Consider the following 57114-nt stretch of genomic DNA (forward strand, 5'->3'; position numbering starts at 1 on the left):
GACGGTACGGACCACCATGCCGTCCTGTTCCAGTTCGCGCAGCTGGCTGGTGAGCATGTGCTGGGTGATGCCGGGCAGCGCCCGCCGCAGTTCGTTGAAGCGATGGACGTGCTGGCTGAGCAACCAGAGGATCTCCAGCTTCCACTTGCCGTTGAACGTGCGGATCGCATCGCGGATATCCGTGTTGAACGCGTTGCAGTTCTCCACGTTGTCGTGCTCGTCGGTACGTTTTTCCATACCTGGTACTGATTTCCATCCTTCTTGTTGGCGGGTATCGCCGCGCCTAGATTACTCCGCACCCATCAGTGGCGCTCGATGAGCGACGCCCGACAAACGAGAAACCATTCCATGAACATCCTCCACATCGATTCCAGCATACAAGGCGAGCAGTCGGTCAGCCGGCAGCTTTCGGCGGCGATCGTCGCGCGGCTAAAGGAGCTTTCGCCCTCGGCCAGCGTCGTCTACCGCGACCTGGCGCGCGAGCCGATCCCGCAGTTCTCGCCGGCCATCGCGCAGGGACAACAGTCCGATGTCCTCGCAAGCGTGCTGGATGAAGTGCTGCAGGCCGACACCATCGTCGTCGGCGCGCCGATGTACAACTTCAGCGTGCCGTCCCAGCTCAAGTCGTGGCTGGATGCGCTGGTGGTGCCGGGACGCACCTTCCGCTACGAGAACGGCGGCGTCGAAGGCCTGCTGGGCGGCAAGCGCGTGATCATCGCCTCTTCCCGTGGCGGCTTCTACGGCCCGGAGACGCCCTATGCGGCGGCCGACCATCAGGAACCCCTTCTGCACAGCCTGCTCGGCTTCCTCGGCATCACCGACATCGACGTAGTGCGCGCCGAAGGCGTCCGCATGGGCGACGAGCAGGCGACCAGCGCGATCGCTTCGGCACTGGAGCGCGTCGCCGCGATCGAGCGCCCGCTGGCCGCCTGATTCGGCAAGACCTCACGCGGCTGGAATGCGCGGGCGACGCGCTGCTTCCGGACAGCGCGGCCGCCCCCTCCGTCCTCCCGCCGTCCCGGCGAGGTTCGGGCCCAGGCGGCAGCGGGGAAGACGGAACCATTGATTCCAATCAATGCCCCGCGCCGATGGCCGCCCTAGCCTGTCGCCATGGCTTCGCCCTTCCCTCCTCCGCTGTTCGACCCGGACCTGTTGCGGCGCCATGACCGGCCCGGGCCGCGGTACACCTCCTATCCCACCGCGCCGCAGTTCAGCGCGGCGTTCGGGCCCGAGCAACTGCGCCAGCACGTGGCCGCCAGCAACCGCAGCGACCGCCCACTGTCCCTCTATGTCCACGTACCGTTCTGCAGCAGTCCCTGCTTCTACTGCGGCTGCAACCGCGTCATCACCCGCGACAAGGCGCGCGGCGAACTCTACCTGGACTACCTGTATCGCGAGATCGCCCGCATGGCGCCGCTGTTCGATGGCGGGCGACCGGTGGTGCAGCTGCATTTCGGTGGCGGCACGCCCAACTTCCTGACACCGGAACAGATCGCCGACTGCGTGGCCGAGCTGCGCAGCCAGTTTTCCTTCGCCGGCCCGGACGTGCTGGACTGCTCCATCGAACTCGACCCGCGTTTCGTCGGCCCGGACGACATCGCCGCGCTGGCCAGCGCAGGCTTCAACCGCGCCAGCCTGGGCGTGCAGGATTTCGATCCGGACGTACAGAAAGCCGTCAACCGCGTGCAGGGCGTGGAGGAAACGCTGGCCATCATCGCCGCGTGCCACGGGCACGGCATCGGCTCGGTCAACGTCGACCTGATCTATGGCCTGCCCAGGCAGACGCGCGAAGGCTTCGAGCGCACGCTGGAGATCACCCTGCGGGCACGGCCGGAGCGCATCGCCGTGTACAGCTACGCGCACCTGCCGGCGCTGTTCAAGCCGCAGCAACGCATCCGTCTGGAGGACCTCCCCAGCGTCGAGGACAAGCTGTCGCTGCTGCACAGCGCCATCGACAGACTGGTGGCCGCCGGCTACGTCTACATCGGCATGGACCACTTCGCCCTGCCCGGCGACGAACTGGCGCGCGCGCAGGCGCGCGGCGGGCTGCATCGCAACTTCATGGGTTACACCACCCACGCCGAAAGCGACCTGGTCGGCTTCGGGGTCAGCGCCATCAGCCACATCGACGACAGTTTCAGCCAGAACCCGCGCGACATCGCCAGCTGGGAACACGCCATCGACGACGGCCGGCTGCCGGTCTGGCGCGGGATGGCGCTGGGCCGGGACGACGTGCTGCGCGCCGATGTCATCCAGCAGTTGATGTGCCATGGCGAACTGGACTACGCCACGATCGGCAGGCGCCATGGCATCGACTTCGCCGAATACTTCGCCGATGCGCTGGCGCGGCTCCCCGCGCTGGAGGAAGACGGGCTGCTGGAGTTCACCGCGACCGGTTTCCGGGCCACGCCGCGCGGCCGGTTGCTGCTGCGCGTGATCGCGATGTGCTTCGACCGCTATCTGCCTGCCGATCCGCCGCCCGACGCGCCGCGGTTCTCGAGGACCGTCTGATTTCCTGCCACCCCACTCCCTGGAGCCTCCCGATGAATGCCCTGTCCCGCGGCCTCGCCGCGCTTGTCTTGCTGCTCGCCGCGTCCGCCACTCAGGCGGCGGACAATTGCACCATCGCGCTGAAAGCCGACGACGCGATGAAGTACGACCTGTCCGCCGTCACCGTGTCGGCGTCCTGTCCGGCCATCCGCATCGAACTGGTCCACACCGGCAAGCTGCCGGTCGCCGCGATGGGCCACAACGTGGTGATCACCGCGGCGACGGACGTGGCGGCCGTCGCGAGCGCCGGATTGAAAGCCGGCGCGGCGGCGCACTACCTGCCGAAGGACGATGCCCGCATCATCGCCTCGACCGTCATGATCGGCGGCGGCCAGACGGCCAGCGCCAGCTTCTCCGGCAGGAAGCTGGTGGCCGGTGGCGACTATGCCTTCTTCTGCAGCTTCCCCGGCCACTCGGCCTTGATGAAGGGCAAGGTGAACGTGGTGAAGTGATGCCCGTGGCTCGGCGGCATGGCCGATGGAGGGGACGCCGGTTTCCCCGTGAAGCCTTGCCGCAGGCCGGGTTCGCCCTGCGTCGGTCGGTGGCGATGGCTTACCAGAACGGCGCGCGCATGGCGGTGCGGGCGCCCAGCCATACCAGCGTCAATCCCAGCACCATGCTCAGCAGCAGGTAGCCCAACAGCAAGGCACTGCGGTCGGCGCGCGCGAACAGCAGGCACTCCGCCATCAGCGCCGAGAACGTTGTCAGCCCGCCTATCAGGCCGACCATCAGGAACGCGCGCCAGTAGACGGCGGAAGGACCGCGCGTCTCCAGCCAGACCAGCAGGAAGCCCGCGACGAACGAGCCCACCATGTTGACCGCGAAGGTGCCCCACGGGAAACCGCTGCCCAGTTGCCGCAGCAGCACGCCGCCCACCCAGAACCGCCCCGCCGCGCCGAGCGCGCCGCCCACCATGACCAGCCCCAGTTGCTGCCACCAGATCACGGTCGGCATCGGTCACTTCTCTCCCTGTCCCTCGTGGCCACTGGATTCGCGCGCCTGCCGACGTGCTTCGCGCAGGCGCTCCAGCTTTTCCTTCAGCTTGATCTCCAGCCCGCGTTCCACCGGCTGGTAGTACACCTGTTCGCCCATCGCATCGGGGAAGGCGGTCTGGTCCAGCGCGATGCCGCCTTCGGCATCGTGGTCGTACTGGTAGCCGGTGCCGTAGCCGAGTTCCTTCATCAGCTTGGTCGGCGCGTTGCGCAGGTGCATGGGCACGTCCTGCGTGCCGTATTCGCGCACGTCGCGCTTGGCCGCGTTGAAGGCCATGTAGCCGGCGTTGGACTTGGCGGTGCTTGCCAGGTAGATGACCAGTTGCGCCAGCGCCAGGTCGCCTTCCGGGCTGCCCAGGCGGTCGTAGGTATCCCAGGCGTCGATGGCCATCTGCAGGGCGCGCGGGTCGGCCAGGCCGATGTCCTCCACCGCCATGCGGGTCATGCGCCGCGCCAGGTAGGCCGGGTCGCAACCGCCATCCAGCATGCGCGCCAGCCAGTACACGGCGCCATCCGGGTTGGAACTGCGCACCGACTTGTGCAGCGCCGAGATCTGGTCGTAGAACTGCTCGCCGCCCTTGTCGAAGCGGCGCGTGCGGTCGGCCAGCACCTGCACCAGCGTCTGCGGGGTGATGCGGTTGCCTTCGTCCGCGGCCAGTTCGGCCGCGATCTCCAGCAACGTCAGCGCACGACGCACGTCGCCATCGGCGGCGCCGGCGATCTCGCGCAGCGCGTCGTCGTCCACCTGCAGGCCCTGCCCACCGAAGCCGCGTTCGCCGTCGTCCAGCGCCTGCCGCAGCGCGTGCCGGATATCGTCCACGGAGACGGCCTCCATTACGTGCACACGGCAGCGCGACAGCAGCGCGGAGTTCAGCTCGAAGGAGGGATTCTCGGTGGTGGCGCCGACGAAGATGATGGTGCCGCGCTCGATGTGCGGCAGGAACGCATCCTGCTGAGCCTTGTTGAAGCGATGCACCTCGTCCACGAACAGCACCGTGCGGCGGCCGCCGGCGAAACGCTGCGCGGCCTCGGCCAGCACCTGGCGCACTTCCGGCAGGCCGGACAGCACCGCGGAGATCGCCTTGAACTCGGCATCGGCGTACTTGGCCAGCAACAGCGCCAGCGTGGTCTTGCCGCAGCCGGGCGGCCCCCACAGGATCATCGAATGCACGTGGCCGGATTCCACCGCGCGGCGCAAGGCGCTGCCGGGCGCCAGCAGGCGGCGCTGGCCGACCATTTCGTCCAGCGTGCGCGGGCGCATGCGCTCGGCCAGCGGGCGCAACGCCTCGTTGTCGACGCTCAGCAGGTCGGCCTGCGGTTCGAGTGGGATGCGGGTTCTGGCCACGCGCCCATTGTAGCGTCGCGCAGGTACCGGTTCTGTCCGCGATTCGCGGAGTCGCCCCGCGGACGGCTCAGGGGCCGCCGACCACGTCCACGCCCGGCGCCGGTTCGTACTTGAAGGTGCCGGCGGCGAAGGAGGGATTCCGCTTCCAGCCGGCGAAGCTGATCTCGGTACGCTGGCCCACCGCGTCCTTCACTTCCATCTTCACCAGCGCGCCATCGTCGAAGGCCAGGCGCGCGGTCTGGAAGCTGGCGTCGCCCTCCCGCTTCGGCGTCAGGGTCAGCCACTGCAGGCCGCCCTGCCCCGGCGCTTCGCTGACGTTGAACTGCTGGTCCAGCTTGCCCGGATCGATCAGCGCCGCGAGCGGGCTGTTCTCTTCCTCGATGCCCTGCTCGCGCACCGTGGCCTGCTGCAGGTCGGGGTCGTAGACCCAGACCTTGCCGCCATCGGCCACGATCAGTTGTTCGTAGGGCCTGTTGTATTCCCAGCGGAACAGGCGCGGCGCCGACATCGCGACGCGGCCGCTGGAGCTTTCCTTCAACTTGCCGCCGCCATCGAACACCTGCTGGGTGAACTGCCCGTCCAATCCCTTCAGGCCGGTGGTGAAGGTCTTCAGTTCGTCGCGCGCGCCGGCGAAGGCGCTGCCGGCGATCAGGGCGGTGGCGAGGATGGCGTAGCGGGCGGTGCGGAGCATGGCGGGTTCCGGTGGAGACAGGATGGATGAAGTGTGGCGGGGGAAAACTGAACAGGAGGAAATGAAGCCCGAATGTGTTCAGGGCCAGCATCGCCTCCCATCACTGTGGGAGCGACGTGAGTCGCGACCGGAAAACCTGGATGCGCAAGACAAAACCCCTGAGGCACTCATCTGCCTCGATCCGTGTCCGAGGGCTTTGCTGTTCATCGTCGCGACTCACGTCGCTCCCACATGGAAAACATTCCCGCATGGGAAACATCCACGAGGACAGTGACGATTACCGCGGCGGCGGCGGCGCCAGCACCTGGCGGTCGCCGTTGTGTTCGGGCGGGCTGACCACGCCGGCCGCTTCCATCGCCTCGATCAGGCGGGCGGCGCGGTTGTAGCCGATCTTCAATCGGCGCTGGACGCCGGAGATCGACGCGCGGCGGCTCTCGGTGACGATCTTCACCGCCTCGTCGTACAGCGGGTCGGACTCGTCGCCACCACCGCCGCCGGATTCGGGCAGGCCGGTCGGGCCGACGACGATGCCGTCGCCCATGGTCTGCACTTCCTCCAGCACGCCTTCGATGTAGTCGGCGCTGCCGCTGGCCTTGAGATGCTCGACCACGCGGTGCACTTCCTCGTCGCTGACGAAGGCGCCGTGGATGCGCTCGGGCATGGCGGTGCCCGGCGGCAGGTACAGCATGTCGCCGTGGCCCAGCAGCGTCTCCGCGCCGGACTGGTCCAGGATGGTGCGCGAGTCGATCTTCGAGCTGACCTGGAAAGCGATGCGGGTGGGGATGTTGGCCTTGATCAAACCGGTGATCACGTCCACCGACGGGCGCTGCGTGGCCAGGATCAGGTGGATGCCGGCCGCACGCGCCTTCTGCGCCAGGCGGGCGATCAATTCCTCGACCTTCTTGCCGACGATCATCATCATGTCGGCGAATTCGTCGATGAAGATGACGATGAACGGCATCGGCTCCAGCGGGCGCGGCGCTTCGGCCAGGTCCGGGTTCGGCTTGAACAGCGGGTCCATCATCGGCTGGCCGGCGTCCTGCGCGTCCTTCACTTTTTTGTTGAAGCCGGCCAGGTTGCGCACGCCCACCGCGCTCATCAGCTTGTAGCGGCGCTCCATCTCGGCCACGCACCAGCGCAGGCCGTTGGCGGCCTCCTTCATGTCAGTGACCACCGGCGCCAGCAGGTGCGGGATGCCCTGGTAGACGCTGAGCTCCAGCATCTTCGGGTCGATCATCAGCATGCGCAGGTCTTTCGGCGAGGCCTTGTACAGCAGGCTCAGCACCATCGCGTTGACCGCCACCGACTTGCCCGAACCGGTGGTGCCGGCCACCAGCAGGTGCGGCATGCGCGCCAGGTCGGCCACCGTGGGCCGGCCGGCGATGTCCTTGCCCAGCGCCAGCGTCAGCACGCTGCCGGACTTATCGTATTCCTTCGAGCGCAGCAGTTCGGAGAGGAAGATCATCTCGCGGCTGGTGTTGGGGATCTCCAGGCCGATCACCGACTTGCCCGGGATCACGTCCACCACGCGCACCGACTTCACCGACAGGCCGCGCGCGATGTCCTTGTCCAGCGAACTGATCTGGCTGACCTTCACGCCCGGCGCCGGTTCCATCTCGAAACGGGTGATGACCGGGCCCGGATAGGCGCCGACCACCTGCGCGTCGATGCGGAAGTCCTTCAGCTTGAATTCGATCTGCCGCGACAGCGTTTCCAGGGTTTCCTCGGAATAGCCCTTGGTCTGCGGCTTGGGATCGTCCAGCAGCGACAGCGGCGGCAGGCCGGATTCGTCGCCGCCGGTGCCGTGGAACAACGGGATCTGCTGTTCGCGCTTGGCGCGCTCGCTCTTCTCGATGACCGGCGCCGGCGGCGGCTCGATCCTCACCGGATCGCGCTTGGCGCGCGCCACGGCGTCGATCTTGCGGACGATCTCGCGTTCCTCGCGCATCGCGCGGGTCTGCTGCCACTCGTTGGCCTGCTGGCTGCCGCGACGGAACAGGTCCGGGACCATCAACACGTACTTGCCGATGCGCTCCATCACCGCGAACCACGACAGGCCGGTCGACAGCGTCACCGACACCAGGAACAGCACCAGCAGGAACAGGTTGCCGCCCAGGCTGCCGAACCCGGCCAGCAGCGACTTGCCCACCAGCGAGCCGAGGATGCCGCCCGCCCCTTCGGGCAGCGCGGCCGCGGAAACGCCGCGCAGGTACAGCAGGCCGCTGGCGGAAATCAGGAACCCCACCATGCCGACCAGCCGCAGCGCCGGCCCCAGGTCCGCATCGCCATCGCCGTCGCTGTCCATGCCGAACAGCGCGATCCACGCCACCGCGCCCAGGATGACCGGCAGCAGGAAGGCCACGTAACCGCAGAACGCCAGCAGCATGGCCGACACCCAGGCCCCGGCCAGGCCGCCCATGTTCCTGACCGGCGCGGTCAGGCTGCCAGCCTGCGACCAGCTCGGGTCGGTGGGCGAAAAGGTGAAGAGGCTGGCCAGCAGGTACAGCAGCAACGGCGCGATGGCGATCAGCGCCAGGTCGCGCCACAGTTTCTGGCGGCGCGGATTGGCGGCGGCCTGCTTGCGCGCGGCCGCGTTGGCGCCCTTGGATTTGCCGCTTTCCGGGAGCTGTTTTGCCACCTTTCGATCAGACCTTAGGAAAATGTCATTAGTCCTTGATAATAAACGAATCAGAGGCGGATATCAGCCACCCCATGATCCGCCTCCGTTACCGCATCGCGGGCCTGCATACAAAAAACGCCGCGCCTCGAGGCACAGCGTCATGTCGAACAGGGGAACCGGCCCATGCACCACCGCTTTCCATCCGCGTGCCTTGATTAGACCTGACCGCACCGCCACTCTATGCGCCTGCGAGCAGCGCGTGATGGCGGCACCGCATGCCTGTTTTCCACCCTTTCGCGAGTATACATGAGCACTTCGAAGCACTGCCGCCTGCTGATCCTGGGCTCCGGCCCCGCCGGTTGGACCGCCGCCGTCTACGCCGCCCGCGCCAACCTGAAGCCCGTCGTGATCACCGGCCTGCAGCAGGGTGGCCAGCTGATGACCACCACCGAAGTGGACAACTGGCCGGGCGATGCCCATGGCCTGATGGGCCCGGACCTGATGTCGCGCATGCAGGCGCATGCCGAGCGTTTCGAGACCGAGGTGATCTTCGACCATATCCATACCGCCGACCTGTCGCAGCGGCCGTTCAAGCTGATCGGCGACAGCGGCGAGTACACCGCCGACGCCCTGATCATCGCCACCGGCGCCACCGCCAAGTACCTGGGCCTGCCCTCCGAAGAGGCCTTCAAGGGCCGCGGCGTGTCCGCCTGCGCCACCTGCGACGGCTTCTTCTACCGCGACCAGGACGTGGCCGTGATCGGCGGCGGCAACACCGCCGTGGAGGAAGCGTTATACCTGTCCAACATCGCCCGCAAGGTCTACCTGGTGCACCGCCGCGACACCCTGCGCGCGGAAAAGATCATGCAGGACAAGCTGTTCGCCAAGATCCAGGCCGGCAAGATCGAGCCGGTCTGGCACCACACCGTGGACGAAGTGCTGGGCAACGACGCCGGCGTGACCGGCATCCGGGTGAAGTCGGTGCAGGACGGCGGCACGCGCGACATCGACGTGCACGGCTTCTTCGTCGCCATCGGCCATACGCCCAATACCGGCCTGTTCGAAGGCCAGCTGGACATGAGCAACGGCTACCTGAAGATCCGTTCCGGCATCGAGGGCAACGCCACCGCCACCACCATCCCCGGCGTGTTCGCCGCCGGCGACGTCACCGACCAGCACTACCGCCAGGCCATCACCTCGGCCGGGTTCGGCTGCATGGCGGCGCTGGACGCGGAGCGGTTCCTGGACAAGGATAGTTAGGCCTGCGGCACGGATGCGCACGAACTACGTCCTGATTGACTACGAGAATGTGCAGCCGAAGAACCTGGTGCTGCTGGAGGCCGAGCATTTCCGCGTGAAAGTGTTCATCGGTGCATCACTTGCGAAATTGCCGATCGATCTGGTGACTGCCATGCAGTCGCTGGGCAACCGGGCGGAGTACGTCCGCATCTCCGGCAACGGACCGAATGCGCTCGATTTTCACATCGCCTATTACATCGGCCGGATATCGGCAGCTGATCCCGAGTCGTTCTTCCACATCATCTCGAAGGACACGGGCTTCGACCCATTGATCGCGCATCTAAAGGACAGAGGTGTCTACAGCAAGCGATCTGCATCGATCGACGCGATCCCCATTCTGCGCGCCCTCACTGAATCGCCCAGGGACGAACAAGTGGACGGCGTGATCGATAAGCTTAGGGGCATGCCAAAGAGCCGCCCGCAGAAGGACAAGACACTACGGACGATGATCTCGGCGTGGTTCGGCAAGAAACTGGACGACGTTGCACTGGACCGGATAATCGGTGAACTGTCCAGGCGCGGCGTCATCGCCCTGGACCAGGGCAAGGTTCGCTACACCCTTCCCGCCTGACCTTGCAGACAGTCGCTTTCCCGACACTCGCCAGTATCCCGGCCACGGCATGGGATGCTTTGCATGGGGGTCGCAACCCGTTCGTCTCCCACGCCTTTCTGCACGGGCTGGAACAGCACGGCTGCCTGCGCGAAGACTGGGGCTGGACGCCGCGCCACCTGACGCTGTGGGAAGGCGATGCCCTGGTGGCCGCGGCGCCGGGCTACCTGAAGCACAACTCGCACGGCGAATTCGTGTTCGACCATGCCTGGGCCCATGCCTATGCGCGGCACGGGCTGGACTACTTCCCGAAATGGCTGGGCGCGGTGCCCTACTCGCCCGTGACCGGTCCGCGCCTGCTGACCGCGCGCCCGGACCTGCAAGGCCACTTGCTGCAGGCCATCACCACGGAAGCCACGGCACACGGATTGTCCTCGGCCCACGTCAACTTCCACACCGAAGAGGAAGACCATGCCTTCCCGCCGGGCTGGCTGCCGCGTACCGACGTGCAGTACCACTGGCGCAACCCCGGCCATTGGCGGGACTTCGATGGCTTCCTGGCCGATTTCGACCACAAGCACCGCAAGAACATCCGCCAGGAACGCGCCAAGGTGCAGCGGGCCGGCGTGACGTTCCGGGTGGTGCACGGCGACGAGGCCAGCGATGAGGACCTGGAGGCGATGTTCGGTTTCTATCTGCGCACGTTCCGTGATTACGGCAACTCGCCCGCCCTGACCCTGCCCTTCCTGCGGCACCTTGCGCAGACGATGCCGCGGCAACTGGTCTTCTTCCTGGCCGACCACGACGGCCAGCCCATCGCCGGAGCGCTCTGCCTGCGCGGCGGCGACACGCTGTACGGACGCTACTGGGGCGCGGACGCGGCGCTGCCCGGACTGCATTTCGAGACCTGCTACTACCAGGGCATCGACTACTGCCTGCGCGAAGGCCTGACGGCGTTCGAACCCGGCGCGCAGGGCGAGCACAAGATCGCCCGCGGTTTCCTGCCCACGTTCGTGCGCAGCCGTCACTGGATCGCCCATCCGGAGTTCGCCCTGGCGCTGGCGCAGTGGTGCGAAGAGGAGACCCGTGCGGTGCGGCGGTACGCCCGGACACTGGATGCGCACTCGCCGTTCAAACGCTCCGTGTAGGAGCGCCCGAGGGCGCTCCTACAATGGGGGCATGAGCCAGCATCCCTTTCTGTTGCCGGACGATCCGCACGCACCGTTCCCGCCAGCGCATCTCGCCCTTCGCCAGCCGGACGGTTTGCTGGCGGTCGGCGGCGACCTGTCGGTGCCGCGCCTGCTCAACGCGTACCGCGGCGGCATCTTCCCGTGGTTCTCCGAGGACCAGCCGCTGCTGTGGTGGTCGCCCGACCCGCGCATGGTGTTCCATACGCAGGACGTCAGGCTGTCCTCCCGCTTCCGCCGCGGCTTGCGCCGGTCGGACTGGGAGGTGCGTGCCGACACCGCCTTCGCGCAGGTGGTCGCCGCCTGCGCCCAGGCGCCACGCCCCGGCCAGCAGGGCACCTGGATCACCCGCGACATGCAGGCGGCCTACGGCGAACTGCACCGGTTGGGCCATGCGCACTCGGTGGAGGTGTTCGACGGCGGCGAACTGGTCGGCGGCATCTACGGTGTCGCCATCGGCCGGATGTTCTTCGGCGAAAGCATGTTCAGCGGCCGATCCGGCGGCTCGAAGGTGGCGCTGGCGGGACTGGCGCGGCGACTGCTGGAATGGGGATGGCCGCTGATCGACGCGCAGGTGGAAAACGACCACCTGCCGACCCTCGGCGCCGTCTCGATGCCGCGCGACGCCTTCCTGGCCCAAGTGGAATCGCTGGCCAGCGCGGCGGACACGCCGCACGATTGGCAGGCCCGGTTCGGCCGGCTGCCTGCGCGCGACCTGTCCCCTCCCGGTGCGCCCTAACGGAATTTTTGCACGCGGGTCGACTCCGGAGTACAATGCCGGGCTTTATGGCGCCAGCCATTCTCCCGCGGCACACCACAGGTCTACATGTCGAAAGACGACTCCATTGAATTCGAAGGCACCGTCATCGAGACGCTGCCCAACACCATGTTCCGGGTCAAGCTGGAAAACGGGCACGAGATCATCGCCCACATCTCCGGCCGCATGCGCAAGAACTACATCCGCATCCTGACCGGTGACAAGGTGAAGGTCGAAATGACCCCCTACGACCTGACCAAGGGTCGTATCACCTATCGCATGAAATAATTTTCATAAGTGTTTGATTGGAAAGCGGCCGACGGCCGCTTTCCGCGTTCTGGAAACTTGCATCGAGGAACCCGTGACCAACGGCACCGGGTCGGTGGTCATGGCGACTTCAGGCAGATTCGCCGGGGCGGCGACCGCTTCAGCATGGCGCAGCGTTCAATCCCGGACGCTGACCAAGAAGAGAGCCGCCATGAACTCCCGTCGCCCTGCCCCCTTCCTGCTTGCGCTTGCGCTGGCATTCGCCGCCGCACCGATGGCCGCCGCCGCGGGCGAAGCGATCACCGACTGCGTGGACCTTGGCAACGATCAGGAAATCGTGCGCGCGGCCGGCGGGCAGCAATTCTTCCTCCGCAACGGCAGCGACCACTACCGCGTCGCGTTCCAGCAAAGTTGCAGTTCCATCACCACCACCTCGCGCATCGATATCAGCACCGAGGGCCAGGCCAACCGGCTGTGCGCCGACGACACGCGCGTGCAGACCAACCGCGACACCTGCCGGGTCGCTTCCGTCGAGACGATCAGCGCCGAGGAATTCACCAAGCGCAAGAAGCGCAGCAGACGCTGAAGCCCACTACGTGGGAAAGAAGAAAGGCGGCCCATGGGCCGCCTTTCTTTTTCAGCGAACGGAACCGGCGAGGATCACACCGTCGCCGGCAACAACCGCTCCGGCTCGGCCTGCGCGTCCACCACCAGCTCGCCATCGCGCACGTCGATGCTGACGCGGCCGCCGTTGATCAGCTTGCCGAACAGCAGTTCGTCGGCCAGCGGTCGCTTGACCTTGTCCTGGATCAGGCGCGCCATCGGGCGGGCGCCCATCAGCGGGTCGAAACCGTGCTGGGCCAGCCAGTCGCGCGCCGCCGGCGTGGCCGACAGGCTGACGTGCTTCTCCTGCAACAGCATTTCCAGCTCGATGATGAACTTGTCCACCACCCGCAGGATGTGGTCGAAGCCCAGGCCCTGGAACTGCACGATGGCGTCCAGGCGGTTGCGGAACTCCGGCGTGAAGCTGCGCCGGATGACTTCCATCGCATCGGTGGAATGGTCTTGCCGGGTGAAGCCGATGGTGCGGCGCGAGGCCTGGGCGGCGCCCGCGTTGGTGGTCATCACCAGGATGACGTTCTTGAAGTTGGCCTCGCGCCCGTTGGTGTCGGTCAGCACGCCGCGGTCCATGACCTGCAAGAGGATGTTGAAGATGTCCGGATGGGCCTTCTCCACCTCGTCCAGCAGCAGCACGCAATGCGGCGTCTTGACGATCTTCTCGGTCAGCAGGCCGCCCTGGTCGAAGCCCACGTAGCCCGGAGGCGCGCCGATCAGGCGACTGACCGAATGCGGCTCCATGTACTCGCTCATGTCGAAGCGGACCAGTTCGATGCCCAGTTGCAGGGCGAGCTGCTTGGTCACCTCGGTCTTGCCCACGCCGGTGGGGCCGGCGAACAGGAAGTTGCCGATCGGCTTGTCCGGGTTGCCCAGGCCGCTGCGCGCAAGCTTGATGGCCGAGGCCAGCGTCTCGATGGCCGGGTCCTGGCCGAAGATCACCATCTTCAGGTTGCGCTCCAGGTGCTGCAGCACGTCCTTGTCGGACGAGGACACCTGCTTGGCCGGAATGCGAGCCATCTTGGCCACGATGGTCTCGATCTCCTCGACGTCGATCAGTTCCTTGCGCGTTTCCAGCGGCAGCAGCCGCTGGCGGGCGCCGGCCTCGTCGATCACGTCGATGGCCTTGTCCGGCAGCAGGCGGTCGCCGATGTGCTTGACCGACAGGTCCACCGCCGCCTGCAGCGCGTCGTCGGCGTAGGTCACGCCGTGGTGCGCCTCGTACTTGGGCTTCAGGCCTTGCAGGATCTCGTAGGTCTCGCCCACGGTGGGCTCGACGATGTCGATCTTCTGGAAGCGCCGGGCCAGCGCCCGGTCCTTCTCGAAGATGCCGCGGTATTCCTGGAACGTGGTCGAGCCGATGCAGCGCAGCTCGCCCGACGCCAGCGCCGGCTTGATCAGGTTGCTGGCGTCCATGGTGCCGCCGCTGGCGGAACCGGCGCCGATGATGGTGTGGATCTCGTCCACGAACAGGATCGCGCCGGGGATCTTCTTGATCGCCGCCAGCACGCCCTTCAGGCGCTTCTCGAAGTCGCCGCGGTACTTGGTGCCCGCCACCAGCGCGCCCAGGTCCAGCGAGTAGATGGTGGCGTCCAGCAGCACGTCCGGCACCTCGCCGTCGACGATCCGCTTGGCCAGGCCTTCGGCCAGGGCGGTCTTGCCCACGCCGGCCTCGCCGACGTACAGCGGGTTGTTCTTGCGGCGGCGGCACAGCACCTGGATGGTCCGCTCGACCTCGTCGCTGCGGCCCACCAGCGGGTCGATGCGGCCCTGGCGGGCCATGTCGTTGAGGTTGCTGGCGAATTCCGTCAGCGCGTCGCCCTTGCCCTCGCCTTCGGCGCCTTCGGCCTTGCCCTCGCCGTCCTGCTGGCTGGCGCCCTCGTTCTCCTCACCCTGCTTGGCGATGCCGTGCGACAGGTAGTTGACGATGTCCAGCCGGGTCACGTCCTGCTGGTTGAGGAAGTAGACCGCGTGGGAGTCCTTTTCGCCGAAGATGGCGACCAGCACGTTGGCGCCGGTGACCTCCTTCTTGCCCGACGACTGCACGTGGTACACGGCGCGCTGCAGCACGCGCTGGAAGCCCAGCGTGGGCTGGGTGTCGCGGCCATCGTCCTCGGCCAGGCGCGACACGGAGGCCTCGATGGCCTGTTCCAGGTCCTCGCGCAGGCGCAGGGCATCGGCGCCGGTGGCCTTGAGCACGGCCTGGGCGGACGGGTTTTCCAACAGGGCGAGCAACAGGTGCTCGACGGTCATGAACTCGTGGCGCGCCTCGCGGGCGCGCTTGTAGCACTGACCGATGGTTTGTTCGAGGTCTTTGCTGAACATGGTTGCCTCCGGGGCCTATGCCGACAATATGCGGCCTGGCGGGTGGATTTCCATCACCCTACCGGATTTCAGTGTTCAGGAATCGTTGCCTTGTGCGACCTTGGCGGCGCCCCCACACCGGAACCGGACGGCCCGGACACTTGCGTGCCCGGGCCAACTCAGGATTTCTCCATCGTGCACAGCAATGGATGCTGGTTCATACGGGAAAACTCGTTGACCTGGGCCACCTTGGATTCGGCCACCTCGCGCGTGTACACCCCGCAGACCCCGCGCCCGCGGGTGTGGACGTGCAGCATCACCTGGGTGGCCTTTTCCAGGTCCATCGCGAAGAACTGCTGCAACACCAGGACCACGAAGTCCATCGGCGTGTAATCGTCGTTCAGCAGCAGCACCTGGTACAGCGGTGGCGGGGCGACCTCGGGCTTGCTGGTTTCCACCAGTACGCCGTGATCGCGCTCGTTTTCGTTCTTGCGGGCCATGCGTGGATTATACGGGCCCCGCATGGCGCTGGGCTGTACCGCCCGCCGCCCGCGGCATGGACGCGCTGCACGCCCGCCGCCACAATGTGGCTTCCCTTGGCCAAGATCCGATCATGAAGCGAACCGCCCGCCTGTCATTCCTCTCCGTACTGTGCGCGGCGCTGGCCGCCACGCCCGCGCTGGCGGCCGATGCTTCGGTGGAAGCGCGCCTGAAGGCCCGCGGCATCCAGTACGAGCTCGATGACGACGGCGACTACAAGGTCACTTACTCCTACAAGCAGGAGAACCGCACCCAACTGGTCTTCGTCTCCGGCGGCACGGAGCAGGTCAACGGGTTGAGCATCCGCGAGGTCTTCGCCCCGGCCGGCCGCGTGACCGCCGACGGCATCGACGGCAAGAAGGCGCTGGAACTGCTGGCCGAGAGCCGTGGCAAGAAGCTGGGCAGCTGGGAGATCTCCGGCGACGTGCTGTACTTCGCCATCAAGCTGCCCGACAGCGTGGACGCGGCCGCACTGGAAAGCGCCATGGACATCGCGTCGGAAACGGCCGACAACATGGAAATCGAACTGTCCGGCGACAAGGACGAACTGTAAGTGAGCTATCGCGAGGGCCGTTTCTGGCAACCCGACGTGACCGTGGCCACCGTGGTGGTCCGCGACGGCAAGCTGTTGATGGTGGAAGAACGTGCCCAGGGGCGGCTGGTGTTCAACCAGCCCGCCGGCCACCTGGAGCCGGACGAAAGCCTGCTGGAAGCCGCCCGCCGCGAGACGCTGGAAGAGACCGGCTGGGACGTCGAGCCGACCGCCTTCATTGGCGCCTACCAGTGGAAAGCGGTCAATCCCGATGGGAGCGGCGGAAGGCACTACCTGCGCTTCGCGTTCGCCGCCGAGCCGGTGCGCCACGATCCGGCGCGCGCGCTGGACGACGGCATCGTGCGGGCCGTGTGGATGAGCCCCACCGAGCTTCAGCAACAGGCCGACCGCCACCGCAGCCCGCTGGTGTGGCAGGCCGTGCAGGACTATCTGGCGGGCCGTCGTTCGCCGCTTTCGACGCTGCGGCAGATCACATGAAGCGGTTCCCTCGCCCCTGCTCTCTTCCAGTCTCCCCCGCACTCGGGAGAGGTGGGTTCGTGCCATGCGGGTCCGGTCTCGCGGACGTTACGGTGGCCGCATGACATCCAGACCTCGGGTGATCGTCGGTGTCTCGGGCGGCGTGGATTCGTCGGTGGCGGCGCTGCGCCTGGTGCAGCAGGGCGAAAGCGTCGCCGGCCTGTTCATGCAGAATTGGGCCGATGATGGCGATGCGCAGGACAGCGCGAGTGCCGCTGAAGGCAGGAAACCGAAAGCGGCGACCGGCGAATGCCGTGCGGAGGACGACCGCCGCGACGCCGTCGCGGTCTGCGGACGGCTGGGCATCCCCTTCCATTTCCGCGATTTCTCGAAGGAATACTGGCAGGGCGTGTTCGAGCATTTCCTGGCCGAATACGCGGCCGGCCGCACGCCCAACCCGGACGTGCTGTGCAACCGTGAAGTGAAGTTCAAGCATTTCCTCGACGCGGCTCGCGAACTGGGCGCCGAGAAGATCGCCACCGGCCACTACGCTCGCGTGGAGCTGCACAACGGACGTTGGCGGTTGCTGCGCGGCATGGACCGCGGCAAGGACCAGAGTTACTTCCTGCACCAGTTGGGGCAGGCGCAACTGTCGGCCACGCTGTTCCCGATCGGCGAACTGCAGAAGACCGACCTGCGCCGCATCGCGCGCGAGGCCGGCCTGCCCACGCACGACAAGAAGGACTCCACCGGCATCTGCTTCATCGGCGAGCGCGATTTCCGCGAGTTCCTGGGCCGCTACCTGCCGGCCAGGCGCGGCGAGATGCGCGACCCGCAGGGCCACGTGATCGGCGAGCATCCGGGCGTGTTCTACTTCACCCTCGGCCAGCGCGAAGGGCTGCAGATCGGCGGCGTGAAGGGTCGCGCGCAGGCGCCGTGGTACGTGGTCGGCAAGGACGTGGCCGGCAATGTGCTGTACGTGGACCAGGACACGCACAGTCCCTACCTGCATTCCAGCCGGTTGTGGACCGAAGACGCGCACTGGATAGCGGGTGCCCCGCCCGCCGGCACCTTCGAATGCACCGCGCAGACGCGCTACCGCCAGGCCGACGAGGCCTGCGCCGTGCAGGTGCGCGACGATGGCAGCGTGGCCGTGCGCTTCGCGCGCCCGCAACGGGCGGTGACGCCCGGCCAGTCGCTGGTGCTGTACGACGGCGAAGAGTGCCTGGGCGGTGCCGTCATCGCCCGCACCGACGCCCCCCTTGAACAGAAACTCGCGGAGCAGGCAGCTTGAGCAACCGATATTCCGACCGTGTGCTGGCCTTGGCCGGTCTCGCACAGGCCTTGCAGCAGGTCAGGCGCATCGCCGAGACCGGACAGTCCGAGGCCTCCGTGGTGCAGGCGTCGCTGGACAGTGTGTTCCGCATGGACGCGGATTCCACGCTGGCCGTCTACGGCCGTCCCGGCGACCTGGCCACCGGCCTGCGCGTGCTGCGCGGCCACCTGGCCCGGGAAACCCGCGACGACGCCCTGCCCCGCCTGGCCATGTCGGTGCTGCAACTCGAGCGCCGCTTCGTGCGCGAAGGCGAAACCGTCGATGCGGTCGCGCGGGGCCTGCAGGACATCGCGCCGCGCGCGCAGCAACTGGGCAGCACGCATCCCGACGTGCTGTCGGCGCTGGGTGGCCTGTACGCCGATACCGTCAGCCATTTGCGTCCCCGCGTCATGGTGCAGGGCAACCCGCACTACCTGGGCCAGCCCGACGTGGTGGCGGAAATCCGCGCGATCCTGCTGGCCGCGGTGCGTTCGGCGGTGCTGTGGCGCCAGCTGGGCGGCAGCTTCTGGGATCTGCTGCTCAGCCGCAAGGCGATGCTGGACGCCACCGACGACTGGCTGCGCTGACGCCGGTCACGCCGGCAATCTGGCCGGCGGCGCGTGCAAGTACTCCGCTGCGCGACGCTTGGCCTGGATATCGGCATGGATGGCCTGCGCGCGCTGCACCGGTATCCCAAGCGCATCGGCCAGATCGCCCGCGGGCAGGTCCTGCCCGTGCGCCCACAACGCCAGGTCCATCTGCGCATACGGTAGCGCGAAATAGAACTCGTCCTGGCCCTGCGGCAGGCTGTAGGTGTCGGTGGTCGGCGTGGTGGAACAGATCTCCTCCGGCAACCCGAGGTGCCGCGCCATCGCGTAGACCTGCGTCTTGTACAGGTGCGCGATCGGCTTGAGGTCGGCCGAGCCGTCGCCGTTCTTCACGAAGAAACCCTGGTCGTACTCCAGCCGGTTGGGCGTGCCGACCACGGCGTAGTTCAGGCGGTCGGCGTGGTAGTACTCCAGCGTCTTGCGCAGGCGCTGCTTGTGGTTGGTCGCCGCGACGATCTGCAGGTAGGCCTGCGGCGGCAGGCGCGCTTCGCGCGTGTCGCCCGCGGGCGACTGCACCACCAGCTTGTAGAAGTTGATGCCGCCGTCGATGCCGCCGTGCAGGACGATCTTGTTCTTCCAGCCGTCGCCATAGTCCGGGAAGACCTGGCGGATCGCGGCGTCGCGGTCGCGGTAGCAGCCGATGGCCTCCAGCGCCGGGGCGATGTCGTGCTGTTCGTGCGCGATGCCCAAGTGCCCGGCCAGCAGGCGGCCCAGGCGGGTCGACTGGCCGCTGGAATCGCGCTCGGGCAGCAGCAAGCCCTGCACGCGCGCCGCGCCCACGGCGCGCACCGCCAGCGCAGCGCAGACCGAGCTGTCGATGCCGCCCGACATCGCCACCACCAGCCCCTTGCGACGGAGCCTGCGCGTGGTCTCGCGCATCCAGTCGGCGATGCGCGCGGCCTCGCTTTCCAGGTCGATCTCCAGCACGTGCGGACCCAGCGCCTTCATGCGGCCTGCTTGCGCTGGACGAAGCGCGCTATCGCATCCAGCGAATCCAGGTTGTCCGGCATCATCTCCTCGTCCTCGACCTTGATGCCGTAGGTCTCCTCCAGGAACTGCACCAGTTCCAGGAAGCCGGTGGAATCCAGCAGTTGCGCGTCCATGAAGGAGGCGTCGTCGGCATAGGACTCGGCGGCCCCCATCAGGAAGTTCTCCTGGATGTACTGGCGTACGGTGGATTTGATCGCATGCATCGTGGTCTGGATCTCGGATGGGGCTACGCTCATGACAGGCCTTGTCGGGTGGGCTTTCCGGTAGGAGTACGTGGTAACGCGTCGACAAAGGCCACGTGCTTGGGCGCCATGTGGTTTTCCAGCGTCGCCAGGCAGTGGCGGATGATGTCGCGCTCGACCAGCCCGCTGTCCGCCGACACCACCACCCAGGCCTTGATCGCATCGCCGAGCAGCGGATCCGCCACGCCGCCCACCAGGCATTCGACCACGCCGGGAATGCGCTGGATGGCCTGCTCGACCTCGTGCGGGCTGACTTTTTCGCCGCGCGTCTTGATGATGTCGTCCTTGCGGGCGACGAAGTACAGCCAGCCATCGGGATCGCTGCGGAACAGGTCGCCGGTGCGCATGGCCACCCGGCCGCTGCCGGGGTCGGTGAAGAGTTTTTCGGCGGTCAGGGCCGGCGCCTGCCAGTAGCCCAGCATCACATGGTCGCCCTGCACCACCAGTTCGCCGCTTTCGCCCCAGGGCAGCCGCTGGCCGTGTTCGTCGATCAGCCAACAGTCCTGGCCCGGCAGCCCCCGGCCGACGCTGCCGGGGCGCTCGTCCACCAGTTCCGGCGGCAGATAGCTGATGCGGGTGCATTCGGTCTGCCCGTACATCACGCACAGCCGGGCGGACGGCAGGCGCTGCCGCAACTGCTGCTGCATCGCGTACGGCAGCGGCGCCGAGGCGCTGGTCATCAGCCGCAGCGACGACAGGTCCCAGCGCGACAGGTCGCGGAATCCCAGCAGCATGGCGTACATGGTGGGCACGGCCGCGAACAGCGTCGCCCGCTCGCGGGACATGACCTCCAGCCCCTGCGCGGGGAATGCGAACGACCGCTCCAGCACCAGGGTCGCGCCGGTGGAAAGCGCGAGCAGCAACTGGGTCAGACCGTAGTTGAAGCTCAACGGCAGCGCGCTGAACAGGATGTCGTCCTGCCGTATCGCCAGGTAGGCGGCGATGCAGCGGGTGATGCTGACCAGGTTGCGATGGCTCAGCATCACGCCTTTCGGCAGCCCGGTGGTGCCGGAGGTGTGGCTGATCAGGGCGAGCGCATCCTCGTCCACCATCTCGTCGACCCACATTGCCGGCACTTGCGCCTGCTCCAGGTCGGGCCAGCGCACCTCCCCCGCCTGTTCCGGCCGCCAGTCCGCGCCGAGCACCCAGACATGCCGCAGGTGCTCGCAGCTGGCGCGCGCCGCGCGCCAGGCCGGCGCCAACGACGCCTGCGTCAGCAGCAGGCGGGCATCCGTGCGCCGCAACAGGGCGCCCAGCTTGTCGGCCTTGGTCTGCGGATTGAACGGCATGGCCACGGCCCCGATGCGCAGCACCGCCCACAGCGCGATGGCCATTTCGACGCTGTTGTCGAGCAGCAGGCCGATGCGGTCGCCCGCGCCCACGCCCTGCTGTTCCAGCAGGCTCGCCATCGCCCGGCTCCGCCGGTCCAGTTCGAGGAAACTCAGGCGTTGCCCGCCGTACACCAGCGCCAGCTCGTCGGGCTGGCGTTGCACGGTGTGGGCGAACAGGGCGTGCAGCAGCATCAGGCCTCTCCCCGCCCCTGCACGAACGCTTCGTGCAGCGCCAGCATGGACAGGATGCCGACGAACGCCATGTTGTCCGGGAAGCCGATGGCCCGCCCATTGCGGCACTTCTCCACCAGGTGGTCCACGGCCGTGGTGTCGAATAGGCCACAGGCGGCGAGGCGATCCGGTTGCAGGGCCTGCCGTACCCACGGCAGCGCCTCGCCACCGGCGAAGAAACAGGCGCTGTCCGGCGCCCGATAGGGCTGCTTGTGGCGGCGGAGCACCGCCTCGGGCAATTCGTCGCGCATGGCGCGCTTGAGGATGTGCTTCTCCCGCAATCCGCGCAGCTTGTAGTGCGCCGGCATGCGGTTGGCCAGTTCGATCACGCGATGGTCGAGGAATGGATACCGGCCCTCGACCGATTGCGCCATGCTCATGCGGTCGCCCTGCGACGAGAGCAGGTAGCCGGACAGCAGCGTGGCCGATTCGACATGCTGGTCGCGCGCCAGCGCGGGCCATCCGTCGATGTCCGGCGGAAGCTGCTCGGCCAGCGTCCGCAGCGGGTCCCAGGCCTGTAGTTGTTCGCGCAGGTCGGGATGCAGGAAACGCAGCACGCGCTGGGTGCTGCGGACGCGGGGAAGGTGCGCGAACCACGGCTGCCCGAGCTGGCCGGCGCCCTCCTGGAAGAAGCGCTCGGCGAAACCGCGCGAGCGCACCGGCGAATGCGCCAGGTACGGATACAGGCGTTCCAGCAACCTGCCCCGCCACGGGCTGTCGGGCTGGCGGGCCATGAAACGCCGCAGCTTGGCCTCCTTGAACAGGTCGTAGCCGGCGAAGACTTCGTCGGCGCCTTCCCCGGTCAGCACCACCTTGTAGCCCGCCTGCCGCACGTGCCCGGCCAACAACATCAGCGGCACCGGCGCCGTGCGCACCAGGGGCGCCTCGGCATGCAGCACGGCGCGATGGAATGCGGCCGCGATATCCGCATGGGACACCACGACCTCGCTGTGCTCGGTGCCCAGCGATTCGGCCATGAGCCGCTGGTACGGCCGTTCGTCGAATTCGGCATCGGCGAAACCCAGCGAGAACGTGCGCAGCGGCGTCGGCGTATGACGGCGGATCAACGTGGCGATCACCGATGAATCCAGGCCGCCGCTGAGGTAGGCGCCCACCGGCACGTCGGCGCGCAGCTGCAGGCGCACCGCATCCACGAGCAAGGCATGCAGTTCTTCCGCCACATCGTCTTCGCTGCGCCATGCGCCATCGCCTAGCAGGTGGCGCCATTGCCAGTAGCGCTTCACCACCGGCGCCAGCGCGGGGTCGCGCAGGTCGAACGCCATCGTGTGCCCCGGCGCCAACTGTTCGATGCCGGCGAACACGGTGCGCGTGCCCAGCGTGCTCCAGAACGAGAACGTCTCCCCCAGTGCCCTCACGTCCAGTCCGCGCGGCTGTCCGCTACGGGCGTACAGCGCCTTCACTTCCGAAGCGAACGCCACCCCGCCGCCATGCCGGCTGACGTAGAGCGGCCGGATGCCGACCCGGTCGCGCGCCAGCACCAGGCGCTGGCGACGCGTGTCGTGCAGTGCGATGGCGAACTGGCCGTTGAGATGTTCGACGAAATCGTCGCCGTAGCGGTCGTACAGGTGGACGATGACCTCGGTGTCGGAGTCGGTGTAGAAGCGGTGGCCGAGGCGCTCGAGCGTTTCGCGCAACTCGACGTGGTTGAAGATCTCGCCGTTGAAGATCACCCACACCGTGCGATCCGGATTGTGGATCGGCTGCCAGCCGCCCTCCGGGTCGATGATGGACAGGCGCGCATGCGCCAGGCCCACCTGCCCGTCGATGCGCACGCGGCTGCCGTCCGGGCCGCGATGCCGCAATGCCGCGATCATCGCGGCCAGCATGGGCTCCGATGGCGAGGGTGCCCCGGCCGGAACCACCAGCCCGGCTATGCCGCACATGGCGGGGCCTCCCGGCCGGTGGCGGCGCCGTCAGTAGCCGCCATCGCTATCGAAGCTGAGGTCGGTGATCTGCCAGTGCGGCGTCCGTGCATCCGTCGGCAGGCCGGTCGTGGTGCGGATGCCGGTCAGCAGGTGCGCCCCCGGCTGGCCGCGCAGGAACCCGCAACGTTCCAGCGCGCCCTCGGCCGCCGGCGCCAGGCAGGTAGTGAACACCTTGCTGCAGCCCTGCCGCCGCGCCAGCGGCACGACGTGCGAAAGCAGCGCGGCCAGCACCGCTTCCGCATCGCCATCGGCCAGCTTCCAGTCGATCAGGTGCATGCCGGTTTCCCCATCCACGCCCACCGGGGTCTGCCGCGCGGCGAGATAACCGACGCAGCGCTCGCCATCCATGGCGATGTAAAGACGATAGGCCGCGCGCGGATTGTCGCGCAGGCGCCATTGCAGTTGCGCCGCGCCGGGCGCGACACAGGCGGTCGCCGGGGACAGCGCCGCGTAGAGAGGCTCGAGCCACTCCGCGCTGACGGAAGCGACCTCCTGCACCCGGATGTCGCGCGGCGACCGCGACGCCAGCACACGGTTGCGGATGCGCCAGCCGACATCCATCGCCGGCCCCACCACCGCCGCCAGCATCGCCGGCGTGCCGCGACGGCGCAACACCGCCGCGGCGTCCAGCGGCAGCACGTGGTGGGAGCGTGGCGGCAAAGGCGCGAAGAGCCGCCTGACCAGCCCCATCGAATGCGTATTGCCGCCCACGGCCAGCGTGGCGTCGGCGTGGCCGAACATCGCCTGGTTCAGCCATGCCCCGCCTCCCGCGCCCTCCAGCGCGGGGTCCAGCTGCACGTCCATCAGCAGCTGGCCGGCATGGACGACGCCGGCATGCCGGATCGGTTGTACCTCCGTGCCGATCGCGGCGACCACGGGACCGTCCTCGTGGCGCACGATCCACAACCGCCCGTAGGCGTGTTCGTGCCCGTGGCCGATCCCGTAGCGCCAGCGCACATAAGCCTCGTCGTCCCAGCCCGTGCGGTCGCGGAATGCCAGCAATGCTTCCAGGTCGGCTTCGCCCGCCGGCCTGAACCGGGCGAGCAGTTCGTCCGGCGACCAACCCAGCGCCCGCGCGAAGATCCGCGTCGTGCGCTCGAAGTCCGGCGGTGGCCGCGGTTCCGCCGCCATGCTACCCATCCAGTACGCCGTGCTGGCGCAGGAAGTCCAGCACATCGTCCACCACCTGCATGGCCTTGGATTGTTCGGCGCTCAACTGCAGGCCGAAGCGATCGTCCAGTTCCGCCATCAGCATCAGCGCGCCCATCGAGTCCCAGCCGGCCACTTCGTCCCGCCGCATGTCGGATGCCAGCGGCGCGGGCTCGGCGAAGGCGTCGGCCAGCATCTGCAACGCTTCCTGCATGCTCAGGCGTGGTGCGCTCATGGACGCACCGCCGTTGCATCGTATTCGCCGTGCAGCATGACGGCTCCGGCGGGCAGCGTCAGCACCGCCGACGCCCAGGACAGTCCCACGCCGTAACCGACCAGCATCACCGTGCGCGGCGAGCCGGCGTCGCCGGCGCTGCGCGTGAGCGTGACCGCCACCGAGGGCCCGCCGCAGTTGGCGGTGTCCTCGATGGTCATCGGCACGCGTTCGTCCGGCAGCCCGCACTTCTTGGCCAGGTGTTTCATGATGAAACGGTTGGATTGGTGGAAGACGTACTGGTCGATGTCGTCGGTCTCCTTCCCGGCGAGCGCCAGCGCATCGCGCACCAGCGACGGCACCCGCTTGATGGTGAAGTTGAAGATCGCCGCGCCGTCCATTTCCAGGTGCAGGTGCCGGGGCTGTGAGGGCTGCCGGTCGCGGAAGCCGCCGCCCCGGATGATCAGTCCCTCGTGCCCGCCGCCATCGGTGTGCAGGCAGAAGCTGGCCTCGCCATCGTCGCTCAGTTCCAGCGCCGTGGCCGAGCCGGCATCGCCGAACAGCAGCGTGGTCGCGTGGTCGTCCGGATCGGTGAAGCGGCTCGGCGTTTCGCCGTGCAGCATCAGGATGCGCGTGTGGCCGCCGCCCTTCAGCATGGTGGCGGCCAGATACAGGCCGTAGGGATAGCCGGAGCAGCCCAGGCCGATGTCGAAGGCCGCGCAACTGTCGGGAAGCCCCAGCCACTTGTGCAGCAGGCAGGCGGTGGAAGGCAGGAAGTAGTCCGGCGACTGGGTCACGAACACCAGCCCCGAAATGCTGTCGGGCGACCAGTCCAGCCGCTCGAGCAGCCGCGCCGCCGCCTCCAGGCACAGGTCGGCCGACGTCACGCCGGCATCGACGACGTGCCGGTAGCGGACGCCGGCCATCGACACGACCTTGCGCACCTCGTCGGCGCCGAAATGCTCGGCTTCGGCCAGGTTGTCCACGCGCCGCGCCGGCACGCAGGTGCTGACCCCCGCCACGCGGAATCCCTGGATGCGTGTCTGCGCCACGTGGCGATATCCCCCGTTCCGTATTGGTTGCTTGCGCGGGGAGCGACCGACGTCGCCTTCACCCCATGTTCTGAGACAACAAACGCGGGAAGCCGCCGAAAGCGGACGCCTCATCGCCAAATAAAGAAGCCCGGCAGGATGCCGGGCTTCCCCGTGATGCCATGCCTGCGGTGGATCAGGCCGCGACGGTGTCGGCTACGTCCTTGCGGTCCTGGGTCCGGTCGAAGTCCATGTCGCGGTAGCTCCGGTCGACATGAGCGTTGATCACGTCGCTGTCCGCCATGTACAGGGAACTAAAGACGGAGGGTCCCGGCCAGCACGACGATGCCGGCGCCGGACAGTTCCGGATCGGGCGTCAGGCGAACCCGCAGGATGCTCCGCCGTCCCATCTTCACCCCTTGCTCTATCGCCAGCGTCGCGTCGCTCTTCAGGAGCCCCTCGGCGGCCAGAAAAGCGGTCAGCGGGCCGGCGGCGGTACCGGTCGCCGCATCCTCCCACAAGCCGATGGTCGGGTTGAAGAATCGTGCGTACGCCGCATCCGGGGCATCGGCATCGAAGGCGTAGACGTAACAGCCTTCCGCGGGCGCCGATTCGAGCACGGCGAACAGCGCTTCCGCATTCGGGCGGGCCTTGTCGACCGCGCCGGCGTCGACGACGCGCACCATCAGGTGCGCGGCGCCGGTATCGGCGGGGCGCGGTTTCGGTTCGGGCAGGATATCGCCGGCATCCAGACCGAGGGCCGCCGCCAGCCGCGCGACGTCCTCCAGCGGCGGCGACAGGCGCAGCGAAGCCTGTCTCATGTGGCCATGGACGCGGCCGTCGATCCGCTCGAGCCGGATAGGCAGCACGTCCGCGCCGATTTCCTGATGAAAGGTCCGGGGCGTGGCCAGCGCGCCCAGTTCGCCACGCTCGCCCAGCCATAGCCACGCCCCGAGGGCGTTGTGGCCGGCGCCGCCCACTTCCACGCCGCTCGCGGTGAACGAACGCAATTTCCGGTCCGCCCGCTCGCTGCGCATGATGAAGGTGGTTTCGGCCTGGTTGAACTCGCCGGCGAGCCGTCGCATCTGGGCTTCGGTCAGATCGTCGGCGTCCTGCACGACGGCGAGCGGGTTCCCCGTCAACGGCGCATCGGCGAAGACATCGATGAGACCCGCCACCAACTCGACCACGGCCATTCTCCGCTAAGATGAGGAAAACTATCCATAAAACGCTTCCTGGAAAGCTAACCTCTCTGAAAGGAAGAGTAAAAATCGAATTTCTAAACTCTATGATGAGCTGAATTCACCATGCGACACACCAGGTTGCCGCCCTTGTCCGCCCTGCGCGCATTCGAGGCCGTCGCGCGCAGATCGAGCTTCAAGGCGGCCGCCGAGGAACTCTTCGTCACCCCGACGGCCATCAGCCATCAGATCAAGCAACTCGAAAGCCATCTGGGGCTTCGCGTGCTGGACCGCACTCCCCGGGCCGTGAAGCTCACCGCGGCCGGAACCGCGCTCTATCAGGCGACGGCCGCAGGGTTCGCCGAGATCGAGCGCGCCGTCGCATTGCTGCGGATCGATGCCGGGCCCACGACCATCACGCTCTCGTCCTTCACCGCTTTCCTGGGCCACTGGCTGGTGCCGCGACTGGATGCGCTGCATCGCGCCATGCCGATGTCGAACCTCCGGCTGCACGCTTCGGACATTCCGGAGGACCTGCGGGCGGGCGGCATCGAGGTCGCGATCCGTTACGGGCGCGGTCCCTATCCGGGCACCGCCAGCGCACGACTTTGCGACGATGTGCTGGTGCCCGTTTGCAGCCCGAAGCTCGGCTTGTCGCGTCCCGAGGACCTGTCGGGCGCGACATTGATCCATATCGATGGACGGAACCGCCCAGCCCCGGCCCCGGACTGGTTCCACTGGTGCGCCAAGGCCGGCATCGCTGGACTGGACGCCAATGCGGGCCCCCGATTTCCCGACAGCATGCTGGCCGTGCAAGCGGCCATCGCCGCGCAGGGCGTGGTCATCGTGAGCCGAGTGCTGGTGGCCGACGCGATGGCCGCAGGCTTGCTGGAGGCGCCGTTCGCACAGACGCTGGCCGGCGACGCCTATTTCTTCTGTTGCGCGGAAGAACTGGAGATGCGCGCGGATATCGTGGCGCTCAGGAAATGGTTCCAGGATGCCTTTTCCCGGGAACGGCCGGAGATTCCAGATGCAGGGGCCGGAACCTGACCCTCCGGCTCGCGAGGATTCGGCTTATAGGCCCGGGCAACCATCCTTGTACTTGTGGGAGCGACGTCAGTCGCGACGGTTGGGTTTCCGGTCGCGACTGACGTCGCTCCCACAAGGTATATCGGCCACTTCCTTGTTGTCGCGGACCCAGTCGAAGTCAATGCTGCGCCAGCGCGTATTTCTTCTCGCCGGCCAGCACCGCCAGCCGCACCACCTGGCCGTTTTCGTCCTTCTGCGCCAGGCGGTTCTCCGGCGGCGGCAGCGGGCAGGTGGCGAAGGCGGTATAGGCGCAGGGCGGGTTGTAGGCGCGATTGAAATCCACCGTGACCGTACCGTCGGCCGCCACCGCGTCGGTGTGCAGGTAGCGGCCGACCCCGTAGGTTTGCTGGCCGCTGGTCTTGTCCTGGAATATCAGGTTCAGGCTCTTGGCCGGATCGCCCAGCGCTTCCAGCCGCCAGGTACGGCCATCCTTCTCGAATTCGACGTAACCGGGGTTCGGATTTTCATTGATGTCGCCGATCAGGTTCACGATCGGCAAGGTCTTGCCGGCCGGGTGCGGCACGAAGCGCGCCTGTACGCGCCAGGGTTCATCGGCCGGGAAGAAGTCCAGACCGCCGAAATTCAGGCGTGCCGGCGCATCGGCGTGGCGCACGCGCAGGGCCAGGCGGTCGCCGCGCTTGATCGCGGTGATCTGGCCCTTGCCCGCGTCATACGCCAGCCGGGTACCGCCACCCCGCCCTTCCGGCTTCAACAGCACCGCGCCCTGCAGTGGCTGGCCGTCGGCGGTGATGGCCACACCCTCGGCGGCGGTGAAGTACAGACCGTCCGCGCGCTGCTCCACTTCGCCCAATCGTTCCGGTGCGATGGCGAGGCGGATGGCATTTTCTTCGCCCCCTCCCACGCTTTGCTTTTTCGCCTCGACCCAATGCAGGCCGGTGAGGCTGGTCCAGCCGTCGGGCTTGCTCAACTCTTCGGCGCGCTGTTTCACCCACGCGGCGTGTTCGCTCTGGAAATCCGCCACGGGCGATGCCGCGTCGGAAACATCGGTGCGGGTTTCGACCTTGGGGCTGCAGGCGGCGACGGCCAGGACCAGCAGGACGGAGGATGTGAGCTTGCGAGTCTTCATGCGATTCACCAGTTCTTGGAAATGCCGAGGTAGAGGTAACGGCCGAAGGCCTCGTGCAGCGAGGAAAGATAGTTGCTGCCGGTGCTTTGCGGCGTAGCGCCGAGCGGCGGCTCCTTGTCGAAAAGATTGCGCGCGCCGACTTCCACCGCACTGCCCCCGAGCCAACCCTCGCTGAAATCCTTCTTCACCGACAGGGCCCAGCGCTGCGTGGCATCCACCTTGTACGGTCGGCCATCGCCATAAGCACCGGCAATCACGCTGCCGATGTAGTTGTCGCGCAGGCGCACCGTCCAATCGGCATGGTTCCAGATCAGCGCGGCGCTGGCGCGCCATTCCGGCTTGGCTCCATTGATGCCCACTTCGTTCGCCGCACCCAGGCCCTGCGCCACGATGTGCAGCTGGCCACTGGCGATCGCACCGGCCACGGCCTGCTCCTGCAGGGACTTCTGCTGGGTGTAATCCTTCAACTGGCTGGCATTGAGCAGGAAGGCGAAGTTCCCCCACCGGGTATCGCCCAGACGCCAGCTGAAGGCGTAGTCCACGCCAGAAACCTTCAATGGCTGCTGGTTCTCGTAACTGCTCGTCACGTACAGAAGCGCACCCACCGGGGCGATGCCCGAGCCTTCGAACTGGGCGATGTCCTCCGCCGTCGGTGCGGCGCGGACCACCTGCGGATTGCTGGTGCCTTCGACCACTCGCAGGTAGGCGTCGTACAGCAGTTCGTTGGCCGAGCCGATGGTGCCGATGGGGTTCTCGATTTCCACCTTCCATGTATCCACGCTCAGGCTGATGCGGCCCGCGCGCTCCGGCAGGAACTGCGGCTCGAACACCAGGCCATACGACGATTGCTTGGTGGTCTCCGGCTTGACGTTGTCGCCGTACGAGGTGGCGGTATTGGTCATGTACCGCACCAGCGGGCTGCTGATGCAGGCGTTGTAATTGGGTTGGGCGCCGCTCACGACAAGTGCCTCGCAGCGAATCGGATCGCTGCTGCCGCCGAAGCGCCAGATGGTGCCGGAATTGACCATCTCCAGGCCCGGGGCACGGAACCCTCCACTCACCGAGCCGCGCAGCAGCAGGCTGTCGTTCACCTTCCACGCGGCGGCGAACTTGGGCTTGGCCACGTCGCCCGCGTCGCTGTACTCCTCGTAGCGGCCGGCGATCTGCAGATCCAGGGATTGCACCAGCGGAATGCCCTGCTCGGGAGAAACCAGCGGCACCGCCAGTTCGACGAAGGCCGACTTCACGTTGCGGCTGCCGTAGATGTCCGGCGAGGCGCTGTGGGTGAAGAAATTGCTCTCGGCCACCTTGCCGGTGTACCAGTCGGTGTACTGCACCGTGCCATCGACATTCTCGTCACGGTCGTCGAAGCGGCTTTCGTAGCGATACTCCACGCCCGCCGCCAGGCCGATGTCGCCCGCATACCAGCGGAACAGGTCCGGGCGATTGACCTTGAAATCCCACAACGCCAGTTCGCTGGTGCCTTCGCGCGTGGTGGGCAGGATGAAGGACGTGGCGTCCGAGGGCGTGGCGTCGCCGATGCGCGGATTGGCCGGATTGCCGCCGTTGAACGGGTTGTAGGCCGAGGCGTCGGTGCGGTTCACGGCCGCCTCGAAGGCCGTGGCGAGGCCGCCTTCCTGCACGTCGGTGGTGCGGGCGCGCGAATACACCAGCGCCGTTTCCCAGTTCCAGCCACCGTCCGTCCAGCCGCGCAGCCCCGCCAGCACGCGCGACTGGCTGTCTTCCACATCCAGCCTGCGCAGGCCGTAATCGGCCACGTAGTAGTTGGCCAGGCGGATCGCATCCGCGCCTTCGCGCAGGACCTCAGGCACCCAGTACGCATCCGGCCGGATATGGATGTAATTCTCGACGCCGCCCACCGTGACGAACTCGCCGCTGAGCTTCGCTTCGGCCTTGGACCGGTAGTAGCCCAGTTCGCCGAACAGTTGCAGGTTGTCGTTGATGTCGAAACGCGTGGTGGCGAAGAAGTTCGCTTTCTTGACCGCCGGCGTTTCGGTGACGCCCGGCTCGGCGCGCGTGTCCGGTCGCAGCGTCGAGGGAACCGCTCCCTGCACCAGATCGCCGTCGAGGTTGACGTAGTACGGCGTGCCCACCGCCACGCCGTTGTTGAATTTCTGGAACGTACCCCACGCCGTGTTCGCGAAGGTCTGCGCGAAGGGCGTGGCGTTCGGGTCCAGGACGAAGGTGCCGTCGTCCAGCATGCGGCGTCCGTCCGTCGCGGTGAACCACTGGTCGGAGTTCAGTTGCGCGGTGCGGTGCGAAAGACCGTACTGCAGCGAAACATTGCCGCGCCCGCCCGCGAAATCGCTGCCGAAATAGCCTTCCAGTTGCAGGTCTTCGCGGTGGCCATCCTGTACCTTGCCGTATTCCAGCTTGATGCCGCCGCCGTCCGCCAGGTTGGACTTCGTGACCAGATCGACCACGCCGGCCACGGCATCGGAACCGTACAACGCCGCCGCACCGTCCAGCAGCAGGTCTATGCGTTCCAGCCCGAAGGTCGGGATTGCATTCGCGTTGTACGCGGTGTTACCGACGCCGGCGCTGATGGGATGTTGCACGGTGCGGCGGCCATTGACCAGCAGCAAGGTGTATCCCGCACCGAGATTGCGCAAGTTGATGGAACTCACGTCGCCGCGCGGCGCGTTGGAGTTGCGCCCCTGGTTGGTCGACGACTTGTGGGTGAAGGCGACGTCGCCGAATTGCGGCAGGCTGCGGAACAGTTCGTTGCCGTCGGTCGCGCCGGTGGATTCGATTTGCACCCTGTCCACGCTGACCACCGGCAACGCCGCCGACGCGCCGCCGCCGGCGATCTGCGAGCCGACCACCGACACCTTGTCCAACAGCCGCGCTTCGGGAGCCTCCCCTTCCGCCGCCGTCGCGCCCGGCGTGTCGGCGGCATGCGCCGCCTGCGCAAGCAGGGCGCACAAAGCCAGGGTCAGATGGCTGCGGCGAAGTACGAATCCATGCGTATTTCCGCGGGGATGTTCTACGGTCGAGTGCGAGCGGAGAGAGACGCCCATCCGGATGCCTTGTCCTGTCGTTGGAGTGGAAGGTGAAACTAGAAGGCTCGCGCCTGTTGCAGAAGTGTTCTTTCGCTTCACGCATATTCCGAACGGTCATGTATGCCGCTCGCGTATTCACACGTCATGGAGGCATAAGGAAAACACCGGGAATTCGGCGTTTTCCGCAATTTCCCGATGAACCGACACGCTTGCGGGTGCGCCCCGGTGATTCCCTTCGGGGCGGACCCGCTGGAACGACGGATTCCTCGCATCGTGCCGGTTTTCGCCTATTTCGCTGCATCCGCATACGCGCCGCGGACGATGCTGCCTTCCAGCGTCTGCTCGTCCTTGACCAGGTTGTACAGCGGGCAGGTGTCCTCGACCGACTGGCGCAATGCGTCGATATCCTGCTCCGTGAGCGGCGATTCGATGCGCGCCTTGTAGCGGATGTTGCTGAAACGCGCCGGTCCGGCGACGTTCCTTCCGAAGCGCGGGCTCAGGTCGCCATCGACGGTGAGTTCCAGCGAATCCAGCAGCACGTCGCGCGCGCCCGCCTGCACTTCGAAGATGTGGGTCAGGCAAGTGCCGGTCACGCCGAGCAAGTGCTCCTCCACCGTCGGCGCCAGGCCGTAGCCCAGCAGACCCGGTGCGCTGTCGTGCAATTGCTGGTGGTAGCCGTCCTTGCCCAGGAACACGCGGCGCAGGCCGGTATGCGGTTCGACGTGGGCGCGGGCGACCAGCGGCCTCGGTTCGTAAGGTTTGCCGTCGTTGGCGGCGGTCCGCGTCTCCCTGGCCAGCACGGCCGGGCGCTTTTCCTGGGTGATGAAGTCGCGCAGGCCCGGTGGCAGCTTGGAATCGCGCGTGGCGGCGGTACGGATGTATTCGACCTCCGCGTGACCGACCTGTTGCGGCCGGGTCACCAGGTCGATGGCCGAGGAGTTCTCGTGCACGGCGCGCTTGAGCGCCTGCAGTTGCGCGTCGGTGGCCGGCGAGTCGATGTAGGCCACGTAGGAAAGATTGTTGGGATAGGCCAGGTTCTCGCTCTTGCGCTCGGGAATGCTGGTGAACACCACGTCCAGCGCATCCAGCGGGACGTCCTGCGCCGCCGCCTGCACGATGTATTCGTCGGCGACCGCGCTGGCCAGCGTACCGACCAGCGAATCCCAGGAACCTGCGCCGAGGTTGTAGCCAGCGAAGTCGCGGCCGCTGTCGCTGATGTACTGGAATTCGCCGGTCGGCCCGATGCGCAGGCGGCGCACGCCTGAGCGGCTTTCGGCGGTGACCTTGCCGTGGATCGCGGTCGGCGCGGCGTCCTGCGCCGACTGCGCCTGGATGGCCGCGCGCTTGGCCGCCAAGTACTCGCGCAGCGGCGAGGCTGCGCCATCGGCCGCCGAAACGAGCGGCGCGGTCAGCAGCAACATGGCGGACAAGGCGGTCGTGGCGACAGCCTTGCACAGTGAAGCGTGGCGGGCGATGGGCATGGGCGAGCGGAGCTCCGGCAGTGGTCGGAAAGAACCGCGACTGTTCCATGCCGCATCGCCGCGCGGAAATAACCGCTGGCTATGCCCACATTCCATGCGCGCAGATGGGGGGGGGGTGAGGATTCGACCGTGGCCCCGAGCCCACAGCCATGTTTGCGGCCGTGGAAGCGACCTGAGTCGCGCCCGGAAACCCACCCGTCGCGACTCACGTCGCTCCCACAAGGGGGCGGTCGCGCCGTATTGCCAGTGCGCCCCGCTCCGTCCATGTAGTAGCAAAGATGCGCATGCATCCGGCCACACCAAACAGAACGCCCGGCATCGCTGCCGGGCGTCTGGTCTGTTGCAGGTCGTGCCGGATCAGGCCGCGACGGTGTCGGCGACGTCCTTGTAGTCCTGGATCTGGTCGAAGTTCATGTAGCGGTAGATCTGGTCGCCGTTGGCGTTGATCACGCCGATGTCGGCCATGTACTCGGCCTTGGTCGGGATGCGGCCCAGGCGCGAGCAGATGGCGGCCAGCTCGGCAGAACCCAGGTAGACGTTGGAGTTCTTGCCCAGGCGGTTGGGGAAGTTGCGGGTGCTGGTGGAGAACACCGTGGCGCCCTCCTTCACCTGCGCCTGGTTGCCCATGCACAGCGAGCAGCCCGGCATCTCCATGCGCGCGCCGGCGGTGCCGAAGGTGCCGTAGTGGCCTTCCTTGGTCAGTTCGGCGGCGTCCATCTTGGTCGGCGGAGCGACCCACAGCTTGGTCGGGATGTCGCGCTTGCCTTCCAGCAGCTTGGACGCGGCGCGGAAATGGCCGATGTTGGTCATGCACGAGCCGATGAACACCTCGTCGATCACCGCGCCGGAGACTTCCGACAGCGTCTTGACGTCGTCCGGATCGTTCGGGCAGGCCACGATGGGCTCGTGCACGTCGGCCAGGTCGATCTCGATGACGGCGGCGTATTCGGCGTCGGCATCGCGTTCCAGCAGCTGCGGATCGGCCAGCCAGGCCTCCATGGCCTTGATGCGGCGGGCGATGGATCGCGCGTCGGCATAGCCCTCGGCGATCATCCACTTCAACAGCGTGATGTTGCTGTTGATGTATTCGATGATCGGTTCCTTGTTGAGGTGCACGGTGCAGCCGGCGGCCGAACGTTCGGCCGAGGCGTCGGACAGTTCGAACGCCTGCTCCACCTTCAGGTCGGGCAGGCCCTCGATCTCCAGGATGCGGCCGGAGAAGATGTTCTTCTTGCCCTGCTTGGCCACGGTCAGCAGACCGGCCTTGATGGCATACAAGGGGATCGCGTTGACCAGGTCGCGCAGGGTCACGCCGGGCTGCATTTCGCCCTTGAAGCGCACCAGCACCGATTCGGGCATGTCCAGCGGCATCACCCCGGTGGCGGCGGCGAACGCGACCAGGCCCGAGCCCGCCGGGAACGAGATGCCCACCGGGAAGCGGGTGTGCGAATCGCCGCCGGTGCCGACGGTATCGGGCAGCAGCATGCGGTTGAGCCAGCTGTGGATCACGCCGTCGCCCGGGCGCAGCGAGATGCCGCCGCGGTTGCTGATGAAGGCCGGCAGCTCGTGGTGGGTCCTGACGTCGACCGGCTTCGGGTAGGCGGCGGTGTGGCAGAACGACTGCATCACCAGGTCGGCGGAGAAGCCCAGGCAGGCCAGGTCCTTCAACTCGTCGCGGGTCATCGGGCCGGTGGTGTCCTGCGAACCCACCGAGGTCATCTTCGGCTCGCAGTAGGTGCCCGGGCGCATGCCCTTCCCTTCCGGCAGGCCACAGGCGCGACCGACCATCTTCTGCGCCAGGGTGAAGCCCTTGCCGGTGTCGGCCGGCACCTGCGGCAGACGGAACAGCGTGGACGGCGGCAGGCCCAGCGCCTCGCGCGCCTTGGCGGTCAGGCCGCGGCCGACGATCAGCGGGATGCGGCCGCCGGCGCGCACTTCGTCGAACAGCACCTCGGACTTCACCTGGAACTCGGCGATGACCTGCCCGTCCTTCAGTGCCTTGCCTTCGTACGGGCGCAGTTCGACCACGTCGCCCATGTCCATCTTCGACACGTCAAGCTCGATCGGCAGCGCGCCGGCGTCCTCCATCGTGTTGTAGAAGATCGGGGCGATCTTGCTGCCCAGACAGACGCCGCCGAAGCGCTTGTTGGGGATGAACGGGATATCCTCGCCGGTCCACCACAGCACCGAGTTGGTCGCCGACTTGCGGCTGGAGCCGGTGCCGACCACGTCGCCGACATAGGCGACCAGGTGGCCCTTGGCCTTCAGCGATTCGATGAACTTCACCGGGCCGCGCTTGCCGTCTTCCTCGGGTTCGATGCCGTCGCGCCTGTTCTTCAGCATGGCCAGCGCGTGCAGAGGGATGTCCGGGCGCGTTGTCGCATCCGGTGCCGGCGACAGGTCGTCGGTGTTGGTCTCGCCGGTCACCTTGAACACGGTGATGGTCAGGCTCTCGGGCACTTCCGGCTTGCTGGTGAACCACTCCGCATCGGCCCAGCTCTGCAGCACGGCCTTGGCGTTGGCGTTGCCCTTCTCGGCCTTCTCCTGCACGTCGTGGAAGGCGTCGAACATCAGCAGCGTGTGCTTGAGCGCATCGGCGGCGACGGTGCCGACCTCGGCGTCGTCCAGCAACTCGATCAGCGGGTGGATGTTGTAGCCGCCCAGCATGGTGCCCAGCAGTTCGGTGGCGCGGACGCGGTCGATCAGCGGGTTGTTCTCGGTGCCGAACGCCACCGCGGCCAGGTACGAGGCCTTGACCTTGGCGGCGTCATCCACGCCGGCCGGCACGCGGTTCGTGATCAGGTCCAACAGGAAATCGGCCTCGCCGGCCGGCGGCCGCTTCAGCAGTTCGATGACCTCGGCGGTCTGCTGCGCGGTCAGCGGCAGCGGCGGGATTCCGAGGGCGGCGCGCTCGGCGACGTGGTGGCGATAGGCTTCCAGCATGGTGACTCCGGTCGTTCGGTGGTGCGGTGGAAAGGAGGAAACGCGTATTCGTTATTCGATGGCGGGCACGATCAGCTTCAGTCCCTTGAAGTAGTCGCGGTGGAAATCGGTGTCGAAGGTGATCAGTCCGTCGCCCTGCAGCAGGGCGTGGGCGCCGATCAGGAAGTCGGCGATGGGCCGGGCCTCGCCGCTTCGCTGGCGGTGCCGGCGCTGCATCTCGCCCGCGCGCACGGCGGATTTGGCTTCCACGGCGCTGAAGTGCACGCCCATCTCCTCCAGCGCGGCCAGCGCATCGGCGCCGTTGCGCAGGGAAGAACAGACCTGCGCCAGCGCGGCATCGCTCAGCACCACGCGACCGCTGCCCAGGCACTGGCGCAGGCAGGCCTCGACGGCGTCGGCGCGCGGGCCGTCCGTCAGCAGTTCGATCAGGACGGGCGCGTCGACGGCGATCATCCGGCGGCTTGATCCTTGCCGGTGCCGCCATCCAGCGCGAACTTGCCGCGCACGCGCGAGATCGCGTCGTCCACGCTCTTGCGCAGCACGATCCGGCTGCCCTCCAGCTCGACTTTCAGCACGCTGCCCTTGGTCAGGCCCAGGGCGTCGCGCACGGCCTTGGGCAGGGTGATCTGGCCACGCTCGGCTACGGTCGCTTCCATGGGGATCGCCTCTTGAGTATGCGGGAATTGTACATACTTTTCCCTGCATACTCCACCCGGAACCCGGCCACGCGTGGTCGCTCCGGGCGGCCCATCCACCCGCAAACGCTTGATCCGAGGCCGTTCCGTCGCCTGCCCGGCCCCTCCTCCCATGGTCGGGTCACGGCCGTCACGCAATTGGCGGATAATCGACGCAAGCACCGACAAGACGCACAGGATCCGCGGCTTATGCAGCTCCTGAGCCCCTTCCCCCCAGCCACAGGAGCCCTCGCATGAGCGATTCCTTCGCCACCCGCCGCACTCTGGACGTCAACGGCACGTCCTACGCCTACTTCAGCCTGCCCGCCCTGGGCGAGCGGCTGGACCCCACCGGCGGCCTGGCCCGCCTGCCCTACGCCATGAAGATCCTGCTGGAGAACCTGCTGCGCTGCGAGGACGGCGTGACGGTGCTGCCGGAACACATCCAGGCGGTCGCCAACTGGGACGCGAAGAGGGAACCGGATACCGAAATCGCCTTCATGCCGGCGCGCGTGGTGCTGCAGGACTTCACCGGCGTGCCCTGCGTCGTCGATCTCGCCGCGATGCGCGATGCGGTGGTCAAGCTGGGCGGCAACGCCGACCAGATCAACCCGCTGATCCCCTCGGAACTGGTCATCGACCACTCGGTGCAGGTGGACGTGTTCGGCACGCCCGAGGCGCTGGACCTCAACGGCAAGATCGAATTCGACCGCAACAAGGAACGCTACGGCTTCCTGCGCTGGGGGCAGAAGGCGTTCGACAACTTCAAGGTGGTGCCGCCGAACACCGGCATCGTGCACCAGGTCAACCTGGAGAACCTGGCGCGGGTGGTGATGGCCACACAGAAGGACGGCCAGTGGCTGGCCTATCCGGACACCGTGTTCGGCACCGACAGCCACACCACGATGATCAACGGCATCGGCGTGCTGGGCTGGGGCGTGGGCGGTATCGAGGCCGAGGCGGCCATGCTGGGCCAACCCTCTTCGATGCTGATCCCGCAGGTGGTCGGCTTCAAGCTGACCGGCAAGCTGCCCGAGGGCGCCACCGCCACCGACCTGGTGCTGACCGTCACCCAGATGCTGCGCAAGCTGGGCGTGGTGGGCAAGTTCGTCGAGTTCTACGGCGAGGGCCTGCAGCACCTGCCGCTGGCCGACCGCGCCACCATCGGCAACATGGCGCCCGAGTACGGCGCCACCTGCGGCATCTTCCCGATCGACGCCGAATCGCTGACCTACCTGCGCCTGTCCGGCCGCAGCGAGGAACAGATCGCCCTGGTCGAGGCCTACGCCAAGGCGCAAGGCCTCTGGCACGACGCCAACAGCCCGCATGCCGAATACAGCGCCACCCTGCACCTGGACATGGGCGACGTGAAGCCCTCGCTGGCCGGCCCCAAGCGCCCGCAGGACCGCGTGCTGCTGCAGGACGTGAAGAAGAATTACCGCGACAACCTGACATCCTTCACCGAAAGCCGCGACAAGCGCAGCCCCGAGGTCGCCGATTTCGTCTCCGAGGGCGGCGGCTCCGCGGTCGGCAACGAGGCGCTCAGCAAGGGCTACGCCGACATCGAGATCGACGGCCAGAAGGCGCGCCTGAAGGACGGCGCGGTGGTCATCGCTGCCATCACCTCCTGCACCAACACCTCCAACCCGGCGGTGATGCTGGGCGCCGGCCTGCTGGCCCGCAATGCCGCCGCCAGGGGGCTGACCCGCAAGCCCTGGGTCAAGACCTCGCTCGGGCCGGGCTCGCGCGTGGTCACCGACTACTTGGAAAAGGCTGGCGTACTGGACGACCTCGAAAAGCTGGGCTTCTACGTGGTCGGCTACGGCTGCACCACCTGCATCGGCAATTCCGGCCCGCTGCCCACCGAAGTCAGCGCCGGCATCGCCGCCGGGGACCTGGTGGTGACGTCGGTGTTGTCGGGCAACCGCAACTTCGAGGGCCGCATCCACTCCGAAGTGAAGATGAACTACCTGGCCAGCCCGCCGCTGGTGGTGGCCTACGCCATCGCCGGCACCACCGACATCGACCTGACCACCGAGCCGCTGGGCACCGGCAGCGACGGCCAGCCAGTGTACCTGAAGGACATCTGGCCGAGCAACAAGGAGATCGGCGACTTCATCGCGCGCACCGTGGGCCCGGAAATGTTCGCCAAGAACTACGCCGACGTGTTCAAGGGCGATACGCGCTGGAACACCATCGCCTCGCCCGATGGCGCCCTGTACGCATGGGACGGCGGTTCCACCTACATCAAGAACCCGCCCTACTTCGACGGCATGTCGATGGCGGTCGGCAACATCGACGACGTGCACGGCGCCCGCGTGCTGGGCCTGTTCGGCGATTCCATCACCACCGACCACATCTCCCCGGCCGGCAACATCAAGAAGGATTCGCCGGCCGGCCGCTTCCTGCAGGAACGCGGCGTGCAGCCGGCGGACTTCAACAGCTACGGTTCGCGCCGCGGCAACGACGACGTGATGGTGCGCGGCACCTTCGCCAACATCCGCATCAAGAACCTGATGTTCGGCGGCGAGGAAGGCGGCAACACCCTGTACTTCGGTAGCAACCCGCCGGAGAAGATGTCCATCTACGACGCGGCGATGAAGTACAAGGCCGGCGGCGTGCCGCTGGTGGTGGTGGCCGGCAAGGAGTACGGCACCGGCTCCTCGCGCGACTGGGCGGCCAAGGGCACGATGCTGCTGGGCGTGAAGGCGGTGATCGCGGAGAGCTTCGAGCGCATCCACCGCGCCAACCTGGTCGGCATGGGCGTGCTGCCGCTGCAGTTCATCGAGGGGCAGAACGCGCAATCGCTGGGCCTGGACGGTTCGGAGGTCTTCGACGTCACCGGCCTGCAGGACGGCGCATCGAAGGTCGCCACCGTCCTGGCGCGCAAGCCCGATGGCCGCGAGGTGAAGTTCCAGGCCAAGGTGCTGCTGCTGACGCCGAAGGAAGTGGAGTACTTCCGCCACGGCGGTCTGCTGCACTACGTGCTCCGCCAATTGGCCTCACGCAAGATCGCATAGCGCTCGCCAGGTGGGCGGAAGCCCCGCCCGCCGCAGCACGGCGGGCGTTTTCCTTGTGGGAGCGACGTCAGTCGCGACGGCAGAATCAGGAATTATGGAAGCGATGCGTTGATACGGATGAACACGGATAAAGCTTTTTAGCTTTATCCGTGCGATCCGTATTTGTCCTTGGCTTCCGGCTTTTGGGAGTCTATCGTCGCGACTGACGTCGCTCCCACAGGAGAGGGTTGGTTACTCCTGTGCCCCCGCCGTCGAAGCGCCATTCGCCTGGAGCTGCTTGACGTAGCGCTCCAGCCACTGGTCCTGTTCCCACAGCAGGTGCAGCACCGACTCCTTCGCCGCGTAGCCATGGCTTTCCTTCGGCAGCAGCACCAGCCGCGCCGGCGCGCCGAAGCCCTTCAGCGCGTTGAAGTAGCGCTCGCTCTGCATGGTGAAGGTGCCGGAGTTGTTGTCGGCCTCGCCATGCACCAGCAGCATCGGCGTCTTCATCTTGTCCGCGTGCATGAAGGGCGACATGCTGTTGTAGACCTGCGGCGCTTCCCAGTAGTTGCGCTCTTCGGCCTGGAAGCCGAACGGGGTCAGCGTGCGGTTGTAGGCGCCGCTGCGCGCGATGCCCGCGGCGAACAGGTCCGAATGCGTCAGCAGGTTGGCGGTCATGAACGCGCCATACGAATGCCCGCCCACCGCCACGCGCTTGCGGTCGATGTAGCCGCGCGCGTCCAGCGCGTCGATCGCCGCCCTGGCGTTGGCGACCAGCTGCGGGATGAAGCTGTCGTTGGGTTCTTCCTCGCCCTCGCCGACGATGGGGAACGCCGCGTCGTCCAGCACCGCATAACCGCGCGTCACCCAGTAGATGGGCGAGCCGTAGCCGGGGAAGATGAACTCGTTGGGATTGGTGGTGTTCTGCCCGGCGCTGTCGCGGTCCTTGTACTCGGTGGGATAGGCCCACATGACCAGCGGCAGCTTTTCGGTGGGCGCGGCGGGGTCGTAGCCCGCCGGCAGGTACAGCGTGCCGGTCAGCGGCAGGCCATCGTCGCGCTGATAGGTCAGCACTTCCTTGTATACGCCCTGCAGGCCCTTGAACGGGTTCTCGAAGCGCGTCACCGGCACCGGCGCGATGCGCTGCTTCAGGTGGCGGATGTAGTAGTTGGGGAACTCGGTCTGCGATTCCAGCCGGACCAGCACCGTGCCCTGCTCCGCATCCAGCAGCGACTGGATGGTTTCCACCTGGTCGTCCAGCCGCGAGGTGTACAGCCGCTCCTTGTCGCCGCTGGCCAGGTCGATCCGGTCGATGAAGGGGAACTGGCCCTCCGGCGTGAAGCCGTCGCCGATCAGCCACGCCTTGCCGTCCTCCAGTGCCAGCACTTCATAGCCACCGGCATTGCGCCGGGTCTCGAACCGGCCCGGATCGCTGTACTGGTCCTGGTAGTTGCGGCTGGACAGCACTTTCATCGGCTGGCCCGGCTGCGACGGGTCCAGCAGGTAAAGGCGCATGTTGCGCGTGTTCCACCAGTAGTCCTGCACGACGGCATGCCGCGCATCGCCCCAGGTGATGCCGCCGAGGCGGTCGATGGTCTTGAACAGCGTGCGCGGCGGCGCGTCGAACGGCGCCTCCCATGCGAAGGCCTCGTCGCGGAAGGGAACCTCGATGGCGGGATCGCCCTGGTCCAGCGCTTCCACCCACGCCAGCGTGGCGGGCTGGTCGGCGCGCCACTCGACGTCGCGGCGGCCCTCGCGCACGGCCATGAACCCCTTCGGCAGGTTTTCGGCCAGCGGCGCATCGACCACCGTGGCCACCGCCTTGCCGGCGATGTCCACCACTTCCGCGCGATACGGGAAGCGGCTGTACGGCACCAGATAGGAGAACGGCCGGCGCAGCGTGCGCAGCAGCACGTAGCGGCCGTCCGGCGAGAAGGTGGTGCCCGCGTACATGGCCGCTCCGCGCCACAGCGTGCTGCGGCCCTGCAACGAGACGCGGTGCAGCTCCGAGGTCGCGAGCACCTCGAAATTGGCCTCGTCCAGCGGATTCTTCAGCAGGTCCTGATAGGTACGGTTCTGCGCCTTGCTGCCATCGCTCACCGTGACGGTCGGACCGGTAGGCACCTGCTGGGCGGTGTCCGCCAAGGCGGGCCGCTGCACCGGCAGCATGCGCACCAGCAGCGCCTGGTTGTCGCGGAACCAGCCGATCGGGTTGCCCAGGTTGGCGTTGAGTCGGGCTTCGGTCAGCCGGGTGGCGCGCGCCGTCGCCAGTTCCAGCACCCACGCTTCCACGCCCGTGCGGGTGGTATGGGTGAAGGCCATGCGCTTCTGGTCCGGCGACCAGACGAAGTTGGCCAGGCGCGGACTGGCCGGCAGGCCACTCACCTGCCGCGGCTGCGTTTCATCCAACCGCTGCACCTGCAGGTTGTTGAAATAGGTGGCGGTGCTGGCGATGTTGGTGCGCGGGTTGACCCGCAGGCCGCCCAGCCGCAGTTCCTCGTCGGACAGCTCGGCCAAGGTCTTGAACGTATCCCGGTACATCAGCACCAGCACGTCCTTGCGGCTGTCGGTGACCACGCTGGGCGGCCGTTGCACGTCCACCAGTCGCAGGATCTCCTGCGGCGGCTTCTGGTATTCCAGCGGCTCCTGCGCCAGCAGGGCCAACGGCATGCACAGGCAAAGCAACAGGCTCCAGCGCAACATCATCGGACAGGTCCCCTCGATCCCGGATTGACCGGGGATCATCGTCGGCGAGCGCCGGCCTGGCAAGCGCCCCGCCCTTGCCGGTTTTCCGCGCGGGCTGCGTACAGGGAAATACGGGGGGCACGCCGTCCCTCGGGGGAGTTCGCGCCATGACGCCACGTCGCCCTGCCGTCCGCCATATCCTGCTGGCCATCTGCGTTCTGTTCGCGCCTGCCACTTCCGCCTTGGAAGTGCAGGACCTGAAGGCGTTCGCTCCGCTGTTCGGCCGCTACGCGCCCGCGGGCGACTGCAAACGGCAACCGCAAGTCGTGGTGGATGCCGGCGGCATGAGTTTCGAGGTGGCGGGCAAGACCGAGCGCGTCACCCGGCTCGAGTTCGCCGCCAGCTATGGCGGCAATTTCTACGAAGGCACCAGCCAATGGTTCTTCCCGTTCGGAACACCGGGCGACTGGCCCGTGCTGATGACCTTCAACGCCGGCGAGCAGGCCGGCACGATGACCATCGAAGGCCACGGCCAGGGCTGGAAAGGCGGTCCGCCGTTGTCGCCCCGCAATCGCGCGCTGGTGGACGGTTCGCCCTATCGGCGCTGCAAGTGATTTTCCGTTGTCCCATCCACGAGGGCTCGCCATGAAGCCGGAACGCAGTTCGCTGCTGCGCATCATCTGCCTGGCCGCCGCATTGTCGCTGGTTCTGCCGGCGGTCCAGGCGGCGGGACCCGATCAGTCCCAGGCGCAGAAGATCGCGGACCAGTACGTCGCGACCAGGCAGGCGTCCAACAGCAACCCGCAGAAGGAATACGAGGCCGGCAGGATCGTCGTGGCCGATCTCGACGCCGACGGCCAGGACGAGATCGTCGTGCCGTGGACCATGCTCGGGCCCACCTACTGGCACCACGGAGTGACCGTGCTGGCCCGCATGGGCCAGCGCTACCAGCCCGCCGGCGAGACGCAGGAACCGCTGGGAAGCGTGGAGGACCTGCAGGTGCGCGACGGCGTCATCGTGCTGCACACCAAGTGGCCGGGCCTCAACGATCCGCGCTGCTGCCCCAGCGTGGCGAAGACGCTGCGCTATCGCTGGCAATCCGGGCGACTGGCGCCAGCGCCTTGACCGTCAGCGCGGCGGGTCCCACTGCGCGTAGTAGACCCGCCATTCGCCATCCTCAAGGCGCCAGCCGCTGGTGATCTGGTAAGCCTGCATCTGCTCCGGCAACAGGCGACCGCTGCCGCCGGTGAGCAAGGCGGAGAATTTCACGGTGGCCGTGTCGCCCTGCACTTGCACATCCAGCGGGCCGGTGCTGGCGCCGATGCTGGCATTGCCCAGCGTGCGCAAGCGCAAAAGGTTGTGCAGCGCAGCACGATCCATGCCGCGCGCGCCGGCGAAATCCGCGCTGACCCCTTCCATGAAGTCGCCCACGCGCTTTTCCTCGGCCGCCGCCTGCATGGCGGAAAACTGCTGGCGCAGTCGTTCCTCCGGCGATCCACTGCGGCACGCGACCATGCCAAGCGCCAGCAGCGCCATGACCGCCAAGCCGCGCAGCCGTCGCGGGAAACGGCCCGTCGTCGTCGATCCCATCAATGTCTTCGCCTTTTCCATCCGTAACGGTATGCTCACCCCAAGCGCCTGAAAAGGCGCGCCCGCCGAGTGCTGGAATTCAACCCAAAGACCCTGGGGAGGGAGTGAGAAGATGAGTCAGGATCGTCCGTGGTTCAAGAGTTATCCGCAAGGCGTGCCGCATGAGGTGGACCTGGAGCAGTACCGCTCCATCGTGTCCGTGCTGGACGAAGCCCTCGCCAAGTACCGCGACCGCCCGGCGTTCCGCAACTTCGGCAAGACCCTGACCTACGGCGAGATCGACACCCTGAGCCGGCAGTTCGCCGCCTACCTGCTGGGCGAACTCAAGCTGAAGAAAGGCGACCGCGTCGCCATCATGATGCCCAACTGCCTGCAATACCCCATCGCCATCTTCGGCACCTTGCGCGCGGGACTGACGGTGGTCAACGTCAACCCGATGTATACGCCGCGCGAACTGAAGCACCAGTTGCTCGATTCCGGCGCCAGCGTGCTGCTGGTCGTCGACAACTTCGGCAAGACCGTGCAGGAAGCGCTGCCCGGCACGCCGGTCAAACAGGTCGTCACCACCGCGCTGGGCGACATGGTCGGCTTCCCCAAGGGCGCCATCATCAACTTCGTGCTGAAGTACGTGAAGAAGATGGTGCCGGACTACGACATCCCCGGCACGGTGCGCTTCAAGGACACGCTGACCCTGGGCCAGTTGCATTCGCTGCCGGACATCGACATCGACTCCGGCGACATCGCCTTCCTGCAATACACCGGCGGCACCACCGGCGTGGCCAAGGGCGCCATGCTGACCCATCGCAACCTGGTGGCCAACATGCAGCAGGCCGGCGTGTGGGTCGGCACCGGGCTGGACTACGGCAACGAGGTCATCATCACCGCGTTGCCGCTGTACCACATCTTCGCATTGACGGCGAACTGCCTGGTCTTCATGAAGCTGGGCGGCCTGAACCACCTGATCACCAACCCGCGCGACATGCCGGGCTTCGTCAAGGAGTTGAAGGCCACGCGCTTCAGCGCCATCACCGGCGTCAACACGCTGTTCAACGGCCTGCTCAATACGCCGGGCTTCGACGAGGTCGATTTCTCCGGCCTGAAGATGACCCTGGGCGGCGGCATGGCCGTGCAGCGCGCCGTGGCCGAGAAGTGGAAGAAGGTCACCGGCGTGACGCTGATCGAGGCCTACGGCCTGACCGAAACCTCGCCCGCGGCCTGCATCAACCCGATGGACCTGCGCGAATACAACGGCGCCATCGGCCTGCCCGTGCCCTCCACCGACGCCTGCCTGAAGGACGACGACGGCAATCTGGTATCGCTGGGCGAAGTGGGCGAGCTGTGCATCAAGGGCCCGCAGGTGATGAAGGGCTACTGGCAGCGTCCGGAGGAAACCGCCAACGTCATCGACGCCGACGGCTGGCTGCATACCGGCGACATGGCCAAGATGGACGCCGACGGCTTCTTCTACATCGTCGACCGCAAGAAGGACATGATCCTGGTGTCCGGCTTCAACGTGTATCCGAACGAAGTCGAAGACGTGATCGCCGGCCTCGACGGGGTGCTGGAAGTGGCCGCGATCGGCGTGCCGGACGAGAAGTCCGGCGAGGCCGTGAAGGTCTTCGTGGTCAAGAAGGATCCCAACCTCACCGCCGACCAGATCAAGGCCTGGTGCCGCGACAACCTCACCGGCTACAAGCAGCCGCGCTACATCGAGTTCCGCACCGAACTGCCCAAGACCAACGTGGGCAAGATCCTCCGCAAGGAGCTGCGCGAGCCGCCCAAACCGGCCGCGAGCTGAACCCCGACAAGGCCGGCGCAAGCCGGCCTTTTCTTTTGTCATCAGGACTTTAGGGGCGATTTATAGACATTCGTCACATTTTTGAATACTGATGCGACCTTGGCGTGTTTCCAGTGCGGCAAGGCACGTCGTGCACTGGATTTTAATTATTCGTTCAGGTGTAGGATCGGCGCGTGATGCTACCTGTGTCACATAAACCGCCGTCCCCCGCTTCCCCTGACCCTGCGGGAACACCAGCCAAGGAGCTCCTCCATGAACAACGTCGAAAAACTGCAGCGCACCCGTTCCTTCCCCACCATCCGCGTCGAATCCGAGCCCAGCGGCGACGCCCACTGGATGTACATGCATTCGGACGCCGCACCCGGCGTGCGCCCCTGCTTCCGCAGCCAGATGCTGGATGACGTGCTGAGCTTCATGAATTCCATCACCCTGCGCGAATCGCAGCGCCAGCCCGGCAAGCTGCGCCACCTGGTGGTGGCCTCCGATGCCACGGCCTTCAACCTGGGCGGCGACCTGGAGCTGTTCTCGCAACTGATCCGCGAGAACAACCGCGACCGCCTGCTGAGCTATGCGCGCCGCTGCATCGACGGCGTCTACCACCTCAACACCGGCCTCGGCGGCGACGTGCGCACCATCGCGCTGATCCAGGGCGATGCCTTGGGCGGCGGCCTGGAGATCGCGCTGTCCTGCCACACCATCGTGGCCGAGGAAGGCGTGGACATGGGCCTGCCGGAAGTGCTGTTCGGCCTGTTCCCGGGCATGGGCGCGTACTCGTTCCTGTGCAAGCGCGTGTCGCCGCAGGTGGCCGAGAAGATCATCCTGGAAGGCAACATCTACACCAGCGACGAGCTGTACAAGCTGGGCGTGGTCGACGTGCTGGTGCCGAAGGGCCAGGGCGCCGCCGCCGTGCAGAACATCATCGACAGGCAGCGCCGTTCGCCTCACGCGCACCTGGCGTTGAACGCCTGCCGCAACCTGGCGCAGCCGGTCGGCTACGACGAGCTGATGGGCATCACCGAAGTGTGGGTGGACACCGCGCTGACGCTGGGCGACAAGTCGATCCGCATGATGGAGCGCATCGTCCGCGCGCAGGAAAAGCGTTCCACCCGCGCGGCCTGAGCACACCCGCACGTCCGGAGCCACCACAGGGGACAACAGGGGAAGTCAGGGGGTTGAAGCGCAGGCATCGCGTCTTCAAGGGCGAGTCCGGGTCACCGTACTCGCCAGGGACCCGCCCGCAGGCGGACAGCCTTCATCACGACCGTTTTCGACCACAGGATGGGCGCCGCACGACACCGGCCCGCAGGCCCGGTGCGCGCGATGCTGTCGGTCAGGACGACGAACCTTCGCCGCCTTTCTCGATGGCGGCGCGCAGGCGTTGCCGCGCTTCCAGCGCCGCACGGCCATGGCTGAGGTGGGAATTGAGCGCCGCCAGCCGGTGCCGCCACTCGCGCGAGATCTGCCAGTCGGCCAGCCGCATCATTTCGCCCGCCGCCGCCGCCAGCTTGACCAGGCCCAGGTTGCTGGCCACACCCTTCAGCGCATGCGCGTGCTCGCGCAGGTGTTCGCCGTCGCCGCGTTCCATCGCGTGCGCCATCGCGCCGATGCAGCCGTCGGCATCGTTGAGACATTGCTCGATGAACTCGCGCTCGAAGGTTTCGCCCATGCCCAGCGCGGTCAGTTCGTCCAGCACGCTGACGTCCAGCACGCCATCGGACACCGACAGTTCGGCGCGCACCGGCGCGGCGTTGCCGGCATTGGCCATGACCTTGCCGTGGGTGGCGATGTCGGCCAGCGCATCCAGCAGGCGGGTCGCCACGACGGGCTTGGCGAGGAAGGCGCGGGCGCCCGCCTGCTCGCAGCGCTGGATCGATTCGGGGGTGACGTCGGCGCTGAGGATCAGCACCGGCGTGCGGCTGCCGCTGCCGGCTTCCATCACGCGCAGTTGCTTCAACAGGTCCAGGCCGCTGAGGCCCGGCATGTGCAGGTCGCAGATCACCGCGTCGTAGCCGGCGGATTCCAGTGCGTTGAGCACGTCCTCGCCGCCGTTGACGCAGGTGATGCGGTGGCCGGCCTTCTGCAGCAGGCGCTGCACGACCATGCGGTTGGCTTCGTGGTCGTCGGCGACCAGGATCTGCATGCTGCGCACGCGGGCGCGATGGCGCAGGAACGGATCGGAGAAGGCGATGATGTTCTCGGCGGCCGCGGCCTCGGATTCCTCCAGCCAGTCGGCATGGCCTTCCACCGCCGGCACCATGACGCGCTCGGGCACGGCCTCGAACGGCAGTTCCACCCAGAAACAGCTGCCGCGCTGTCCGTTGCTCTCGAAGCCGATGGTGCCGCCCATGGCCTCGGTCAGGCCCTTGGCGATGGTGGTGCCCAGACCGGTGCCGCCGTAGCGGCGCGACAGGCTTCCGTCCGCCTGCTCGAACGCCTCGAACAGCCGCTCGCGCAACGCCACCGGCACGCCGATGCCGGTATCGGTGACGGTGAAGCGCAGCCGCACCTGCTTGCCGTCCGCCAGCGTCGGCGCGACCGCCAGCCGCACCTCGCCCTCATCGGTGAACTTGACCGCGTTGCCGACCAGGTTCAGCAGCACCTGGCGCAGGTGGCCGGCGTCGCCGCGCAGCTTGGCGGGAATGGCGTCGTCCACATGGCCTTCGTAACGCACCTGCTTGCCGCGCGCCTGCGGCATCAGGATCAGGCCGATGCTCTCGACCAGTTCGCGCGGCGAGAACTCCACCACGTTGAGCTTGAGCTTGCCGGCCTCGATCGCCGAGATGTCCAGCACGTCCTCGACCAGGCCCAGCAGCGTGCGCGTGGACGCCTGGATGGTGGACAGGCATTCGCGCTGCTCGCTGTCCAGGCGGGTGGTGGCCAGCAGTTCGGACATGCCCGCCAGGCCGTTCAGCGGCGTGCGGAACTCGTGGCTCATGTTGGCCAGGAAGCGGCTCTTGGCTTCGTTGGCGCGGCGCGCCTCGTCGGTGGCGCGGGTCAGGTCGCGCAGCAGGCCCGACAGGTACATCGGCACCGCGATCAGACCCAGCACCAGGCCGATGCCCAGGGTCAGGTTGCGGGTCCAGTAGTCGCTCATGCCGACCACGCAGGCGAACGCGGCGCTGGCCATGCCCACCGCCACCACCAGGTAACGGTTGCCGTAGCGCAGGCCGTTGCCGACCGTGATCCACATCAGCACGACGTAGGCCCACGACAGCGGCTCGCCCATGCCGATCATGGCCGCGGCCAGCAGGCCGTAGTCGGCCACCATGCCCAGCGCGCGGCGCGCATGCGACTTGCCCGGCTGCACCAGCAGCCAGGCGAAAATGCCCATGCCGTTGACCAGCCCCGACAGCACGATGGCCAGGACGATCCCATGCTCGCCGGCCGGCAGCGCGGCGCGCGAAGACGGCAGCAGCGCGTAGGCCAGGATGATCGAGATCACCCCGATGCGCACCAGCGCTTGCCCGTGCTCGCTGTCGGGCCGGTTGGCCAGGCGATTCTTCACCCATGTGGTCAGGTTGGCCATCATTCACTCCATCCCTGGACGGCTCTGCACCGTCGAATAGCGCTCGCAGATGTCGTCCAGCCGCGCCCGCCCGCGGATCAGCGCGTCGACACATGCGGGATCGAACAGGCGACCGCGCTGGGCGTACAGGTAGGCCAGCGCCGCGTCCTTCTCCCAGGCCTTCTTGTACGGGCGCGGCGAGATCAGCGCATCGAACACGTCCGCAACCGCCACTATCCTGGCTTCCAACGGGATTTCCTCGCCGACGAGGCCATCCGGATAGCCGCTGCCGTCGTAGCGCTCGTGGTGGCGCAGGGCGATGATCGCGCCGGCCTGGATGAAGCGGTTCTGGCTGCCCGACAGCAACTGGTGGCCGATCTTCGGATGGCGGCGCATGACCTCGGTCTCTTCCGCGGTCAGCGGGCCGGCCTTCATCAGCACCGAATCGGGAATGGCGATCTTGCCCATGTCGTGCAGCGGCGCGGCCATCTCGATGGCGCGCACCTCGTCCTCAGGCAGGCCGAGCTGTTCGGCGATCAGCCCGGCCACGTGCGCCATGCGCTCCAGGTAGGCGCTGGTGCCGCTGTCGCGGAATTCGATGGCGCGGGCCAGGCGCGACAGCGTCTCGCGCTCGCGCTCCTCCACCTCGTGCATGCTGGACAAAAGGCGCTGCTCCAGCGACAGCGCACGCTGCTTGACGTTCTCGGACTGCTGGCGCAGTTGCAGCAGGTTGCGGCAACGGGCGCGCAGTTCGCGCGGACGCACCGGCTTGACCAGGAAGTCGATGACGCCGGCTTCCAGCGCCGCCTGGCGGATCGGCTCGTCGCCGACCACAGTGATCAGGATGATGGCGATGTCGCGGTGCATCGGCAGGCGGCGGAAACGGCGCGCGAATTCCAGCCCGTCCATGCCCGGCATGCGGTAGTCCAGCAGCAGCAGGTCGGTGCGGTTCTTCTCGCACCATTCCAGCGCGGCCAGCGGATCGCCGAAATCGTGGACCGTCAGCTCGGACGCGATGTCCTCGATGACATGGCGCAGCATCGTGCGCGCAGACGTCTGATCGTCGACGATGACGATGTTCAATGCGCTTCCTACCCCTTGGGGCCACATCAAGTGGCTGTCGGGCAAGGATACTCCGGCGATGGCGGCGCTGGCATCTAGCATGTCGGTAGGCCTGGTCGATGGCGCGGGCCCGGGCAGGGACCGCGATCCATGGAGGGGACCGATCTGAATCCGGGGGCCCCCTCCCCTGACTTCCATCGGCGCGCCGGACGGAATATTGACCATCCGGCGCCTGAAGTCACGCAGGAAGCGTGCCAGCCGGTGCCAATGAGCCGGGCGCTGGTACAAAAGCCACCTCCATCACGCAATGATGCGGGTTTCAGGGCCGCATGCGGCCCGGTATGGCCTGGGGACACGGTATACGGGACATTTTCCCTCCGTGGGATGGACCCGGCACGTCACCTGTACCGGGCTGGGTTCTGCCCTCCCGCGTCACTATTTTGACGCGGCCGGCGACCCTCAGCCGTGGCTTTCCGGCCGCATGTACGGGAACAGCAGCACGTCGCGGATCGAATCCGAGCCGGTCATCATCATCACCAGGCGGTCGATGCCGATGCCCAGGCCGCCGGTCGGCGGCAGGCCCACCTCCAGCGCGCGGATGTAGTCGGCGTCGAAGTGCATGGCCTCGTCGTCGCCGCCTTCCTTGGCCTGGACCTGGGCCATGAAGCGGGCAGCCTGATCCTCGGGGTCGTTCAGCTCGGAGAAGCCGTTGGCGATCTCCTTGCCGTTGATGAACAACTCGAAACGGTCGGTGTAGCCCGGATCGTCGTCGTTGGCGCGGGCCAGCGGCGAGACTTCCACCGGATGGTCGGTGATGAAGGTGGGCTGGATCAGGGTGTGCTCCACCGTCTTCTCGAAGATCTCCAGCAGCAGCTTGCCCCAACCGTACGACGGCTTGACATGGATCTTCAGGCGCTCGCAATGGCGCGCCAGCGCATCGCGGTCGGTGCAGTCGGCGGCGCTGATGTCGGGGTTGTGGTGGCGCACGGCCTCGTCCATGCGCCAGCGGCGGAACGCCGGCTCCAGGTCGATCGCCTGTCCTTCCCACTCCACCTCGCCGGTGCCCAGCACTTCGTGGGCGACGTCGCGGATCACCGCCTCGGTCAGATCCATGATCTCGGTGTACGTAGCGTAGGCCTCGTACAGTTCAAGCATGGTGAATTCGGGGTTGTGGCGCGTGCTGACGCCCTCGTTGCGGAAGTTGCGGTTGATCTCGTACACGCGCTCCAGCCCGCCCACGACCAGGCGCTTGAGGTACAACTCCGGCGCCACGCGCAAGTACAGGTCCAGGTCCAGCGCGTTATGGTGGGTGGCGAACGGCTTGGCCGCCGCGCCGCCGGGGATGTAATGCATCATTGGCGTTTCCACTTCCAGGAAGCGGCGCGCGTCCAGCCATTCGCGGATCGCGCGGATGATGCGCGAACGCTTGATGAAGACCTCGCGCGCTTCCGGCGTCACGATCAGGTCGACATAGCGCTGGCGGTAGCGCTGCTCCACGTCCGACAGGCCATGCCACTTGTCCGGCAGCGGGCGCAGCGACTTGGTCAGCAGGCGCAGCGATTCGGCCCTCACCGACAGTTCGCCGGTGCGTGTGCGGGTCAACCCGCCTTCGACGGCGACGATGTCGCCGATGTCCCAGCCCTTGAACGCCTCGTAGGTATCGCCCAATGCGTTGGACTGCAGGAACAGCTGGATGCGCCCGGATTCGTCCTGGATCTGCACGAAGCTGGCCTTGCCCATGACCCGCTTGGCCATCAGGCGGCCCGCCAGCTTCACACGGCGGCCCGCGGCTTCCAGCGATTCGGCCGTCCACAGGTCCTGGTCGGCGTACTGCGCATGCAGGTCGCCGGCGTAGTCGCTGCGGCGGAAGTCGTTGGGGAACGCGATGCCCTGCCCGCGCAGCGCCGTCAGTTTGGCGCGACGCTCGGCGATGAGGCTGTTCTCGTCGGCGTGGGTCTGCGGCGCGCGGGTCTGGTCGGTCATGTTGTTCGGATCAAGGAATGGGGGGCTTGCAGGAGCGCCCTGGGGCGCGATGCTCTTGCGGTGATTATCGGCCAAAGCATCGCGGCCGAGGCCGCTCCTGCATGGGCGAATATCAGGCGTCGATGCGTTTGGAGCCGGCTTCCAGGCCGGATTTCAGGCTGGCCTCGACGAACTCGTCCAGGTCGCCGTCCAGCACCTTCTGCGTGTCGGTGCGCTCCACGCCGGTGCGCAGGTCCTTGATGCGGCTCTGGTCCAGCACGTAGTTGCGGATCTGGCTGCCCCAGCCGATGTCGGACTTGGTGGCTTCCACCGCATCGCGCTCGGCGTTGCGCTTCTGGATCTCCAGCTCGTACAGCTTGGCGGCCAGCATCTTCATCGCGTTGTCGCGGTTCTGGTGCTGGCTGCGGCCGGTCTGGCAGGCCACCACTATGCCGGTGGGCACGTGGGTGATGCGCACCGCCGATTCGGTCTTGTTGACGTGCTGGCCGCCGGCGCCGGACGAACGGTACACGTCGGTCCTCAGGTCGGCCGGATTGATGTCGATGTCGATGTTGTCGTCCACTTCCGGCGACACGAACACCGAGGTGAAGCTGGTGTGGCGGCGGTTGTCAGAATCGAACGGCGACTTGCGCACCAGCCGGTGCACGCCGGTCTCGGTCTTCAGCCAGCCGTAGGCGAAGTCGCCTTCCACCCGCAGCGTGGCCGACTTGATGCCGGCGACGTCGCCGCCGCTGGCTTCCATCAGCTCGGTCTTCCAGCCGCGCGATTCGCACCAGCGCAGGTACATGCGCAGCAGGATTTCCGCCCAGTCCTGCGCCTCGGTGCCGCCGGCGCCGGCCTGGATGTCGACGAAGGCATTGGACGCATCCATCTTGCCGGAGAACATGCGCTGGAATTCCAGCTTGTCCACGTGCGTGGCGTAGCGTTCGACATCGTCCACCACGGCGCGCGCGGTGTCCTCGTCGTTCTCGCTCTCGGCCAGTTCCAGCAGTTCCAGCGCGCCCACCAGGCCTTCGTCGATGGTGCGGATGCCGTTGACGGTCTTGTCCAGCAGCGAGCGCTCGCGGCCCAGGGCCTGCGCGGTTTCGGGGTTGTTCCAGATGTCGGGGCTTTCCAGCTCCCGGTTCACTTCTTCCAGACGCTCGCGCTTGGCGTCGTAGTCAAAGATACCCCCGGAGCGAAGCCAACCGTTCCTGCAGGTCGGCGATGCGCTGGCGGACGGGATTCAGTTCGATCATGGTGCGGCAAAGGTGGGGTCGGGTCGGCCGGAAAGGATACCAGAGCGCCGCCCCGGCCGGATTTCCGGCGGCGGCCGGCGGCGAAAACGGCCCGCGCTGCGATTCCGGAACAGGAATTGCAGAGACTGACAGGCCACGCCGCCCCTGCCGGAACCGGAATGCCCCTTTCCCCTCCCCTGCCCGTCCTCCTCCCTGCCTCGCTGTTGCTGACCCTGCTGTTCTGGCTGCTGCCGGCGCGTGCGGCGGCGGCATCGGAGCCGGCTGCATCGCCGCACGAGGAACAGGTCTCGCGCTGCCTGAAACTGCGCCGCGACGAACCCGCCACCGCCGCCGCGCTGGCCGAATCGCTGCTGGCCACGCCGGGATTGGCGGTGGAGGATGAACTGAAAACGCTCAGCTGCCTGGGCATCGCCGCCGGCCTGCTGGGCGAGGACGCGCGCGCGACGCAGGCCGCGGCCCGCATGGAACGGCGGGTGCGGGCCAACCCGCAACTGCCGGCGGAATTCAGGTTGCGCGCCTATTCGCAGGCGGGTTCGGTGTATCACGGTGCCGGCCATATCCACCGCGCCGAGGCCGCCTACCTGCAGGCCTACGCCATCTCCCACCAGTTGGACGAGCGCGAAGCGGCGCTGATCCAGGCTGCCACGCTGACCAACGTGGGCCTGATCCACTCCGACTACCTGGATTCGCCCGATGTCGCCGACGGCTACTACCGCAAGGCCTTGGCCGCCGCCGAATCGGTGGGTCTGGAAGACCCGCTGATCCTGCACAACCACGTGCTCAACCTGGTGAAGCTGGGCCGCGACGCCGAGGCGCTGGCCGCCATCGACGAAGGCGAAGCCATGGCCCTGCGCAAGGACAGCCTTTCGGTGCTGCAGCGCCTGCGCGGCGAACGGGCCGGCATCTGGATCCGCCAGGGCCAGTGGGCGCGGGCGCGTCCGCTGCTGGAAACCGTCGTCCGCGCACAGGAAGCCAGCGCCGACCGGCCGGCGCTGGCCGGCTCGCTGGCCAAACTGTCCACCCTGCAGCGCCTCACCGGCGAACCTCTCCCGGCCCTGCGCACCGCCGAGCGCGCGTGGCGGCTGGTGGAAGGCACGCCGCAACCGCAGAAGCAGCGCGAGGTGCTGCTGGCATGGATCGGCGCGCAGGCCGCGCTGGGCCAGGCCGAAGAAGCGCTGCAGACCGGCCAGCGGCTGCATGCGATCGAGATGCATGCGCTGAAGCAGCAACGCCTGGAACTGCTGGCCGACCTGCAGGCGCGCAGCGCGAACGCCAGCGCGCAGCGCGAACTGGAACGCCTGCGGCACGAAGCGCAGATCCGCACCCTCAACGACGAGAAGTCGCGGTTGATACGGCACGCCGGCGCGGCCCTGCTGACGCTGCTGGTGATCGCCGGCATCGCGTTCGGCCTGCTGCAGCGGCGCAAGAACCGGCAACTGCGCGCCGTCAGCGCCACCGACCTGCTGACCGGACTGAAGAACCGCCGCGCCGCCACCCATTCTTTGCAGGAGATGGCCACCCAGCGCAACCTGCCGGGGATGCGCCATGCGCTGTTCCTGATCGACATCGACCACTTCAAGCAGGTCAACGACACCCATGGCCACCACGCCGGCGACGAAGTGCTGGTGGAACTGTCGCGCCGGCTGCGGGATGCGTGCCGGCCGGGGGACCTGGTGGCGCGCTGGGGTGGCGAGGAATTCCTGGTGGCCTGTCCTGACCTCCAGCCTGCAGAAGCCTGCACGGTCGCGGCACGGCTGCACGCGGCGATGGGCTGCACGCTGGAGCTGTCGCCCGGGCAGCCCTGGCCGCTGACCGTTTCGCTGGGATTCGCGCCGTTCCCCTTCTTCGACGGACGGGACGACAGCGCCGGCGCCGGCTGGGACTACGCCATCCGCATGGCCGACCGTGCGCTGTATGCCGCCAAGGACCACCGCGACGCCTGGGCCGGCCTGTGGGGCCTGGCGCTGCCCGCCGGCGTCCGCGCCGATGCGCTGCTGGAACAGCCGGAACAGGCCGTGCGCGACGGGACGATCGACTTCATGGCCAGCCATCCCCTGGAGCGGCGGCCGGTCTAGGGCCTGCAACGCCACCGGGACAGGCCCTGGCGGCTTCAGTCGCCGGTGCGCATCCGCAATTCACTGCGGTGGCGGCGGCTGCAGGGCAGCACGGTACCGTCCTTCAGGTGCAGGCGCGCGTCGCCGGTATCCAGCGGTTCGATCGAAGCGACCTGGTCCAGCGAGACGATGTAGCTGCGATGGATGCGGGCGAAGCGCCGTGGGTCCAGCCGCGCCTCGATGCCGGCGATGGTGCTGCGCAACGGATAGTCATGGCCGCGCACACGCAGGTTCACGTAGTTGCCGGCCGCCTGCATCCATTCGATGTCGTTGGCCGCCACCAGGAATTCGCGCCCCAGCTTGCGCACCAGGAAGCGTTCCGGCCGGTCCACCGGCTCCACCGGAGGGCCTTCGTCCGGTTCGGCCAGCAGGCTGGCCTCGCCCTGCCAGCGGCGCAGCAGGGTCCGGTAGCCCTCGATCACGATCACGATCAGGGCGAAGCTGCGGATGTCCTTCAGGTATTCGTAGAGCAGCTCGCGCGGCCACGGGCCGAAGTAGTACTCCATGCCCTGCGCGCGGTACGCCAGTTCGCGCAGGGCCACCATGCCCAGTACGTGCACCAGGCAGATCGCCACGCTGGCCCCGAGGTAACCGGCCAGCTGCCGGCGCCAGTCGCCCCAGTGGAACGGGAACCGGTGGGTGTACCAGGCGATGGCCGGGACCAGGACCAGCAGCCACATCAGTCCGCTGGTGATCTCCCAGACCGGCGGCTCCCAGCTCTGGATACTGGACGGCCAACGCCGGATCTCCATCAGGGTGGTGATGCTGTTGCCGGCGCAGTTGGCGCCGATCATCACCACCCAGAAGCCGATCTCGACCCAGCGCTTCCACGGCAGGTAGCGTTCGTAGCTGAGCGAGTCCGGTGCGGCCATCGGCGCA

At 67.2% G+C, this 57114-nt stretch carries 48 protein-coding genes (1 of these 48 cut by a window edge); 20 read left to right on the forward strand and 28 right to left on the reverse strand.

Features of this window, described 5'->3' with window-relative positions:
* Window positions 1-237, reverse strand: the 5' portion of a protein-coding gene (locus AAD027_RS09025; RefSeq protein WP_341725686.1) for a winged helix-turn-helix transcriptional regulator. 117 nt of this gene lie to the left of the window's left edge; the window shows 237 of its 354 coding nt (coding positions 1-237); it begins with the start codon at window positions 235-237; the stop codon falls past the left edge of the window.
* Between the two features lie 111 nt (window positions 238-348).
* On the opposite strand from AAD027_RS09025, the gene AAD027_RS09030 reads away from it, so the two are divergent.
* The 3 genes from AAD027_RS09030 (at window position 349) to azu (ending at window position 3002) form a co-directional block, all read left to right on the forward strand.
* The gene (locus AAD027_RS09030; RefSeq protein WP_341725687.1) at window positions 349-933 is read left to right on the forward strand and encodes an FMN-dependent NADH-azoreductase; all 585 of its coding nucleotides are present in this window, start codon (window positions 349-351) and stop codon (window positions 931-933) included.
* A gap of 177 nt (window positions 934-1110) precedes the next feature.
* Complete coding sequence (gene hemN, locus AAD027_RS09035) at window positions 1111-2511, forward strand: oxygen-independent coproporphyrinogen III oxidase (protein ID WP_341725688.1); 1401 nt, start codon at window positions 1111-1113, stop codon at window positions 2509-2511.
* Window positions 2512-2543: 32 nt separating this feature from the next.
* Window positions 2544-3002, forward strand: a complete 459-nt coding sequence (gene azu / locus AAD027_RS09040) for an azurin (RefSeq protein ID WP_341725689.1) — start codon at window positions 2544-2546, stop codon at window positions 3000-3002.
* A 100-nt stretch (window positions 3003-3102) separates the two neighbouring features.
* On the opposite strand, the gene crcB is transcribed toward azu, so the two are convergent.
* The 4 genes from crcB to AAD027_RS09060 form a co-directional block, all read right to left on the reverse strand.
* Window positions 3103-3504, reverse strand: a complete 402-nt coding sequence (gene crcB, locus AAD027_RS09045) for a fluoride efflux transporter CrcB (protein ID WP_341725690.1) — start codon at window positions 3502-3504, stop codon at window positions 3103-3105.
* 3 nt (window positions 3505-3507) lie between these two features.
* Entirely contained in the window at window positions 3508-4887 is a 1380-nt protein-coding gene (locus AAD027_RS09050) for a replication-associated recombination protein A (RefSeq protein WP_486660057.1), read from the reverse strand.
* 67 nt (window positions 4888-4954) lie between these two features.
* Window positions 4955-5578: an outer membrane lipoprotein periplasmic chaperone LolA gene (gene lolA / locus AAD027_RS09055; protein ID WP_341725691.1), complete on the reverse strand. Its 624-nt coding sequence runs from the start codon at window positions 5576-5578 to the stop codon at window positions 4955-4957.
* A 277-nt stretch (window positions 5579-5855) separates the two neighbouring features.
* Entirely contained in the window at window positions 5856-8216 is a 2361-nt protein-coding gene (locus AAD027_RS09060; RefSeq protein ID WP_341725692.1) for a DNA translocase FtsK, read from the reverse strand.
* Between the two features lie 288 nt (window positions 8217-8504).
* Here AAD027_RS09060 and trxB point away from each other — a divergent pair, with 288 nt between their 5' ends.
* The 6 genes from trxB (at window position 8505) to AAD027_RS09090 (ending at window position 12844) form a co-directional block, all read left to right on the forward strand.
* Window positions 8505-9458, forward strand: coding sequence for a thioredoxin-disulfide reductase (gene trxB, locus AAD027_RS09065; RefSeq protein ID WP_341725693.1), 954 nt, complete (start codon window positions 8505-8507; stop codon window positions 9456-9458).
* Between the two features lie 13 nt (window positions 9459-9471).
* Window positions 9472-10068, forward strand: a complete 597-nt coding sequence (locus AAD027_RS09070; protein WP_341725694.1) for a PIN domain-containing protein — start codon at window positions 9472-9474, stop codon at window positions 10066-10068.
* Between the two features lie 2 nt (window positions 10069-10070).
* On the forward strand, window positions 10071-11195 hold the full coding sequence (locus tag AAD027_RS09075; protein ID WP_341725695.1) for a GNAT family N-acetyltransferase: 1125 nt from the start codon (window positions 10071-10073) through the stop codon (window positions 11193-11195).
* A gap of 31 nt (window positions 11196-11226) precedes the next feature.
* The gene (aat, locus tag AAD027_RS09080; protein ID WP_341725696.1) at window positions 11227-11973 is read left to right on the forward strand and encodes a leucyl/phenylalanyl-tRNA--protein transferase; all 747 of its coding nucleotides are present in this window, start codon (window positions 11227-11229) and stop codon (window positions 11971-11973) included.
* A gap of 87 nt (window positions 11974-12060) precedes the next feature.
* Window positions 12061-12279, forward strand: a complete 219-nt coding sequence (gene infA / locus AAD027_RS09085; protein ID WP_341725697.1) for a translation initiation factor IF-1 — start codon at window positions 12061-12063, stop codon at window positions 12277-12279.
* 73 nt (window positions 12280-12352) lie between these two features.
* A complete protein-coding gene (locus AAD027_RS09090; protein ID WP_341725698.1) occupies window positions 12353-12844 on the forward strand; it encodes a hypothetical protein in 492 nt (163 codons plus the stop codon).
* Between the two features lie 74 nt (window positions 12845-12918).
* Here the strand turns inward: AAD027_RS09090 and clpA are convergent, their stop codons facing one another.
* Together clpA and clpS are read right to left on the reverse strand one after the other, a co-directional pair.
* Window positions 12919-15198: an ATP-dependent Clp protease ATP-binding subunit ClpA gene (clpA, locus tag AAD027_RS09095; RefSeq protein WP_341725699.1), complete on the reverse strand. Its 2280-nt coding sequence runs from the start codon at window positions 15196-15198 to the stop codon at window positions 12919-12921.
* 158 nt (window positions 15199-15356) lie between these two features.
* A complete protein-coding gene (gene clpS, locus AAD027_RS09100; protein WP_341725700.1) occupies window positions 15357-15677 on the reverse strand; it encodes an ATP-dependent Clp protease adapter ClpS in 321 nt (106 codons plus the stop codon).
* Between the two features lie 113 nt (window positions 15678-15790).
* Between clpS and AAD027_RS09105 the strand changes: the two genes are divergently transcribed.
* From AAD027_RS09105 to hflD, 4 genes are all read left to right on the forward strand, one after another.
* Window positions 15791-16270 carry a hypothetical protein gene (locus tag AAD027_RS09105; protein ID WP_341725701.1) on the forward strand — a complete coding sequence of 160 codons (480 nt, stop codon included), beginning with the start codon at window positions 15791-15793 and terminating at the stop codon, window positions 16268-16270.
* The gene (locus AAD027_RS09110) at window positions 16271-16747 is read left to right on the forward strand and encodes an NUDIX hydrolase (RefSeq protein WP_341725702.1); all 477 of its coding nucleotides are present in this window, start codon (window positions 16271-16273) and stop codon (window positions 16745-16747) included. It begins immediately after the preceding gene.
* Window positions 16748-16847: 100 nt separating this feature from the next.
* Window positions 16848-18020 carry a tRNA 2-thiouridine(34) synthase MnmA gene (gene mnmA, locus AAD027_RS09115; RefSeq protein WP_341725703.1) on the forward strand — a complete coding sequence of 391 codons (1173 nt, stop codon included), beginning with the start codon at window positions 16848-16850 and terminating at the stop codon, window positions 18018-18020.
* Window positions 18017-18628 (forward strand): high frequency lysogenization protein HflD, encoded by a 612-nt coding sequence (gene hflD, locus AAD027_RS09120; protein WP_341725704.1) that lies wholly within the window; start codon window positions 18017-18019, stop codon window positions 18626-18628. Before mnmA ends, hflD begins: the two co-directional genes overlap by 4 nt.
* 6 nt (window positions 18629-18634) lie before the next feature.
* Here the strand turns inward: hflD and nadE are convergent, their stop codons facing one another.
* The 8 genes from nadE to AAD027_RS09160 form a co-directional block, all read right to left on the reverse strand.
* Window positions 18635-19597, reverse strand: coding sequence for an NAD(+) synthase (nadE, locus tag AAD027_RS09125; RefSeq protein WP_341725705.1), 963 nt, complete (start codon window positions 19595-19597; stop codon window positions 18635-18637).
* Complete coding sequence (locus tag AAD027_RS09130; protein WP_341725706.1) at window positions 19594-19875, reverse strand: acyl carrier protein; 282 nt, start codon at window positions 19873-19875, stop codon at window positions 19594-19596. The genes nadE and AAD027_RS09130 overlap by 4 nt, the downstream gene beginning before the upstream one ends.
* Entirely contained in the window at window positions 19872-21404 is a 1533-nt protein-coding gene (locus tag AAD027_RS09135; protein ID WP_341725707.1) for a class I adenylate-forming enzyme family protein, read from the reverse strand. The genes AAD027_RS09130 and AAD027_RS09135 overlap by 4 nt, the downstream gene beginning before the upstream one ends.
* Window positions 21404-23347 carry an asparagine synthase (glutamine-hydrolyzing) gene (asnB, locus tag AAD027_RS09140; RefSeq protein ID WP_341725708.1) on the reverse strand — a complete coding sequence of 648 codons (1944 nt, stop codon included), beginning with the start codon at window positions 23345-23347 and terminating at the stop codon, window positions 21404-21406. The genes AAD027_RS09135 and asnB overlap by 1 nt, the downstream gene beginning before the upstream one ends.
* Window positions 23348-23377: 30 nt before the next feature.
* Entirely contained in the window at window positions 23378-24520 is a 1143-nt protein-coding gene (locus AAD027_RS09145; RefSeq protein WP_341725709.1) for a hypothetical protein, read from the reverse strand.
* Between the two features lies 1 nt (window position 24521).
* Entirely contained in the window at window positions 24522-24773 is a 252-nt protein-coding gene (locus tag AAD027_RS09150; RefSeq protein ID WP_341725710.1) for an acyl carrier protein, read from the reverse strand.
* Window positions 24770-25804 (reverse strand): 3-oxoacyl-ACP synthase III family protein, encoded by a 1035-nt coding sequence (locus AAD027_RS09155; protein WP_341725711.1) that lies wholly within the window; start codon window positions 25802-25804, stop codon window positions 24770-24772. Before AAD027_RS09155 ends, AAD027_RS09150 begins: the two co-directional genes overlap by 4 nt.
* Before the next feature lie 293 nt (window positions 25805-26097).
* Window positions 26098-26979, reverse strand: a complete 882-nt coding sequence (locus tag AAD027_RS09160; protein WP_341725712.1) for a PhzF family phenazine biosynthesis protein — start codon at window positions 26977-26979, stop codon at window positions 26098-26100.
* 135 nt (window positions 26980-27114) lie between these two features.
* On the opposite strand from AAD027_RS09160, the gene AAD027_RS09165 reads away from it, so the two are divergent.
* Window positions 27115-28014, forward strand: coding sequence for a LysR substrate-binding domain-containing protein (locus AAD027_RS09165; protein ID WP_341725713.1), 900 nt, complete (start codon window positions 27115-27117; stop codon window positions 28012-28014).
* A 157-nt stretch (window positions 28015-28171) separates the two neighbouring features.
* Here the strand turns inward: AAD027_RS09165 and AAD027_RS09170 are convergent, their stop codons facing one another.
* From AAD027_RS09170 to AAD027_RS09195, 6 genes are all read right to left on the reverse strand, one after another.
* On the reverse strand, window positions 28172-29140 hold the full coding sequence (locus AAD027_RS09170) for a DUF1684 domain-containing protein (RefSeq protein WP_341725714.1): 969 nt from the start codon (window positions 29138-29140) through the stop codon (window positions 28172-28174).
* A gap of 5 nt (window positions 29141-29145) precedes the next feature.
* A complete protein-coding gene (locus tag AAD027_RS09175; protein WP_341725715.1) occupies window positions 29146-32088 on the reverse strand; it encodes a TonB-dependent receptor domain-containing protein in 2943 nt (980 codons plus the stop codon).
* A gap of 362 nt (window positions 32089-32450) precedes the next feature.
* A complete protein-coding gene (locus AAD027_RS09180; RefSeq protein WP_341725716.1) occupies window positions 32451-33644 on the reverse strand; it encodes an OsmC family protein in 1194 nt (397 codons plus the stop codon).
* Between the two features lie 357 nt (window positions 33645-34001).
* Window positions 34002-36587, reverse strand: coding sequence for a bifunctional aconitate hydratase 2/2-methylisocitrate dehydratase (gene acnB / locus AAD027_RS09185; RefSeq protein ID WP_341725717.1), 2586 nt, complete (start codon window positions 36585-36587; stop codon window positions 34002-34004).
* 51 nt (window positions 36588-36638) lie between these two features.
* Window positions 36639-37040 carry a type II toxin-antitoxin system VapC family toxin gene (locus AAD027_RS09190; RefSeq protein WP_341725718.1) on the reverse strand — a complete coding sequence of 134 codons (402 nt, stop codon included), beginning with the start codon at window positions 37038-37040 and terminating at the stop codon, window positions 36639-36641.
* Complete coding sequence (locus tag AAD027_RS09195; protein ID WP_341725719.1) at window positions 37037-37243, reverse strand: AbrB/MazE/SpoVT family DNA-binding domain-containing protein; 207 nt, start codon at window positions 37241-37243, stop codon at window positions 37037-37039. The genes AAD027_RS09190 and AAD027_RS09195 overlap by 4 nt, the downstream gene beginning before the upstream one ends.
* A 272-nt stretch (window positions 37244-37515) precedes the next feature.
* Here AAD027_RS09195 and acnA point away from each other — a divergent pair, with 272 nt between their 5' ends.
* Window positions 37516-40281: an aconitate hydratase AcnA gene (gene acnA, locus AAD027_RS09200; protein WP_341725720.1), complete on the forward strand. Its 2766-nt coding sequence runs from the start codon at window positions 37516-37518 to the stop codon at window positions 40279-40281.
* Window positions 40282-40512: 231 nt separating this feature from the next.
* On the opposite strand, the gene AAD027_RS09205 is transcribed toward acnA, so the two are convergent.
* Entirely contained in the window at window positions 40513-42966 is a 2454-nt protein-coding gene (locus tag AAD027_RS09205; RefSeq protein ID WP_341725721.1) for a S9 family peptidase, read from the reverse strand.
* A 146-nt stretch (window positions 42967-43112) separates the two neighbouring features.
* On the opposite strand from AAD027_RS09205, the gene AAD027_RS09210 reads away from it, so the two are divergent.
* Entirely contained in the window at window positions 43113-43559 is a 447-nt protein-coding gene (locus tag AAD027_RS09210) for a hypothetical protein (RefSeq protein ID WP_341725722.1), read from the forward strand.
* A 31-nt stretch (window positions 43560-43590) separates the two neighbouring features.
* Window positions 43591-44070 (forward strand): hypothetical protein, encoded by a 480-nt coding sequence (locus AAD027_RS09215; RefSeq protein WP_341725723.1) that lies wholly within the window; start codon window positions 43591-43593, stop codon window positions 44068-44070.
* 3 nt (window positions 44071-44073) lie between these two features.
* Here the strand turns inward: AAD027_RS09215 and AAD027_RS09220 are convergent, their stop codons facing one another.
* Window positions 44074-44481, reverse strand: a complete 408-nt coding sequence (locus AAD027_RS09220) for a nuclear transport factor 2 family protein (protein ID WP_341725724.1) — start codon at window positions 44479-44481, stop codon at window positions 44074-44076.
* 166 nt (window positions 44482-44647) lie between these two features.
* Between AAD027_RS09220 and AAD027_RS09225 the strand changes: the two genes are divergently transcribed.
* Entirely contained in the window at window positions 44648-46333 is a 1686-nt protein-coding gene (locus AAD027_RS09225) for a long-chain fatty acid--CoA ligase (protein ID WP_341725725.1), read from the forward strand.
* 252 nt (window positions 46334-46585) lie between these two features.
* A complete protein-coding gene (locus AAD027_RS09230; RefSeq protein ID WP_341725726.1) occupies window positions 46586-47452 on the forward strand; it encodes a crotonase/enoyl-CoA hydratase family protein in 867 nt (288 codons plus the stop codon).
* Window positions 47453-47663: 211 nt separating this feature from the next.
* On the opposite strand, the gene AAD027_RS09235 is transcribed toward AAD027_RS09230, so the two are convergent.
* The 4 genes from AAD027_RS09235 to prfB form a co-directional block, all read right to left on the reverse strand.
* A complete protein-coding gene (locus AAD027_RS09235; protein ID WP_341725727.1) occupies window positions 47664-49859 on the reverse strand; it encodes an ATP-binding protein in 2196 nt (731 codons plus the stop codon).
* Window positions 49860-49862: 3 nt separating this feature from the next.
* Window positions 49863-50948 (reverse strand): cyclic di-GMP phosphodiesterase response regulator RpfG, encoded by a 1086-nt coding sequence (gene rpfG, locus AAD027_RS09240; protein WP_341725873.1) that lies wholly within the window; start codon window positions 50946-50948, stop codon window positions 49863-49865.
* Window positions 50949-51359: 411 nt separating this feature from the next.
* A complete protein-coding gene (gene lysS / locus AAD027_RS09245) occupies window positions 51360-52883 on the reverse strand; it encodes a lysine--tRNA ligase (protein ID WP_341725728.1) in 1524 nt (507 codons plus the stop codon).
* A 112-nt stretch (window positions 52884-52995) separates the two neighbouring features.
* Window positions 52996-54121 (reverse strand): peptide chain release factor 2 gene (prfB, locus tag AAD027_RS09250; RefSeq protein WP_341725729.1). Its coding sequence is split into 2 segments (ribosomal slippage): window positions 52996-54045 and window positions 54047-54121, totalling 1125 coding nucleotides; the frame shifts between segments, so codons are not numbered across the junction.
* Between the two features lie 158 nt (window positions 54122-54279).
* Here prfB and AAD027_RS09255 point away from each other — a divergent pair.
* The gene (locus AAD027_RS09255) at window positions 54280-56196 is read left to right on the forward strand and encodes a tetratricopeptide repeat-containing diguanylate cyclase (RefSeq protein ID WP_341725730.1); all 1917 of its coding nucleotides are present in this window, start codon (window positions 54280-54282) and stop codon (window positions 56194-56196) included.
* A gap of 35 nt (window positions 56197-56231) precedes the next feature.
* Here the strand turns inward: AAD027_RS09255 and AAD027_RS09260 are convergent, their stop codons facing one another.
* A complete protein-coding gene (locus AAD027_RS09260; RefSeq protein ID WP_341725731.1) occupies window positions 56232-57107 on the reverse strand; it encodes a LytTR family DNA-binding domain-containing protein in 876 nt (291 codons plus the stop codon).
* Between the last annotated feature and the right edge of the window lie 7 nt (window positions 57108-57114).

Source organism: Pseudoxanthomonas putridarboris (assembly GCF_038321125.1).
In the GTDB taxonomy this organism is placed as follows: Bacteria; Pseudomonadota; Gammaproteobacteria; order Xanthomonadales; family Xanthomonadaceae; genus Pseudoxanthomonas_A; species Pseudoxanthomonas_A putridarboris.

Excerpts from the sequence above, each read along its gene's own strand:
- AAD027_RS09030 (WP_341725687.1), top strand. The coding sequence starts at position 349 with ATGAACATCCTCCACATCGATTCCAGCATACAAGGCGAGCAGTCGGTC.
- hemN (WP_341725688.1), top strand. The coding sequence starts at position 1,111 with ATGGCTTCGCCCTTCCCTCCTCCGCTGTTCGACCCGGACCTGTTGCGG.
- azu (WP_341725689.1), top strand. The coding sequence starts at position 2,544 with ATGAATGCCCTGTCCCGCGGCCTCGCCGCGCTTGTCTTGCTGCTCGCC.
- crcB (WP_341725690.1), bottom strand. The coding sequence starts at position 3,504 with ATGCCGACCGTGATCTGGTGGCAGCAACTGGGGCTGGTCATGGTGGGC.
- lolA (WP_341725691.1), bottom strand. The coding sequence starts at position 5,578 with ATGCTCCGCACCGCCCGCTACGCCATCCTCGCCACCGCCCTGATCGCC.
- trxB (WP_341725693.1), top strand. The coding sequence starts at position 8,505 with ATGAGCACTTCGAAGCACTGCCGCCTGCTGATCCTGGGCTCCGGCCCC.
- AAD027_RS09070 (WP_341725694.1), top strand. The coding sequence starts at position 9,472 with ATGCGCACGAACTACGTCCTGATTGACTACGAGAATGTGCAGCCGAAG.
- aat (WP_341725696.1), top strand. The coding sequence starts at position 11,227 with ATGAGCCAGCATCCCTTTCTGTTGCCGGACGATCCGCACGCACCGTTC.
- infA (WP_341725697.1), top strand. The coding sequence starts at position 12,061 with ATGTCGAAAGACGACTCCATTGAATTCGAAGGCACCGTCATCGAGACG.
- clpA (WP_341725699.1), bottom strand. The coding sequence starts at position 15,198 with ATGTTCAGCAAAGACCTCGAACAAACCATCGGTCAGTGCTACAAGCGC.
- clpS (WP_341725700.1), bottom strand. The coding sequence starts at position 15,677 with ATGGCCCGCAAGAACGAAAACGAGCGCGATCACGGCGTACTGGTGGAA.
- AAD027_RS09105 (WP_341725701.1), top strand. The coding sequence starts at position 15,791 with ATGAAGCGAACCGCCCGCCTGTCATTCCTCTCCGTACTGTGCGCGGCG.
- mnmA (WP_341725703.1), top strand. The coding sequence starts at position 16,848 with ATGACATCCAGACCTCGGGTGATCGTCGGTGTCTCGGGCGGCGTGGAT.
- nadE (WP_341725705.1), bottom strand. The coding sequence starts at position 19,597 with ATGAAGGCGCTGGGTCCGCACGTGCTGGAGATCGACCTGGAAAGCGAG.
- AAD027_RS09130 (WP_341725706.1), bottom strand. The coding sequence starts at position 19,875 with ATGAGCGTAGCCCCATCCGAGATCCAGACCACGATGCATGCGATCAAA.
- AAD027_RS09135 (WP_341725707.1), bottom strand. The coding sequence starts at position 21,404 with ATGCTGCTGCACGCCCTGTTCGCCCACACCGTGCAACGCCAGCCCGAC.
- asnB (WP_341725708.1), bottom strand. The coding sequence starts at position 23,347 with ATGTGCGGCATAGCCGGGCTGGTGGTTCCGGCCGGGGCACCCTCGCCA.
- AAD027_RS09145 (WP_341725709.1), bottom strand. The coding sequence starts at position 24,520 with ATGGCGGCGGAACCGCGGCCACCGCCGGACTTCGAGCGCACGACGCGG.
- AAD027_RS09150 (WP_341725710.1), bottom strand. The coding sequence starts at position 24,773 with ATGAGCGCACCACGCCTGAGCATGCAGGAAGCGTTGCAGATGCTGGCC.
- AAD027_RS09160 (WP_341725712.1), bottom strand. The coding sequence starts at position 26,979 with ATGGCCGTGGTCGAGTTGGTGGCGGGTCTCATCGATGTCTTCGCCGAT.
- AAD027_RS09170 (WP_341725714.1), bottom strand. The coding sequence starts at position 29,140 with ATGAAGACTCGCAAGCTCACATCCTCCGTCCTGCTGGTCCTGGCCGTC.
- AAD027_RS09180 (WP_341725716.1), bottom strand. The coding sequence starts at position 33,644 with ATGCCCATCGCCCGCCACGCTTCACTGTGCAAGGCTGTCGCCACGACC.
- acnB (WP_341725717.1), bottom strand. The coding sequence starts at position 36,587 with ATGCTGGAAGCCTATCGCCACCACGTCGCCGAGCGCGCCGCCCTCGGA.
- AAD027_RS09190 (WP_341725718.1), bottom strand. The coding sequence starts at position 37,040 with ATGATCGCCGTCGACGCGCCCGTCCTGATCGAACTGCTGACGGACGGC.
- AAD027_RS09195 (WP_341725719.1), bottom strand. The coding sequence starts at position 37,243 with ATGGAAGCGACCGTAGCCGAGCGTGGCCAGATCACCCTGCCCAAGGCC.
- acnA (WP_341725720.1), top strand. The coding sequence starts at position 37,516 with ATGAGCGATTCCTTCGCCACCCGCCGCACTCTGGACGTCAACGGCACG.
- AAD027_RS09205 (WP_341725721.1), bottom strand. The coding sequence starts at position 42,966 with ATGATGTTGCGCTGGAGCCTGTTGCTTTGCCTGTGCATGCCGTTGGCC.
- AAD027_RS09210 (WP_341725722.1), top strand. The coding sequence starts at position 43,113 with ATGACGCCACGTCGCCCTGCCGTCCGCCATATCCTGCTGGCCATCTGC.
- AAD027_RS09215 (WP_341725723.1), top strand. The coding sequence starts at position 43,591 with ATGAAGCCGGAACGCAGTTCGCTGCTGCGCATCATCTGCCTGGCCGCC.
- AAD027_RS09220 (WP_341725724.1), bottom strand. The coding sequence starts at position 44,481 with ATGGCGCTGCTGGCGCTTGGCATGGTCGCGTGCCGCAGTGGATCGCCG.
- AAD027_RS09225 (WP_341725725.1), top strand. The coding sequence starts at position 44,648 with ATGAGTCAGGATCGTCCGTGGTTCAAGAGTTATCCGCAAGGCGTGCCG.
- AAD027_RS09230 (WP_341725726.1), top strand. The coding sequence starts at position 46,586 with ATGAACAACGTCGAAAAACTGCAGCGCACCCGTTCCTTCCCCACCATC.
- AAD027_RS09235 (WP_341725727.1), bottom strand. The coding sequence starts at position 49,859 with ATGGCCAACCTGACCACATGGGTGAAGAATCGCCTGGCCAACCGGCCC.
- rpfG (WP_341725873.1), bottom strand. The coding sequence starts at position 50,948 with ATGTGGCCCCAAGGGGTAGGAAGCGCATTGAACATCGTCATCGTCGAC.
- lysS (WP_341725728.1), bottom strand. The coding sequence starts at position 52,883 with ATGACCGACCAGACCCGCGCGCCGCAGACCCACGCCGACGAGAACAGC.
- AAD027_RS09255 (WP_341725730.1), top strand. The coding sequence starts at position 54,280 with ATGCCCCTTTCCCCTCCCCTGCCCGTCCTCCTCCCTGCCTCGCTGTTG.
- AAD027_RS09260 (WP_341725731.1), bottom strand. The coding sequence starts at position 57,107 with ATGGCCGCACCGGACTCGCTCAGCTACGAACGCTACCTGCCGTGGAAG.